The 53,338-nt window shown below is 38.0% G+C and carries 31 protein-coding genes and 1 tRNA gene; 13 read left to right on the top strand and 19 right to left on the bottom strand.

What is annotated here, in order from left to right; genetic code table 11:
* The 4 genes from AC4MRQ_RS06635 to AC4MRQ_RS06650 form a co-directional block, all read right to left on the bottom strand.
* Positions 1–224: hypothetical protein (locus tag AC4MRQ_RS06635; protein ID WP_491196874.1), on the bottom strand; the 224-nt coding region annotated here is incomplete at its 3' end.
* Positions 225–250: 26 nt separating this feature from the next.
* The gene (locus tag AC4MRQ_RS06640) at positions 251–5,140 is read right to left on the bottom strand and encodes a polysaccharide lyase family 8 super-sandwich domain-containing protein (RefSeq protein WP_491196875.1); all 4,890 of its coding nucleotides are present in this window, start codon (positions 5,138–5,140) and stop codon (positions 251–253) included.
* A 448-nt stretch (positions 5,141–5,588) separates the two neighbouring features.
* Positions 5,589–6,287 (bottom strand): DUF6250 domain-containing protein, encoded by a 699-nt coding sequence (locus AC4MRQ_RS06645; protein ID WP_491196876.1) that lies wholly within the window; start codon positions 6,285–6,287, stop codon positions 5,589–5,591.
* Positions 6,280–10,347 carry a two-component regulator propeller domain-containing protein gene (locus tag AC4MRQ_RS06650; protein ID WP_491196877.1) on the bottom strand — a complete coding sequence of 1,356 codons (4,068 nt, stop codon included), beginning with the start codon at positions 10,345–10,347 and terminating at the stop codon, positions 6,280–6,282. The genes AC4MRQ_RS06645 and AC4MRQ_RS06650 overlap by 8 nt, the downstream gene beginning before the upstream one ends.
* 289 nt (positions 10,348–10,636) lie before the next feature.
* On the opposite strand from AC4MRQ_RS06650, the gene AC4MRQ_RS06655 reads away from it, so the two are divergent.
* Both AC4MRQ_RS06655 and AC4MRQ_RS06660 read left to right on the top strand, forming a co-directional pair.
* A complete protein-coding gene (locus AC4MRQ_RS06655; RefSeq protein ID WP_491196878.1) occupies positions 10,637–11,857 on the top strand; it encodes a glycoside hydrolase family 88 protein in 1,221 nt (406 codons plus the stop codon).
* A gap of 11 nt (positions 11,858–11,868) precedes the next feature.
* Complete coding sequence (locus tag AC4MRQ_RS06660; RefSeq protein WP_491196879.1) at positions 11,869–13,425, top strand: sulfatase family protein; 1,557 nt, start codon at positions 11,869–11,871, stop codon at positions 13,423–13,425.
* A 222-nt stretch (positions 13,426–13,647) separates the two neighbouring features.
* Here the strand turns inward: AC4MRQ_RS06660 and AC4MRQ_RS06665 are convergent, their stop codons facing one another.
* The 7 genes from AC4MRQ_RS06665 to AC4MRQ_RS06695 form a co-directional block, all read right to left on the bottom strand.
* Entirely contained in the window at positions 13,648–15,033 is a 1,386-nt protein-coding gene (locus AC4MRQ_RS06665; protein ID WP_491196880.1) for a hypothetical protein, read from the bottom strand.
* An 18-nt stretch (positions 15,034–15,051) separates the two neighbouring features.
* Positions 15,052–16,860 carry a family 43 glycosylhydrolase gene (locus AC4MRQ_RS06670; protein WP_491196881.1) on the bottom strand — a complete coding sequence of 603 codons (1,809 nt, stop codon included), beginning with the start codon at positions 16,858–16,860 and terminating at the stop codon, positions 15,052–15,054.
* A gap of 24 nt (positions 16,861–16,884) precedes the next feature.
* The gene (locus AC4MRQ_RS06675; protein WP_491196882.1) at positions 16,885–18,450 is read right to left on the bottom strand and encodes a sulfatase family protein; all 1,566 of its coding nucleotides are present in this window, start codon (positions 18,448–18,450) and stop codon (positions 16,885–16,887) included.
* Between the two features lie 95 nt (positions 18,451–18,545).
* Positions 18,546–20,879, bottom strand: a complete 2,334-nt coding sequence (bglX, locus tag AC4MRQ_RS06680) for a beta-glucosidase BglX (protein ID WP_491196883.1) — start codon at positions 20,877–20,879, stop codon at positions 18,546–18,548.
* A gap of 93 nt (positions 20,880–20,972) precedes the next feature.
* On the bottom strand, positions 20,973–22,457 hold the full coding sequence (locus AC4MRQ_RS06685) for a RagB/SusD family nutrient uptake outer membrane protein (protein WP_491196884.1): 1,485 nt from the start codon (positions 22,455–22,457) through the stop codon (positions 20,973–20,975).
* Positions 22,458–22,476: 19 nt separating this feature from the next.
* Positions 22,477–25,482: a SusC/RagA family TonB-linked outer membrane protein gene (locus AC4MRQ_RS06690; protein WP_491196885.1), complete on the bottom strand. Its 3,006-nt coding sequence runs from the start codon at positions 25,480–25,482 to the stop codon at positions 22,477–22,479.
* Positions 25,483–25,494: 12 nt separating this feature from the next.
* Positions 25,495–28,092: a glycoside hydrolase family 2 TIM barrel-domain containing protein gene (locus tag AC4MRQ_RS06695; RefSeq protein ID WP_491196886.1), complete on the bottom strand. Its 2,598-nt coding sequence runs from the start codon at positions 28,090–28,092 to the stop codon at positions 25,495–25,497.
* Between the two features lie 286 nt (positions 28,093–28,378).
* Here AC4MRQ_RS06695 and AC4MRQ_RS06700 point away from each other — a divergent pair, with 286 nt between their 5' ends.
* Together AC4MRQ_RS06700 and AC4MRQ_RS06705 are read left to right on the top strand one after the other, a co-directional pair.
* Entirely contained in the window at positions 28,379–31,183 is a 2,805-nt protein-coding gene (locus tag AC4MRQ_RS06700) for a triple tyrosine motif-containing protein (protein ID WP_491196887.1), read from the top strand.
* 47 nt (positions 31,184–31,230) lie between these two features.
* Positions 31,231–32,004, top strand: a complete 774-nt coding sequence (locus tag AC4MRQ_RS06705; protein ID WP_491196888.1) for a phosphatase PAP2 family protein — start codon at positions 31,231–31,233, stop codon at positions 32,002–32,004.
* Between the two features lie 134 nt (positions 32,005–32,138).
* Here the strand turns inward: AC4MRQ_RS06705 and fucP are convergent, their stop codons facing one another.
* The 5 genes from fucP to AC4MRQ_RS06730 all read right to left on the bottom strand — a co-directional run bounded on the left by fucP (position 32,139) and on the right by AC4MRQ_RS06730 (position 38,320).
* Complete coding sequence (gene fucP, locus AC4MRQ_RS06710) at positions 32,139–33,434, bottom strand: L-fucose:H+ symporter permease (protein ID WP_491196889.1); 1,296 nt, start codon at positions 33,432–33,434, stop codon at positions 32,139–32,141.
* Between the two features lie 125 nt (positions 33,435–33,559).
* On the bottom strand, positions 33,560–35,347 hold the full coding sequence (locus AC4MRQ_RS06715; protein ID WP_491196890.1) for an L-fucose isomerase: 1,788 nt from the start codon (positions 35,345–35,347) through the stop codon (positions 33,560–33,562).
* An 11-nt stretch (positions 35,348–35,358) separates the two neighbouring features.
* The gene (locus AC4MRQ_RS06720) at positions 35,359–37,017 is read right to left on the bottom strand and encodes a ribulokinase (protein ID WP_491196891.1); all 1,659 of its coding nucleotides are present in this window, start codon (positions 37,015–37,017) and stop codon (positions 35,359–35,361) included.
* A 40-nt stretch (positions 37,018–37,057) separates the two neighbouring features.
* On the bottom strand, positions 37,058–38,068 hold the full coding sequence (locus AC4MRQ_RS06725; protein ID WP_491196892.1) for a LacI family DNA-binding transcriptional regulator: 1,011 nt from the start codon (positions 38,066–38,068) through the stop codon (positions 37,058–37,060).
* 178 nt (positions 38,069–38,246) lie between these two features.
* Positions 38,247–38,320: transfer RNA gene (locus AC4MRQ_RS06730), tRNA-Met, on the bottom strand.
* Positions 38,321–38,581: 261 nt separating this feature from the next.
* Here AC4MRQ_RS06730 and AC4MRQ_RS06735 point away from each other — a divergent pair.
* The 4 genes from AC4MRQ_RS06735 (at position 38,582) to AC4MRQ_RS06750 (ending at position 43,609) form a co-directional block, all read left to right on the top strand.
* Positions 38,582–38,971, top strand: coding sequence for an START-like domain-containing protein (locus AC4MRQ_RS06735; RefSeq protein WP_491196893.1), 390 nt, complete (start codon positions 38,582–38,584; stop codon positions 38,969–38,971).
* A 119-nt stretch (positions 38,972–39,090) separates the two neighbouring features.
* On the top strand, positions 39,091–40,530 hold the full coding sequence (locus tag AC4MRQ_RS06740; RefSeq protein ID WP_491196894.1) for an LptF/LptG family permease: 1,440 nt from the start codon (positions 39,091–39,093) through the stop codon (positions 40,528–40,530).
* A gap of 145 nt (positions 40,531–40,675) precedes the next feature.
* Positions 40,676–42,184, top strand: a complete 1,509-nt coding sequence (locus AC4MRQ_RS06745; RefSeq protein WP_491196895.1) for an LptF/LptG family permease — start codon at positions 40,676–40,678, stop codon at positions 42,182–42,184.
* Between the two features lie 186 nt (positions 42,185–42,370).
* Positions 42,371–43,609, top strand: coding sequence for a bifunctional 3,4-dihydroxy-2-butanone-4-phosphate synthase/GTP cyclohydrolase II (locus tag AC4MRQ_RS06750; protein ID WP_491196896.1), 1,239 nt, complete (start codon positions 42,371–42,373; stop codon positions 43,607–43,609).
* Positions 43,610–43,842: 233 nt separating this feature from the next.
* Here the strand turns inward: AC4MRQ_RS06750 and AC4MRQ_RS06755 are convergent, their stop codons facing one another.
* On the bottom strand, positions 43,843–45,768 hold the full coding sequence (locus AC4MRQ_RS06755; protein ID WP_491196897.1) for a peptide-N-glycosidase F-related protein: 1,926 nt from the start codon (positions 45,766–45,768) through the stop codon (positions 43,843–43,845).
* Positions 45,769–46,097: 329 nt separating this feature from the next.
* Positions 46,098–47,195 (bottom strand): anhydro-N-acetylmuramic acid kinase, encoded by a 1,098-nt coding sequence (locus AC4MRQ_RS06760; RefSeq protein ID WP_491196898.1) that lies wholly within the window; start codon positions 47,193–47,195, stop codon positions 46,098–46,100.
* A gap of 62 nt (positions 47,196–47,257) precedes the next feature.
* Between AC4MRQ_RS06760 and AC4MRQ_RS06765 the strand changes: the two genes are divergently transcribed.
* The 3 genes from AC4MRQ_RS06765 to fmt all read left to right on the top strand — a co-directional run bounded on the left by AC4MRQ_RS06765 (position 47,258) and on the right by fmt (position 49,617).
* Positions 47,258–48,244 (top strand): dihydroorotate dehydrogenase-like protein, encoded by a 987-nt coding sequence (locus tag AC4MRQ_RS06765; protein ID WP_491196899.1) that lies wholly within the window; start codon positions 47,258–47,260, stop codon positions 48,242–48,244.
* A gap of 203 nt (positions 48,245–48,447) precedes the next feature.
* Complete coding sequence (locus AC4MRQ_RS06770) at positions 48,448–48,636, top strand: C1orf53 family protein (protein WP_491196900.1); 189 nt, start codon at positions 48,448–48,450, stop codon at positions 48,634–48,636.
* A 15-nt stretch (positions 48,637–48,651) separates the two neighbouring features.
* On the top strand, positions 48,652–49,617 hold the full coding sequence (gene fmt, locus AC4MRQ_RS06775) for a methionyl-tRNA formyltransferase (protein WP_491196901.1): 966 nt from the start codon (positions 48,652–48,654) through the stop codon (positions 49,615–49,617).
* Between the two features lie 56 nt (positions 49,618–49,673).
* Here fmt and AC4MRQ_RS06780 read toward each other — a convergent pair whose 3' ends face one another.
* Positions 49,674–50,603 (bottom strand): glucosaminidase domain-containing protein, encoded by a 930-nt coding sequence (locus tag AC4MRQ_RS06780; RefSeq protein ID WP_491196902.1) that lies wholly within the window; start codon positions 50,601–50,603, stop codon positions 49,674–49,676.
* 904 nt (positions 50,604–51,507) lie between these two features.
* Here AC4MRQ_RS06780 and dapB point away from each other — a divergent pair.
* Positions 51,508–52,224, top strand: a complete 717-nt coding sequence (dapB, locus tag AC4MRQ_RS06785; RefSeq protein ID WP_491196903.1) for a 4-hydroxy-tetrahydrodipicolinate reductase — start codon at positions 51,508–51,510, stop codon at positions 52,222–52,224.
* Between the two features lie 16 nt (positions 52,225–52,240).
* Positions 52,241–53,338: S26 family signal peptidase (locus AC4MRQ_RS06790; RefSeq protein ID WP_491196904.1), on the top strand; the 1,098-nt coding region annotated here is incomplete at its 3' end.

Genomic DNA, 53,338 nt, shown 5'->3' on the forward strand with positions numbered 1-53,338 from the left:
ACAGGTCCTTTTCGGAAGAATTCTTCCATTTGAACCTTCACTACTAAATCATGAAACTTCGAAAATTCAGGTATTTCATCTAGTCGTTCAATTATTGGCGGCCCAATATCGTTTGGTCCTTCTGAATAATATTTATCAAATTCCTTTTCACAATTGTAAAAAGTTAATGCACAAAACACCATCAGAACAAACAACCTAAACCTTCTTGCTTGTATATTTTTCATAACAAAAATGATAATTGCTATATTAATTAGTTCATTACAATTCTTACTGACTCAACTACATCTCCTTGCGTCACTTTGACTAAATACACTCCTTTAGCTATTCGGGGCATTGAAATAGTAAATTGACCATCCCCTTTATTGATCAGCCTTTTTTGCTGTTTTATTAACTGTCCCTGCAATGAGTATATATTCACCATACACGAACCAGCCGGTGCATTGTTATACAAAATATTAATGACTGAACCTGATTTCAAAACTGTTGGTGAAACGCTAAATTGCTTTACTCCACTGCTTTTTTCACTATCAGTATCTTCTTGCTCAGCTCCCTCTGCTTCACCTTCCTGATTCTCTGTATTGTTAGAATTTTCTTCATCATCCTTAATCGGTTCAGAGTTCATCCATACATCTCCGGTTGTACTTCTCACTGCCTGCCCGACATTAATGCCATCGGGGAATTTAACCACGCGCTGAACTTTCTTTGTTTCACCTGACTTCAGAGTCATTGTAAATACCAGATTGGTAAAAAGTTGGTTCTGCAACGGATCAGCTATCCAAAAATCATACTCCTCATCATCGGTTAATTGTGCAAACATAATAAGCGGGCAATCGGCTTCTAATGACAGATTAGGCATAACCTCACATTTACAAGCTTTTGTAAATACGATACCAAACTGCTGTTTAGTTTTATGGTAGACAACCTGCACTGAATCACTATTCGATAATATTTCAATTGGATTGTTTTCAACTAACTCAACAAAACCAGACTCACTTATGGTAGGCACAACCATATAGGCATATGAAGCATTATCGGGTACTCTGCCATGATTAATTCCGAGTTCTAAAACAGATGCATAACTTACGTATGGAATTGTATAGTCGTTATCTTCCTGCTTGATTCTCCAAGATCCATTAAGGATATCCCAGGAACCACGTCTGTTTTTCACGTTAATTTCTAAATTATTCCCTCCTTGCTCAGGGAAAACGATGTATCCCTTATTATTATGATATACCCATCCTCTTTGGTTCAGTTCAACGGCAACTTCACTATTCTCTGTATTTGCTGAAATAGAATTAATTTCTTCACCATTTCCCTGATAAATAACATTAGTAGCTAGCAGATCTTGATCTAACGTGGTATATACTGATGAAGCCAGTTCACTTTTCCGCTTTTTAATGCTATTACCTAAAGCCACAGTAGCTTCATCAAATACAAAGTAACTCTTATATGCGTTAACATTACCAAGTCCGTCACGGTCGTAATAAAACGAAGCCACTGCACTGGTTCCATTACAAACTCCTCCTGAAAAATTATTGTTGCTTTTACCTTCTGTTCCTAAGATATTAACCGGCCACTGTTCCATATCTTCAATTACCTGGGCCGTTGTTCCGGGCAGACGCCTAAAATCATGATACACACGGCCATAATAATCGAGTTCTGTTCCAAAAAAATAGGTAGTTCCATCTCCCAATAAATGATTAAATTCCCCGTTTATAGAGTCTTTACCAGCTTCAGGAGCACCTGTACGGCTTGATGGCATATTAATGGACACATTGTACCTGGCTGAGTTTTTGATTAACACGTTTGAGTTCCAGAAGTACTTAACTGAATCTATTGAGTAATATTCATTACTCAAATTAGAATACATATCAACAAGCTCCTGATTACGATTTAAAAGTACATTATTAATAAAAGCTTCTTCGCGTACGTCGTTCACCAACCTGCTAATCTGACCAGCATTGGCAGATACATTATTGTCGCTTGACTGCTGACCTGTCAGGTTATATGGAACCACTCCCATCCAGTTTAACCACTGCATGCCTTCCAGCAAAGAATTGCCCAACAACTGATAGTGCTCAGGATGCAATTTCCAAGGTGTACGTCGTGTTGCTCTTCCATAGTCCAACATGTCGTCAACCCATAATACACCGTACTTATGAAGGTTCCATTGCCCGCCACTGTAGTTGTTCATGTGAAAAGAACCATCCGGTTTCCAACCGCCAGGATAAACCTCAGAGTTATTAACTTGTACCTTAGCATCGGCAACAACTGCATCATAAACCATGAAAGCATCATCAATATTATTGGTTACAGCTGCCAATGCCATCGTTCCAAAAAGACGGGCTGAGAGATTAGTTCCCTGATGGTTTTGGAAAACATCTTGTCCATCACCATTCCAGCAATACAAGTTAAACTGACGAACTTTCTCAAGAAGCGTTTTTACTTCTTCTTGCTTTTCTTCATCATTTTCCAGATCATCCATCATATCGTAATACAACGACAACATAATTGCACCCAGATCGTTAGCCCAATCATATATAGCTTTATCTTCCTCCCATTCCTTTGGCTTATTGTCAAGCCAAAAAGAAATCATCTTATACATTTTGTGGCGTGCTTCAACGCGCTTACGACGACGGTACCTATCGTCAAAATACCATTTCGCTACTTCCTTGATCCGACCATCCAGTACAAGTGTCATGTAATCGGCATATTCATCAGAGTTATAACCCGGTTTGTCAAAAAAGCTACCATCCTCTTTCATTTCAATCAGTGCTCTTGCTGCACCAATATCGCTTCGTGGTGTTAAGTTAGCTCCTCTCATATTGGCTATTACATCGCTAAAATGATTGGAAACCCTTTCTCTTTCCACAATAAATTCGACAATAACCTGATTACTTTTAACCTGATCTTTTTGAACTAACACTGGTACAAACAAGCGTCCGCTAAAATCATCGTGGGGTAATATGGTATTAGCTGTTACAGAGTAATTACTTCCTGTTTCAACTACAAGTTGCCAGTTATCAGGTGAATCAACATTACTAATTTCAAATTGATCAATGTTAAGTTCATATTCTGTTTCAAGCGGAATATCAATTCTGGCTTTGTTTTTAAGAGCTAAAACTGCTATATCATTAGTCTGTGTATTAAAGTCTTCGCTTTTAATAAGGCTTATATTTTCGGCTTCATCCTGAGCAAGCAGATAGAGGTGGTAGTTTTTACCAACACTAAGTCCATCAATTTGATACGTCATAACTGCGTCTGCATCCAAGTATTCGAAAGATCCGCTTACAATTCCTCTTTCTCCGGAAATAACACCTTCAAACGATGGTGGTATTTCATCAGGATGTTGAATTGTATAAAAAACATTGGCTCCTTCGTCAACTGCAACCTCAATATTAAGTCCGGTATTAGAAGTGCTTGTAACATTTAAGCTCGTGATAGTTGGCGCAATAATATCTTCGTTAGCTGTTAACACCTCGAATTTCAACACATCTGTCATGTTATCAGCCATGTCTGTTCCCAATATGTAAAGTGCATATCCGGTGTTTTGCTCCAGATCATAGAATCCTTCACTAATAACATTTGTATTATCTTGTTCAAACAACTTACCATCCCGCTGCAAATCGTCAATGGACGGAGCTGCACTATCTGCCAATTTATGCAATAGGTAAAAGTAACCTGGCTCAGACATTTCAATATCAGCTATAAAACTATGATTTTGAATATCATTAAACTGCACATTAAATCCAGGCGGATTCAAATCTTCCACTGGTGTTGTAAAACTATCAACACTACGAACTCCTGTGCGGTTTCCACTGGCATCAACCAGGCCTACAAAAAGATGATAATCGGTTTCTGCACTCAGGTCATTAACCACAAAGGTTTGTGTATTCTGGATTGATTCATAGTTATAAGTACCATACTTAAGTGCTCCGGTTCCTGCTAACAGGTCATCAAATGAAGGGGTGTAACTATCATCGTTATATAAGCCAAATACAACTTCACATACTTCGTTACTCACAACATCAAAAAACAACTTATTATGCAACACCCTCTGAATGCTCAGGTTGCTTATTTCCGGTGCATTTAGATCAGGCAAATGATAAAACAAAAGTTCTTCTATATCATATGAGTCAGTGCCTCCATTTATACTTCGAAATGCGATGGATATTTCATTACCCAAATAGCCTGATAAATCTAACTTTTCTGTGTTAAAGAAACCACCTCCATCATCATGTGCGAATCTGCCTTTTGAATAATCTTCCCATTGATAATCGTCTACTGAAGTACCTTCTGTATAGGCTTGTCTGCTTACCTTGATCTGAATTCCCTGAGGCCCATTCTTACCCCCTAAAGCTGAACTAAAACTAAAAAATGCATCTTCAGAATTACGAAGGTCAATACCTTTGGTTATAAGCCATACGTTTTCAACTTCTGAGGCTCTTGTATATCCTCTACGATACGACCATTTATCAGATGAACTAGGCGACAAATTGTAATGATCGGTGTTTTCTCCCGTGCGACTAATATTAATATCTGCAAGCTCCTCCACAGCCTCATTAACATTCCTGGTAACAGATGCTTCAATCACCTGCATCCCATAAGCATTAGCAGTAACGGGTGTATAATATCGTACTCCAACATAAACGCTACGTTTACCTGCGTATGAGCTTAAATCAGCAGTGACCCATGTGTTTGTTGAAGGTGTCAGATTTATTTCTTCTGCTGTCAATACCTCTTCCCAATCACCTGGCATAACAGTAACTCCTGGCTGAGCACCGGGAAAATTTTCAGAAACATGTACCGAAAGTACATTAGCTTCCCCTTCTTGCTGACAATACATTGAGAACTCAGGACTTTCTGCCTTTAATAAATCGAAGGGACCAAATACAATCCAATCTTCTGCTTCTGCATAATTGCCATCATTATTGCCAAGTGAATTGTTGTAGACCAATCTTCTTCCATCATTTTGGAAATCCCATGTTGAACCATGTCCTTTTATGTCCAAAATATCGTATCCTTCATTTGCATTAAAAATTTTGAAGTAGTCTACGTAAGCTTTCTCCTGAGCACCTACTAAACTAGCCAAGCTAAATAATACAACACTTACAATAAGAACTATAATGCGAATATTCATAACTACTGAATTGTTATTGCAAAATCATTTTTAAGTTATCTGTTAATTTTTCCTTTTTTTTACACCAATTAACACTTGCAAAAGAAACTCTAATTGGACTAAAGCAGAGCTAAAATCGTACAGAATTGGTAAGAAAAAATACACTGGTCTTGTAATGAGAAAATTACAAGTAACTCCAAACCATCATTGAAGACAAATTATTGTTTGTCCGTCAGAGATTATTGGTATTCTTCGACCACATTTCCATTTCATTTATTAATTCAACCACAAGTGTATCTTCAAAATCTACCGGCAAGTTATTTATTTGACATGGGTCATTTCAATTATTATAAAAACGGGGTTAGTCTTAGTTGTATTACGTTTGAATTAGCAATTTTAATAATATTCAATGCTCGTCACTTTACCTATATACTTTACGCAAGTAAAATTTGCGTCTCAACCATCCATGTTATTTTACTATACCAGATACATGAAAGTTGCTTATTATCTGATGCGATTTATAAATCCGAAAGCCAAACCATCCTTTATTAAGAGGGGTATCATCTTTATACTCAAAGATAGTTATTCCATCTCGAATGTACTTAACCAGTCCATTATCAGCAATAAGCTGAACAGTATAAGTGTGATTGGGTGTCAATAGAACATCAGGTGACGTTAAATCATGCTCTGCCAACAATGGGCGTTCGAAAATCCCATTGTAACGGCGAAAACGTGTACGCGTGTTATTATGACCTCCGCATCCAACATAGTACAGTTCCATCTCATGATATTGCTTAAATTGTCCGGTTCGGTTATGACCTTTAAAAAACAAGTTTTCTTTGTTTTTGGGATCAGAGGCCATCCAAAAAACATTCATATCCGACACTCTATCATATGGGCCATTGGCATCAATAACATTGATGTCATATTGAATCTTCAAAGGCCCTTGAAGCTCCGGTTTAAACCATAAAGTACATCCGCCAGAGTCCAGAACTTCTATTCCCTTATCAGAAAAAAGCACCTGACCTCCGGGTTGCTGCTCAACTTCCCAAAAACTGGTATCAAACAAAACCTGACTATCATACAGTTTCCTTTCTGACGGCCCATTACAAGCTAAGAATATTCCCAGTGTACAAATTAGGAATGTAATTTCTATTTTCCTATTCATCTTCACTTTTCTCATTATAGCTCACATTCTCAGACACATTTTCCGACTCACTCTTTTGTCCGGATTCCTCTCCATATTTTGACGGTGATATGCCATAATGTTCTCTGAAACACCTGCTAAAATAACGAGGTGTGCTAAAACCTACTGCATATGCAATCTCCGATACATTTAATTCTGGCTGCCCCATTAACATATCTGCAGCTTTTTTCAGTCTGATTGATAAAATAAACTCATTTGGCGTTTGTCCTGTAACACCTTTAATCTTAGAATACAGTCGTGTTCGCCCAAGCCCAACTTCTTTAGCAAAATCATTCACATCAAAATCTGTATCATCAATATGTTGTTCAACAACTTCACGCGCTTTTTCCAAGAGCTTGTGATCTATGGCATTATTAACGACTTCTTTTACATCAACAGATGGATTACTCTTGAATTTTTGCTGAGTCAGCCACCTGTTCTGTAACAAGTTTTTCACCCTGGCTCTGAGCAACTTCACATTAAAAGGCTTGGTTACATAGTCGTCAGCACCGGTTTCAATCCCTTCAATTTTATATTCCATGGCTGTTCGTGCCGTCAACAGAATAATTGGTATGTGACTGGTTTGTACATTACGCTTAAGTTTGGCGCACAATTGTGTACCTGATAGCTTAGGCATCATTACATCCGAGATGATCAGATCAGGTTGCTTTTCTATTGCCAGACTAAGCCCTTGTTCACCATCTGATGCATCAATTATATTATAGGAAGAGGCAAAAATATCAATCAACATATGACGTGCTTCATTATTATCCTCAACAATCAATAAGGTTGGTGCATTATCGCTTACGGGCTCTTCCTTAATATCAGTCTGATAATCATGAGGAATTACTGTAATTTTATCTTCCGTTACAGGCAACTCTTCAACCAACTCACTTTCTTCAAAATGCTTATTCCCTTTTTTTAATCTGACAGTAAATTCTGTTCCAACGCCTTCTTCTCCATTCACCAAAACTTCACCATGATGTTTTTGGATGATACCTTTACACAAGGCCAAACCAATTCCAGTACCCTGACCACTTGTTTTGCCTTTAAATTTGTCAATCTGATAATAACGGTCAAATATCTTTTCCTGATCCTGTTTTGACATACCAGGACCATTGTCTTTAATGTTAATATCAATAAAAGTGGTTTGCTCAACAACATCAAGCGAAACCTTTCCAGCCCCGTTATCCACAACCTTAAAGGCATTCGATAGGATATTATAAAACACCTTCTCCATCTGTTTTTTATCAAACCATAGTGACAGAGAATCAGACGGAGAATTAAATGAATACTCAAGCTTATGAAACTGGGAATACTCTACAAATGATTGGAATATTTCATCAAGAAAACCAGCCACCTTATATTCACTCACTTTTAATTTCAAGAATCCTTGTTCTAACTTCCTAAAATCGAGAAGTTCAGTAACCAGGCTATTCAAGCGATTGGCATTACCATTAATAGTCAATAGTTTTTTATATATACGCGCTGAAGTTTTTGCATCCTCCAATATTGTTTCCAATGTGCCGGTTATCAAGGTTAAAGGAGTTCTGAACTCATGTGAAATATTTGTAAAGAATCGCAGTTTTGACTGGTGCAAATCGTTCATTTGTTCCTTCTCTCTTTTTTCAGCTTTTAAGCTATCCTCTAAACGCACACGACTCAAGTAAAACTGGTTAATCCATAAAATTACTAAGACGACGGTGATGAGGTACGCCAAGTAAGCATACCATGTTTTATAGATTGGCGGATGAACAACGATTTTAAGATTTTTCTCATCAACAATCGAATTATCATTACTACTTCGCACTCTTACTTTAAAGGTATATGTTCCGGCATCCAGGTTTGTATAAGTTACAGAAGCCTGATTACCGGCTTTAACCCATTCTTCATTAAATCCATCTAACTTATATTCATACGTTGTGGGATTCGTGGTAATATAATTACAGGCAGAATAGTTAATTGTAAAGATATCCTGATTCGGGTTAAGATTTATTTCACCTGTAAAAGGCATATCAAACTTAAGCAGAGCCGTTTTGTCCATTGGTACTACCTGATTGTTATTAACCTGTAAAGATGAAATCAATAGATTAAAGCGGCCTACTGTTTTTAGCAAGTCTTCCTCATTAAACGAAATCAATCCGTTAATTCCTCCAACAAAAACTTCACCTTTATTACTTAAATATAAAGCGCCTTCATTTAGTTCATGTAAAGGAAACCCATTACTCTGCTCATACGTATAAAAATGTTCGTTTTCAACATCATAACGAACTAAACCCTTACTTGTTGCCACCCATAGGTACCCAAACCTTGACTCTTCTATACCGTAAATAAAATTACTTGGCAACTGATTTTTTTCCTGAGAATAATTTATAAAACGATCCTGCTTACGAATATATTGATTAAGTCCTCCTCCTAATGTTCCAACCCACAATCTAAATTGGTGATCCTCAAATATGCAATGAATAGAATTACTGCTAATGGAATTGTTTACTTCTTCATCTGTATACCTCTTTAGTTCTTTTGTTTTAGGATTATAAACACAAAGGCCATTTCGCTCAGTACCAACCCACAACAACCCAAAACTATCTTCAAACATGCAAAATATAACATCTCCGATTGTATTTGCAATACCGGCATCCTTAATAAATGGCTCAAAAGTTCGTTTTTTAAAGTCAAATTTTATAATTCCCTCATGTGTTCCCAGTAAGTAATAATCCTCAAATGAAATTATGGATGTGATGATATCAGAAGGAATCGAAGTCGAATCATTTTTATTATGGCGGTAACTTGTAAAGCTTCTTGATTGCAGATCAAGAACATTCATACCTCCTAAATGAGTACCTATTAATAAGTGATTTTTACCCGCCAACAATAACGCCTTAATATTATTACTCGATAATCCGTCACTACCTTCCTCATGTAAAAAATGATCAAAAGTTTGTGTTTTCTGATTAAAATAATCCAAACCTCCTCCTTCTGTAGCTATCCAAAGGTTTTTATCATTATCCTCCAGTATCTTACCAATAACATGATAGTTAACCCCAGACTTACTGTTTTTTGAAACGGGAAACTGCTGATAAATATGATAGTCAGGATTATAATAGCTGACGCCGCCAAAATAGGTTCCTACCCAAATGGTTCCCTGATAGTCTTTTAAAAAACAATAAACGCTGTTGTGTGACAGACTCTTTGGGTTATTATCCGACTGCCTGAAATTATTAATTTGAAGGGATTCTCCGTTTATAATACTTAAACCCAGAAATGTTCCGACCCAAATATTACCTTTTGTATCTTCAACAAGGTCACGAATAATATTATTGACCAACGAGCCAGAACTACCATCATGTCTGAAATGTCGTATAATTTTATTCTGACGATTAAGCAACATCAACCCATCATCTGCTGTCCCAACCCAAATACGTTTTTTTGAGTCAGTATACACCTTAGTCACCTTCTCGCCTAATACTTTAGTTGACAAATCATTATCCTTATCATATCTATATAATCCATCATCAGAACAAATCCATAATATACCAGCATTATCTACCGACATGCTATGCACAGAAGTGTTATTCTCCAGAATCTTTTCTTTTAAGGTAAATCCCTTTAATTCAGGATTCAACTCAAATAAACCACGACTGGTTCCAACTAACAACTTATTGTCATATGGCAGTATTGATAACACACCATTAAAAGCATATTGCTCAAACTGAAGTGTTTTGATATTTAAACGAGAAACTCCACGGTTGGTAGCAGCCCATATATATTGTCCGTCCCTTTCCAATCGACGGATATTATGCCCAAGAATGGAATTCGCGTCTCCTCTTTTAGGTCGAAAAGTTTTTGTCTGCGTTCCGTCAAAAACATTCAAGCCATCACGAGTGCCAATCCAGATACGCCCATGTTCATCCTGCAATAATGAAGTGACTGAAACCTGGGACAAGCCACTTTCCAAACCCAGATGTTCAAATGCAACAGATTGAGCGTGCCCTAAAATAGTACTAATACAGAAACAAAAAATTATAAACCAATACCTCATTACGAATTCATTTTATCCCTTTAACATTTCCCGACTTAAGCTGACTACAAAGGAATATTACTACACAAAATATTAATCCAAAATAGTTCATTATGATGACAAAATCGTACACGCATGCTATGAAACACCCTTCGTTTTTGATTGATTTTCAAACATTAACCTAATGCCTGTACAATCGTAGCCACTTCCACATACTTAAGTATATGTATTATAAGCAATTAGGATAGCTATATTTGTCATTAGGAAATAACGTAAAAAGTAGAAGTTTAAGTATTTTAAATATCATCAAATGAAAAAATATTCATTCAGTTTAGCTATTTTATTTGCAGTATTATTCTTTACGGCTTGTGAGACTAAACATACAGATTCCAAGTATGAGGAGTTGGATTTTGCAGTGGAGCAAACCCACTTGTTATTGCAAGAGTCGTATAACGCTGATAAAATTCCACGTACTATTGACGAAAAGGGCGAGATGCATTGGACGAGAGAAGGCTTTGACTGGACCGAAGGTTTCTTCCCAGGCACATGCTGGTATTTATTTGATTATACCAAGGACGAAAAATGGCAGAAAGCAGCAGAATACTTTCAAAACAAATATGAAAATCATCGTTTAATGCCATACTATCATGATTTAGGTTTTGTGTTTAATTGTTCGTACGGAAATGGCTACCGCCTCACAGGTAATGAGCATTTTAAACAAGTGTTAATTGAAGCTGGTAATACTCTTATTGGAAGATATAATCCAAACGTTGGTTGTATTCAATCCTGGGATGTTGATAAAGGTTGGCAATCAAAGAGAGGTTGGGAATTTCCGGTTATCATTGACAACATGATGAACCTGGAGCTTTTATTCGAGTTGAGTAAAATTACCGGTAATAAAAAATATGAGGCTGTTGCAATTTCTCATGCTAACACGACACTCAAACATCATTTCAGAGATGATATGAGTTCCTACCACGTTGTTGATTACGATAGTATTACAGGAACTGTACGCAATAAACACACCGCTCAAGGATTTGCACATGAGTCTGAATGGGCACGTGGTCAGGCATGGGGCATTTATGGATATACGATTTGCTACCGCTACACCAAGAATCCGGATTACTTGCGTCAGGCCGAAAAAATTGCAGACTATATTATTAATCACCCTGTTCTTCCAAAGGATAAAATTCCTTACTGGGATTATGATGCAGCTAAAATTCCTAACGAACCCAGAGATGCTTCTGCAGCCGCCATCACGGCTTCAGCATTTGTAGAATTAGATATTTATTCAAACAAAAATTACCTGGAAGAAGCAAAGGCAATCGTTAATAACTTATCTTCGGAACATTATCGTGCTGAAAAAGGTAAAAATCATAACTTTATCCTGATGCATAGTGTAGGTAGCATACCGCATAACAACGAGATTGACGTACCATTAAATTATGCTGATTATTATTATATTGAGGCATTACTACGTTTGAGAGCATTAGATATGAAAAGTTCAATACATTATGCCCAATCGAATTAATTAAAAGAACCATGTTAAAATTCTCATTAATAATTAAAGCCATTGTAATTACAATGGCTTTTTTTGCTTGTAGCTCACCAAAACAAAAAGTACCTAAAAAACCTAATCTGGTCTATGTTTTTCCAGATCAGATGCGCAAGCAGGCTATGAACTTTTGGGATACACCCGAATTTAAAGGCTCTATCAGAACCAAAGCCGATCCTGTTAAAACACCTCAACTAGATAGTTTTGCCAAAGAAGCAGCCGTATTAACCAATGCAGTCAGCAACTGCCCTTTATGCAGTCCGCACAGGGGGAGTTTATTCAGTGGCTTATATCCTGGTAAGTCAGGCGTTTCATTGAATTGTAATGCAGATCGTCCCATTAGTTCACTTCGTGAGGATGCTGTTTGTATTAGCGATGTATTGAGCGAGGAAGGATATAACCTGGCCTATTTTGGCAAATGGCATCTGGATTTTCCTACACCTAACGATCCGGCTAATCTAGGAAATTATGTTGATCCAAGAAGACCTGCTTGGGATACTTATTCGCCAAAAGAGAAACGTCATGGGTTTGATTACTGGTATTCATACGGCACCTGGGATGTGCATAAAGACCCACACTATTACGATACTGATGGTAACCGCTATGATCCAAAGGAGTGGTCACCCAAACATGAAGCAGATCAGGTCATATCCTATTTGAAAAACGAAAATGGACAGCGCGATAAAGCTAAACCATTTGCCATTTTTGTATCGATGAACCCACCTCATAATCCATACAATTCGATTGATGATTGTTTGGAGGAAGACTATGAGCATTACAAAAACATACCTCTTGATGAATTATTGCATCGTGATAACGCTAACCCTGAGATGCCTAAAGCAAAATCAGCTCCATTTTATTTTGCAAATGTAACCGGTGTAGATCGTGAATTCGGTCGTATTATACAGCAATTAAAGGATATGGGTGAATACGATAATACCATCGTTGTATTTTCTTCCGATCATGGCGAAACTATGTGCAGCCAGAATATTAAGGATCCTAAAAACAGTATTTATACTGAAGCCTTTGAGGTACCATTTTTAATTAAGTGGCCAGAACTTAAAAAAGGCTTTACTGACAATTTACTACTTGGCACACCTGATATTATGCCTACTTTGCTTGGTTTTATGGGATATGCAAATAAGATACCCAATGAAGTACAAGGAGTTAATTATGCCAATACGCTAAAGAAAGAAACTGAAAACAACCGTCCAAAATCAGCATTATACATCAGAAACATAAATGGAATAAAAGACGACCAGGGACTAGTACAAAGTTATTTCCCGGTTGCAAGAGGCATTAAAACGCACCGTTATACACTTGAATTAGTGATTGACAAGCAACATCAGTTAAAATCTACCAAATTCTTTGACGATGACAAGGATCCTTACCAAATGCAAAACTTATTGGTTGATAAAAATGACCCTATTGTAAAAGAATTATTGGCAGAAATGGCTTATTGGTTAGAGCATAGCGATGATCCTTGGTATAGTAAGAAAGTATTAAGTGATTGGATAGGTTACGAGAACTCTTCAAATCGTTAATTCTGAAGTTAGGAAGTATAGCGCATACTTTAATACTTATCCGATTAATAAGAACGATATGCATATTCATCGGATAAGTTAGTAATATCAACCATCAATAAGATTCTCATCATCAAAGAATATTTCTATCCGCATTTGAAACTTCCTAAGCATCTCAAAGATGCTTAGGAAGTAAGTGCATGCCTTAATACTTATAAAATGAGTAAAACAATACGCAAATATTCATCGGTTAAGTTTACTCTTATAGTTTGGCGGATTGCTATTAAAAAAGTCATTGTACTCCTGGAAAAACTCAACTCCTAAAAACTCAGGTAAAGCAGCCAAACCCAGAAGCATACAGGCATAGTCTACTCCTTCCACTTTGGATGGACGCCAGTTGAGGTCGCTATAACTGTATTTCCAAAGAATATAGTCGCCTCCATCAGAAATACCTTCACGAGCGGGTAAAGCCACCTTACCTAATCCCCGTGGGTCGCGATAAATAGCTATCAGGTCTTTACGGACCAGATCCGGCAACACAGGTGAATAACCTGCCATGGCACTTAAGGCCACATTTTTGCCCTTATTTCTGTCTCGATCAGTGTCAATATGCTCAATGCGACAAATTCGATCTACAGTATAGCCCTCTACTAGCTTACCATTCCGTTCCCGCAAACCAACTCCTGCAGTTGTTCCCCATTCATAAGGTTTCTTGCCCATCAAATCCAGATCATGACGATCATTCCACCAGGCACGATCGGCCAAAGCTGCCTGACGCATGGCTTCCTGATAGTGTGGATTAACAGAGAACTCATGAACAAACAGGTAGTTGAACATGAACGTAAAGTTGGACGTAAATTCTTTCGACACCGCATGATCTGTCATAACGTGAAATTCCTGACCATCTTTGGATTGGTAAGTGGCCATGGGTAATGATTCCGGGTTACCATACCATTTGTTCCATAATTTAACAGCTGGTTCATTTTTCTTTTTAGCCTGATTCTTAGCTAACCAAGCTACCACCATATACTCATTAAATGGCAAGGTCCAACTATCTACTGCGGGCCCCTCTTCGGTCATTTTTAAAGCTATATGGCCTTTTTGCCAGTCGCCTATAAACTGGGACTGATCTACCAAGCTATATAGTTCATCGGCATATTTGGCTATTTGTTCGTTATGGTAAAAGTATCGTTTGGCAAACAAGGCTCCTGATATCATTAAATCTGTATCAATGGGACTCCAGTCATCACCTATGGCTTTACCAGTGTTGATATCGTAAAAGTGAATAAAACAATCCTGCGCCGTTCGGGCAAGTTTGACTCCTCTATCGTTATGTCCCAAAACAGATTGGAGGGTTTCAATTATCTCCTCTTCGGCAGTATTGGTCCAGCCCATTTCCGTTGCCACACATTGTGCTACCAATCCCATTCCAATATTAGCAGCCGAGCCCCTGTTGGTTTCTCCATTGGAACTTACATAATCGTGATAGAGACCATTATCAGCTCTCAACATCTGGTAAAACTTCACTGTATTCTGCAACAGTTCTTCCAGTATTTCGTGATCCGTTTTTTGCGATCTGGCTTCTACAAGTCCTAAGAGGACTGCGAATAATATAATTAGTTTCTTCATGTTTTAAGTTTAATTGTTCTATTTCATCAACTGAGGTTTTGTTTTTTGGGATATTCCATTTTCGTTAAACGCCTCAATTGAAATATAGTAAGATGTTCCACGATCAAAGCTGCGCATGAAGTGCTCTGTATCACCATATATCAACCAGGAATGGTACAATTTATCGGGTGCAATGCCCCAGCGAATATTGTAGCCTTGTGCCCCTTTCACGGGCTTCCAGCTAAATGAAGCATCTCTTCGATCTTCCTGCCTTTCCACCACAAAATCTTTCACCTTTGACGGTTTGGCCCCATCACCTAACCCAAATACTCTGATTTCTGACATGGCAAGATTACGACCCGGCACTTCAATATTTTTGTATCGTACAGATTTGGCTTTCACTGGTATACTCAGAGGAATGTATGCGTTGGGGGCATCTTTATAGCTGTTGCTCCAATCTACAATGGTTTCCCAGTTCCTGCCGTCAAGTGAAGCTTCAATTGTGAAACGGTGACGTAATCCATCAGTACGCGTGTAAATTCCAGCCTCATGATCATGAAAGTTTAGTTGCAATGCATAGATATTACCTATATTTTTCATTTCAATTTCCACCCATTGCTGATCATCGTTTGCCTCAGCTACCCAATAGGATTTTGGGCTTTCATCGGTGAGTACTTTCGATAGCAATTTACCATTATCAGAATATTCAGTTTCCATTACTTCAATGTCAAATTCACCATCGTCAGCAGTACTTTTGGATATTTGCAATGCCGAACTTGATACTGTGGTTTTACCTTTGTATGACAACAACATCCAGCCATTGTGCTCACCTGCTTTGGTTGGATGATTAGGTGCAAATCGCGGATAATCGCCATAATGGGTGTTGCTGTGCATTATACCTTCAGCATCAAAATAGGTAGGAAACATGCACAAACGTCGTTCCCAATGTGAATTGGATGCCAGGGCCATGGTGCCAAAATGCCAATATTGATCATTAACAGCCTTAAGTGTCATGCCATGACCTGCTCCATTTGTAAATCCACCTGGCTTGAAGCTAATGGGGTTACCTTCCATATACTCAAAAGGCCCTTCTGGCGAATCGCCAATATAGGCTCCATCGGCATATACATTAAACTGTGTTCCCGGAGCTGCATATTGCAGGTAGTATTTACCGTTGTGCTTGGTCATTGAAGCTCCTTCAAGGTAACCTTGCTTAATGGTGGGGTGAAAGTTATTTTCTCCGAACCTCTCCCATCCATGTTCGTCCTCGTTTAGTGTGATAAGCTCTTTGGGTTCTCCCACCTGAATCATGCGGTCATCCTTATCCAGTTGCTTTACTTTAATGGGATACACATTGGATGATCCCCAGTAAAGGTACGTTTTTCCGTCATCATCGATAAATAACTCTGAATCCTGAATATTGTGAGTGATGGACGCAGTCGGCGTCCATTTACCCGATTTCGGATCATCGGTGTACAAAATACTACCATAGCCTGCAGGATTACCAGCCAGGTAAATCACTGAATCTTTATAATTGAAAGCTGTAGGTGCATTGGAACCCTCGAAATACCATTGTACGGGTCTGATAAAATCCCAATTAACCAGATCGGTTGAATGCCAGTAACCAAAGGAACGGGTTACAAACATGTAGTACTCACCACGGAATTCCACCACTGCGGGATCGGCACCCGAACGGTAGGAAATATTCTTATGGGCATTGTAAATCATGTAGGTATAATCAATATCAAGCGGATTACAATAGGTTTGTGGAACCACCTCCTGAGCTTTAGTTGATGAACTATATATCAAAACCAAACTTAGTACTACTGCATTCAATATTTTCTTCATAATCTCAAATTTAAATTCTCCAATTTATTTCAGGTATTTATCCGGTACACGATACTTTATAATTAAACTATCCAATTGTACATGCATATCTTCTCTTACATCAAAATAACTTTCATCATCGTAAACGTTACTCATCTCGTGTGGATCAAGCTTCAAATCATATAACTCATAAATATTGTCTTTATAGAAATGTATTAATTTGTAGCGCTTTGTTTTGACTCCATTATGAGCTTTTACACTATGAATGCCGGGATACTCATAAAAGTGATAATAAAGTGATTCCCGCCAGTTATGGTTATTGGTTTGTTTGGTCATTAAAGGTAAGAAAGATTCTCCATGCATCTCCTCAGGTACATCAAGATTCAGCATATCCAGGAAGGATGGAGCAAAATCAATATTTTGAGTCAATCCGCTAATTGCCTGTGTGTGCCCTAATCGGGGATGTCTGATCACCAAAGGCATTCTGAAAGATTCTTCATACATCCATCGTTTATCGAACCAACCATGCTCACCCAGGAAAAATCCCTGATCGGAGGTATAAACAATGATCGTATTATCCAGCAGTCCTTTTTGTTCGAGGTATTCATATATTTCACCAACACTATCATCAACAGAACGGACGCATGCCAGGTAATCCTGTAAATATCTCTGAAGTTTCCAGATCGCTTTTTCTTCTTCCGTTCTGGATGTCAAGTAGTAGTCATCGTTACGTTCGCGATAAGCTTCTAAAAAAGTTTCTCTCTCCTGCTCGGTCATACGGCCAAAAAACACATGGGGCCAACGATCATATAATAAGGAATCGCTACCAACACCAGTAACCATTTTAAGATCATGTCCTTCATAAGCATCTCGGTAGATATTCATTTCCTGACCAGCTGCTGCTATCCGTCCTTCATAATCATCAAAATAGGATTCAGGAACAGGAAAAGTTACATCTTCAAACAATCTGTAATACTTCTCAGCAGGCACCCAATTGCGATGAGGTGCTTTATGTTGCATCATCATAAAAAAGGGCTTATCCTCATTACGATTCTCCAACCAATCTTTTATAAAATCAGTAATCAGATCGGTGACATATCCCATCACCTGTTTAGTTGTATCCTTAGTAATAAAGTCGGGATTATTATACTCGCCCTGGTCGTTTAGAATGTTGTAATGATCGAATCCAACAGGTTCACTTACTAAATGCCACTTACCAACAATTGCTGTTTCATAGCCTTCCTCTTGCAACAAACGGGGCAATGTTAATTGATGACCATTGAATTTTGTACCATCATTTTTCATGAACCCATTGGCATGTGAATGTTTTCCTGTTAAAACTGTTGCGCGACTTGGACCACATAAAGAATTGGCACAATAATTCTCCAAGAACAGAGTGCCTTCGTTAGCTAATCGATCGATATTAGGTGTAGGAGCTAATTTCCCGATTGGATGCCCGTAAGCACTTAATGCCTGCATTGCATGATCATCTGTCATTATGAATAAAATATTCATCGGCTTTTCATCCTCATCAGATGAATTATGCGAACGACAAGCCACTGTTAAAAAGGGTATAAGTGTTAAATATATTATTTTCTTAAAATACCTCATAATTATACGATTACTGGTTAAAATAGAAGCAACTCCATACAGTAATTGATTAGAAGCGCCCGAAGTATAATTGCTTCGGGGCACTTTTCATCCTCTTAATTAAAGAAGAACTGTGTTTTATTACTTTCATCATCAGAACTACTTGCTATCCACAGATTAAAGTTTCCGGCTTCCACTGTTGGCAGCATATCCACACCTATAAACTCAATGGTTTGTTCATCAATGACGAATTCAACTGTTCTAGTTTCTCCTTTTTTAAGAGTGATCTTTTCGAAATCTTTCAATTCCTTAACGGGGCGGGTGACAGATGCCACTTTATTTTGGATATATAATTGAACGATCTCTTCTCCATCATAATTACCTGTATTTGTAATGTCGATTGAGGCTTTTATAGAACCTCCTTTTTCAAATTTGTTCTTATCCAGTTTCAGATTTGAATATTCAAAGTTGGTGTATGACAAACCATGCCCGAAAGCAAACAATGGTGTGTTTTCAACATCAATATAATTGGATCGGTAATCAGCCGGTGCATCGTCATTAAAAGGACGTCCGGTGTTCTTCTCATTATAAAATATTGGTACCTGACCAACATTACGGGGAAATGTCATCACCAGCTTGGCTGAAGGGTTATAATCGCCTGAAAGCACATCGGCTACTGCATGACCTGCCATTAAACCCGGATACCATGCTTCAACAATGGCATCAACATTTTCAGCTTCCCAGGACAGATCCAGAGGACGTCCGTTAAAAAGAACCAACACAATAGGCTTACCTGTTTTCTTTAATTCTTTCAGAAGTTCGCGCTGGTTACCTGGTAAGGTAATGTCTGTGCGGCTGGCAGCTTCGCCTGACCAATGATAATTTTCTCCCATAGCCACCAAAACAACATCACTCTGTTTCGCAACATTAATGGCTTCGGCAAACCCTTTTTTATCAGGCACATTGACAGTTGATACTTTTTCGGTATTACGATCTATAAGTGGAAGTGTGGTTCCCTGAGCATATTCAAATCTCATATTGCTCCCGGCATATTTAGCTTCCAAACCTTCGCGTAATGTTACTGACTTATTTCTATCGCCTTTGATTGCCCATTCTCCATTTAAACTTTCACGCTCATCAACAAAAGGCCCGATAAGAGCAACACGTTTACCGGCATCTTTTTTAAGTGGTAATACTTCATTATCATTTTGTAATAAAACAATTGACTTTTGTGCTGCCTTATGAGCCAGTTCAATATAATCATCGTTCATCATTACTGCTTTTTCTCTTTCCACATCACAATAACGGAATGGATCATCAAACAAACCAAGTAAGAATTTCATCTCAAGGATACGAGCCACAGCAATATCAATCTGATTTTCTGAAACTTCATCTTCCTCAACCAATTCCTGTAAGTGAGTCACAAAGGCTTCACTTATCATATCCATATCAATTCCTGCATCTAGACTAAGCTTAGCTGCATGCTTCAGATCTTTTGCATAACCATGAGGTATTAATTCCATAATGGCAGTATAATCCGTTACAACCATTCCGTTGAATCTCCACTGATCACGCAATACATCCTGATATAAGTACTTATTACCAGTACATGGTATTCCATTCAAATCGTTAAAAGCTGTCATAAAGGATGCTACACCTTCATCAATAGCTGCCTGAAATGGAGGATAATACGTTTCGTGTAAACTTCTTTCTGAAACATCAACTGTGTGATAGTCACGACCAGCCTGACCTGCACCATACCCAACAAAATGCTTGGCCGTTGCCATCATAGTATTACCTTTTGCAAAATCTGTGTAGTCTTCAATTCCCTGAAAGCCTTTAACCCGTGCTCTTGCAATCAGTGAAGCTAAATAAACATCTTCTCCGGCACCTTCCATAACACGTCCCCAACGAGGATCGGTTGACATATCGATCATGGGTGCAAAGTTCCATGCAACACCCGATGCTGTTGCTTCATCAGCGGCAGCTCTCGCTGTTTTTTCCATTAACTCTAAATCCCATGAACATGCTTCAGCCAAAGGAATCGGAAAGGTGGTTTCCAAACCATGAATTACATCAGCGGCAAATAACATTGGAATTTTTAAGCGCGAATGTTCTAAGTTTTGTTCCTGTAACATCCGTATATGTTCAGCTCCAAATACATTAAACGTACTGCCAATCATGCCCTTCCTGAGGTATTCGCCTGATTGAGTTTCACTGACCTCACCTGTAGCTGCAAAGTTTCCCGAATATTGATTCATCTGACCAATCTTTTCTTGCAAGGTCATTAATGAAAGTACGGAGTCAACCTTATGCTCAATCACTTTATCGCCACTATAACTATTCCAACCGGGAACAGGCGATTCATTAATAGTATTACAGGCCGCCAGAGCTATAACGGATATTGACAAGGCTCCTAAATACTTTATATTTCGTATTATACTCTTCATAATCAACACTTTTTATTACATGACAATAATCTCTTAACAACTAAATCAGAGTAAAACAAGAGGTGTCGTAACCTCTTGTTTTATAACCTAATATCAGTCTTTTATCGGCCCAGTCAGATTAGGATTCAGATCCTCCTGAAACAGAGGAATTGGCAAAAACTCATGCTTACCTGTCTCAAAGCCGTCCAATACACTTGCTGCTTTGCCCGTTCGCACCAGATCAAAGAAGCGGTTACCCCACTCAACGGATAGCTCAGCTTTTCGCTCATCCAGAATATCATCAAGGTTGATTCCAAACATCGGATTCATTCCTGCTCGCTCTCTAACTTCATTAAAAGGTGTTTCAGGATCACCGCCAACTTGTACCTTTGCCTCTGCGTTCATTAGTAATACATCAGAATAGCGCAGAATACGAATATTGTTATTTGATCCATAGTCGTTTCTACCCGGAGTCATCTGATCTTTTGGCAAATAAGCCTTACCATTATAATGTGCTTTTATTTCCATGTAGTTCGGCTCAAAAATTTCAATCTCATCACCGGCTGGTGTTGTAGCTCCTGATTCCAAAACAGCCACATCCCAACGAACATCTTCATCTCTTTCCTGCATGAAATCAAGGAATTCAGGGCGTAGTAACATAAAGCCCCATCCGCTTATAGGTGCCGGATTGTTTCGTGGTCCCTGATGCTGAAACCAAGCCCCGCCATATACTTGCTGACCATCTCCATTACCGAAATCTGTGAATTGCAGTTCATAAAGTGATTCGGGCGCTAACTTACCTGGCACTTTGAACAAATTGTAGTAATCATTGTAAAGATGCAGACCTGCTCCATCAATAATCTGATCTGTTAAAGATCTGACCGTATTATAATCACCTTCCATAAGGGCCACTTTGGCTTTTAGAGCCATAGCTGTATACTTGGTAACGGCTCCTTTATTACCTCCCTGCGTTTCAGGTAAATGATCGATACAAAAATCTAACTCTTCGTGTATATAAGTCCTCACAGATTCAACACTATTACGATAAGGTTGATAGGGTATCCCATATGTAATATCATCAGGGTTAATAATTGGTACATTTCCCCAAAGGTTACTAATGAAGTAGTAGGCTAATGCACGATGAAAGACTATTTCTGCATCGTATTGATCTGCCAGATCCAAATCATCAGTCGATTCCAAATGATCTCTGAATTTCTCGATCAGTTCCTGGTTATCATGTGTCGCAAAAACCAGTTTATAAAGAGCCACCCAACTATTGTTTAATGCCCAAAAACCTTTGGCTTGTCCATAATTAAATTGCTCCAAAAACAGGTATTCACCTTGGTCACTTTCTGATGATCCACCTTTTGTTACTTCATCTCCCCGAACATTTAACAAAGGCCACATCTCCCATTGAGCAAGACGTTCGCGTGCCATGGCATAAACACCTGAAACTGGCCCGTACATCTGGCTTTTATCTGTAAAATCAATATCATCAGTTGGAACTTCTCCTTCTTGTACAATGTCTAACCAATCATTACAAGAAGTTAATATTATCAACCCTATAAAAAGGGCAGTGAATTTATTTAGTGATTTCATAATAACTTATTTTAGCTTATTAGAAATTAATCTTTACTCCTACTGAAACAACTGCTGGAACAGGGTAAACGGAGTAATCAATACCGCCAGCTACCTCAGGTGTAAAACCGTTCGATGAGAAGAAAGTGTAGGGTCTGTCTACATTCAGATAAACCTGAGATGCACCTAAACCTACTTTCTCCATTACATTCTTTGGAATATCGTATGATAAGCGAACATTCTGAATTCTAAAATATGATCCATCTTCAAGGAAGAAGTCATTCATCCGGCCTGTATTCCAAGGGTTATATAAACCTTCTGCTGATGGTGAGCTATTGGTTGAACCTGGTCCTGTCCATACACCGTTTGCCAGATTAGCATCTACATTATTAGCCGGATGCTTGTTAATGTCAGCTCTACGACGATTAAAAATAGTTGCTCCATGCACTCCCTGGAATGTTGCCGCCAGAGTAAATCGTTTATAACCAACAGCCATATTAATTCCGTAAGTAAAATCAGGATTTGGATCGCCCAATAACATACGATCATTATCATCAATAACGCCATCACCATTAGCATCTACGTATCTGAAATCACCTGGCCTTAAATTATTAGCCCGTGCAATTGGACAAGCATCAATCTCTGCTTGTGTCTGGTAAACACCATCGGTTTTCCATCCATAGAACGAATATAAAGGACTTCCAACATAAGAACGCATTGGGAACTCTGCTTCGCCGGTCTGCAAATATGGTTCACCTGACAGATCGGTTACACGGTTCTTAATAGTTGTAATATTAGCGCCAATTGAATAACGGAAGTCACTGCCAATCTTATCCGACCAGTTAACAGCCACCTCAACTCCTGAGTTTCTTACTGATCCGGCATTCTGCAACAGACTACCATTACCCATTGGCAATGTTGTCCATATAACCATATTGCGTGTTTCACGATTATAATAATCAGCTTCGATATTCAATCGATAGTCGAACATTTTGGCTTCAATACCAATGTTTCTTTCATCAACTAACTCCCATTCCAGGTCAGTAAAAATTCGATTGTTGATCATACCTGGTACTAATGAACCTCCAAAAATTCCTGAGCTACCAAGATCACCTCCGGCAATGGAACCAAAGGCACTATTTGCCGGCACACGGTCATTACCTAATAATCCCCATGAAGCACGTACTTTTAAATAATCAACGCTTGCATTGCTAAGTCCTGCAGCAAAATCTTCCTGTGAAACAACCCAACCGGCACCAACTGAAGGAAAATAGCCCCATTTCTGCTGATACTTAGAAGAACCATCTGCCCGCATTGTAAGTGATAGCAGATATTTATGCTGATAATCATATGAGAGGCGAGTAAATACGGACATACCTCTGAATCGCTGCCCTCCATCATCTGATGTACGTGTATCTGCAATACCAGAACTCAAATAGTCCCTGTTAGTTACTCCCTGTGCAGTACCATTTAACCATCGGTAGTTTTCTTCCCTTACAGATATACCTCCCATAGATGTCAGGTTATGATCACCCCAACTGTTTCTCCAGGTTACTGTATTATCCCACACATAATCATAGTTCCAATTGGTTGTTTTACTTAAGGAATTCAGTACCTGTTGCGTATCGCCAACCTTGTATTCCGGAATAAATTCTGATGCAGCTCCATAGCGGAAGTCCATATTCATAGCTGAACGGAAAACGATATCATGACTTTCAAAAGGTCTTAATTCTGCATATATATTCGGCATGAAACGTGTAATATCCGAGGTATTATCACCATGATAATATGCTCTTGCTACAGGATTGGTATAATATGTATTGTATCCCAGGTTATGCGGATTGGCAAATGATTTTGGAAAAGATTCTCCATCGGCCAGATTATCATCATAAACCTTGTACATCGGGTTATTTACATATGCCTGAAACCATGCTTGTTCATCATCAATCATCCTTTTTTCGCGGGTCAGTACTGTACCAAAGCCAACTTTTAACTTTGACGAAACATCATAATCTACTTTACCCCTGAGGTTAATTCGATCATAGTATCCTGTTGCATCCATTATACCATCCTGACCAAAATACCCAAGACTAAATGCATAAGCCGATTTTTCGTTACCGCCTGATAATGAAACATTATGATTTTGAATTGGTGCAGAACTCTTTATTAAATGATCATACCAATCTGTTGATACTCCGGGAATGCCGTTTGATCCACCCCAGCGGGCAATAGCTGCATCAACATATTGCTCATTTCCTGAAGCTCGCATCAACATAGCATACTGCTCCGAATTCGCCATATCCAGTCGTTGAGTAACAGTTTGCAAACCATAGTAACCGTCATAGGTCACCTGCATTTCGCGATTCTTTGAGCCACTTTTCGTTGTTATTAAAACCACTCCGTTGGCAGCCCGTACACCATAAATGGCAGCTGCAGAAGCATCTTTCAGTACTGACATTGTTTCAATGTCATTGGGATTTAAAAAGTTAATATCATCCAAAAACATTCCATCTACCACATAAAGTGGGTTTGAATCCTGAATTGATCCCACACCACGAATACTCACCTGAGGACCCTCACCAGGAACTCCTGAATTAACAATTGTCACACCTGCTACTTTGCCTTGAACTGCTTCCATTGCAGAAGATGCATTCATAGATGTAATTTCCTCGGCAGATATGGTTGCAATGGGTGAAGTCAGATCTTTTGATTTACTTGTTCCATAACCAATAACTACAACTTCCTCTAAATCACTTGCATCATCATCCAAAGTAATTTCGAAGTAATCATTGCTTCCAACTTTTATTTCCTGACTTTGCATGCCAATAAATGACACCAGCAGTGTCTCACTATCCAATACATTGTCGAGCATAAACTGCCCTTCAAAATTAGTGGCAGTACCTTTTGTCGTACCTTTAACTACAACACTTGCGCCCGGAAGCCCAAAGCCAGAGCCATCACGTACGATTCCGGTTACTGTTTTTGCATCTTGTGCTATGGCAATATGACCAATCAACCAAAATGCTATTAATATTCGTTTAATCATAACAATTGATATTTATTTAGTTACTAATGAAATTCCATTGATAAATGATGAACTTTCATCTGATTCAAAGCTTATAACGATTGAATCCCCGGTATTTTCAAACACATAGGTTTTTGTCAGATTACGACATCCTCCTACTATATTAGCTGGTGAAAAATTCTTTTCGATCAATTCTCCATTAATCCGTATATCCATTTCTGCCTGTTCAATAGCCATTGATTCACTGGCTCCCAAATCATAAGCTAATGGCTGTCCGAAATATTGTAAGTCAGCAAAACAGAGCGTTAGTTCATAAGTTCCCGGCTGCACATCAAAGCGGTAACTAAAATTCCCTTGTCTTTGAGTCTGAAACAATGGATCATCTTTCGTTCCCTTTATGGCCGAGGTTGTACCTGGTCGATCTCCCATCTCCAGTTGAGAACCTCCCACGTATCCCCATGATCCGGGCTGATAGGCAACATCGGGTACAAATACATTTGATGAACCAACCTGATGATAATAGGCATCACTACCCGCATTAATATTGATATTGACTTTATTTTGTTGTTCTAAATCTCTTTCCAGATATCTTACTTCAATCATTGCAATATCTTCAACCTGATTGCCATCAGTCGTTTTTCCTACGGCACGCAAGAAGTGTTTTCCTTCAGGTAATGGCGTTTGCCAGATAGCGTGGTAATTACTAATCTCTTTTGATGAAATTAAATCATCATTAAGGTATAGCTTAACATCTGTAAGATTGGTATAAACCTTAATAGGTTGAATACTATCAGAATCCAATAGGTATCGGTTGGCCCAATCACGAACTGCAATGTGTACAACAGGCTCATCATCATGTAAAAATGCCTTTTGATAATAGAATACATCTTTTAACTCACGGTTGGCATACATGAGTCCCTTATTATTGGTATGTGGCATAGACTCCTGACGAAGAGCAGAACTAAAATCAATTAGGTTCCACATAGCTCCTCCCATGATATATGCCGAATCGCGTATAACCGGCCAGTAATGTTCCATAAATAACTGCTGGTATTCAATAGAAAAATCAAATTTGCGCGGTTTGAGACTATGTATACGCTTATCTGATCCTGCACCAAATTCAGAGATAATCAAAGGTCTTTCCGGATACTTCTTGTTCTCTTGAGAGATAAACTGCTCAAAACCACTCAGGTCATTTCCGTACCATCCATCATAAAGGTTCCAGCCCGAAATCTGAGCAACATCAGAAAGGCCTATTTCATTATATTTAGTAGTGCCATGATAAGCCATAACTGTGAAGCGCGATGGATCTGCAGTACGGCATAGCTCTTCCAATTCTTTTGCAAACTCAACTGTTTGCTGATATAATAAAGTACGCTCATTATCATCTTTTATCCAGTGGGGAACCTGTATAATAGATTCATTCATATAGCCCCACATCACGATTGATGGATGATTATGATGTTGGTGAATCATTTCGAGCAATGCCTGCCTTGCATTCGCTTTAAACATTGGGTTATCGTTGATAATATCCACGACAGGTATTTCTTCCCATACCAATAAACCCAACTCATCGCAAGCATTTAAAACGGCCTTCGATTGAGGATAATGTGCCAAACGTATAAAGTTAGCCCCCATTTCTTTTAGAGCTACAATATCATCAATATGTTGTTGATCGCTTAAAGCAATCCCGAATCCTTCACGATCCTGATGACGACTTGCACCCATTAGCTTTAAAGGCTGACCATTCAATACAAAACCATTATTTTCATCGATTTCAAACCATCTCCATCCTATTCTTTCTTCCACCTGATCCAGTACATTTTCATCATCATCAAGAATCTGTATTTTAAGCGAATAAAGGTTTGGTGCAGATGGGGACCATAGGTGTGGATTTTTTATAGGCGGTAATTGTATTTTGACATTATTTATCTTCTTGTCAACTGTTGCTTTATAATCTTTTTGGAATACCAGGTTACCATCGGCATCTGTGCATGTTGAACGTATATTTCTCTTATTGACTTTCGAATTATTCCGAACCTTGAGCGATACATGCCCCTTAGCAATTGAGTTACTAACTTCATCCTGGAAAAACATGACTCCATTGCTTCCAAGTTCATCAGGATAAAAGTGTGTACTTGCCTTTGAGATTAGCCACACCGGCCTGTAAATTCCTCCGAAAATTGTAAAATCTCCTGATAGAGGAGGAATGTCTTTATTAGTATTGTCAACAATAATCTCAAGGTGGTTTATTGTTTTTTCCTGCAAGTACTCTGTAATATTTACATTAAAACTTGTATAACCACCCTTGTGTATGAGCAACTGGTGACCATTTAGTAAAACGCTTGCTTTTGAATTGACGCCTTCAAAATGAAGATAATGTTCCTGCCCTTTAATCAGATCTCCCCAATAAAAATCCTTTTTATAATTGGCAATTCCACGATGATAATCCTTAGTATTGTAGGCATCTGCGTTCCAATGATGTGGAAGCATTACTTGTTCAAAGGATTCTTCATTTTGCTCATTATAGCTGAAAAACCACCCTTCATTAAAAGAAGTTTTATGCATTTGAGCCAAAACTGAAATATGACTTAAAAAAATAAGTAGGAATATTTGTAATGCTCTTATCATCTCTCAGCAAGTTTTTGTTGTCTTGTGACAAATTTGCCCAAAGGGATGATGTATACATGATTTTTTGATACATCAATTATACATCACAACTCTCCCTTCAACCTATAACAAACTGATTATTTGATAATTTCAAAACACACTCATCTTGTATTTTTCACCTGCTAAATATGTAATGATGCTATTTATTACATCATATTTATTAACAGAAAATTTGAAAACATTTAAAAAAAAGATAATATTTAAGCAAGAATTCAGATAATTAAACAAGCTGCTATAATAAATCATAATGAGAAAGTATTTTATCTTCATTTTATTTCTAGCAAGCACTTTAAAATCAAGGGCTGTAGATAGTAATGATTTATTTCCGGTTAAGGTAGCTGTTACACCAAAGGTTACCAATTACCTTAAGGCTGATTATAAAGCAGAAAATCAAAACTGGGCTGCAAGCAGTTCAAAAAGTGGTGCTGTATATTTTGCAAATTCATTAGGCTTATTGCGCTTTGATGGCGAAGACTGGTCATTATACCCAACAAACAACATACTTCGATCAGTTTATTGTCAGGGAGATACTATTTATGTGGGTGGCAATGGAATAATGGGGTATTTTCTTGAAAATGATATAGAGTCCGGAGTCAAATCTTTAGCGAGTATCCACAGTGATATCTGGAAAATCTATTCATTTGACAATTATGTGATCTTTCAATCTTTTAACAGGCTATATCATATTAACAAGAGCGGGCATGTTGGTATTGAACGTATTTCAAGCGGTAATACTACATTTACCTACCCCATCAACAACGAAATATATTACCAGGTCAGCTATGGAAAGTTAATGGCTGTAAAACCCAACAGAGGTGAAAGGATTGTATCTGAACTGGAAGAATTAAAGCAATATAAGGTGAAGTTTATCGGGCCTTCTGATGATAATTCACTAATCCTAGGAACGCTTAACAACGGGCTATTCAAACTCCACAACAACAATCTTTACCCTTTAGATTCGTATCTTAACACCTATTTAAAAACAAATAGATTAAACACTATATTACGCCTTGATAAAGATTTATATGCTTTTGCCACTATGAATGGCGGTGTAGTAATAAGCAAGTTAGATGGTGAAATAAAATATATCATTAATAAAACTAACGGACTGAGCAGTAACAGAATTCATGGTTTGCTTGAGCAAAGTAATGAGCACTTATGGATTGCAACGGACAATGGAGTAGCATTTATCAATCTGGTGAGTCCTATGTTTTACCTGAATAACAAACTTAACAAATTAGGCACTTTTTACGATGCCGTTGTATTTAACCAACAATTTTATGTAGCTACAAATAAAGGTTTATTTGCTACCAATCCTATAAACAATTCGCCAAATGTTTTTGAAGTAGATCTTGTGCGTGGATCTGAAGGACAAGTCTGGAATCTGAATGTTATTGGTGATGAATTATGGGTTGGTCATAATGATGGCACCTACTTGCTTGAAAACAATCAATTTAAAAAGATATCTGATAAATCAGGAGGCTATTCTTTTATTCAGAGCCGGAGTAATCCGAATATCATGTATCAAACCTCTTATTATGGTTTGATCGTATATTCTAAAGATGAAAAGGACTGGCAATATAGTTACAGCATCGACAATATGGAAGGTCTGACAAGGGACCTGATAGAATTAAAAGACGGAACATTAATCACAACCGGAGCATTAAAAGAAGCCTATCATATAACTGTTGATCACAGCCTGAAAAATGTTCAGATTGAAGATCTGAGTAAACACATTGCATTTAGCCAATCACAATGGATCAGAGCTTTTGAACTAAATAACCAGGCCTATCTTGTTGCCAACGATACAACTTTAATATTCGATAATGGAGTCATGAAACCAGCTCCTGAAATTTTCGATGACATCACCTATATTTCTGAAGAAATTGGTGATTATTGTTTCATAAGACGAGAAGGGGAGTTAGAGTTATATAATTTTAAAACTGAGGGAATAATTGAAATAGCCTATGATTTGGAACATATAGAAAAGGACCTGGTATATAAATATGAGAAAATCAGTAAAATAAATGACAGCTCATGCTTTTTTTGCTTAACAGAGGGAGTCGCAATGGCCGATTTAAATGAATTGATTGATACATCAGTAAAAAGCAAACAACCCAAAATAACATCAATAGAGTTTAGTAACAACCGTAATGGCGAAAAAGCAGATTTGAATAATTTCAATTCGATACCTTACTACTATAACACCGTTGAAATTTCCTTTACGAACTTCAATTACGAATCAAAAACAGTTTATGAGTATTTATTAGAAGGCTATAGTCAGAAGTGGCAGAGTGTAACAAGCAGCAACCATGTTGTTTTTCAAAATTTAAGAGAAGGTGAATATACATTTAAAGTGAAACAAAAAGGAAGTAAAGACTTTACCAAATTTACCTTTTTTATAAAACCTCCTTATAACAGAACAGCTTATGCATATATCATCTACGTGATCATAGCTATAATTTTCTACGTTACAAGCATAAGGATTTACCGTATCGTTATTAAAAAACAAGAATATAATCGACTGTTATCCAAGCGAAAAAAACTGTATGAAAATCAGCTAAAACGCTCTAAAGAGATGCTTGGTGAGGAAGTTAAAGAGCTCCAAACGGAAGTATTGAGCAAGAACGATAAGCTATCAAAGTTATTACTCCAAAACAACAAGAAAAAGGAAGTTATTGAAGGGATACAGGAGGAGTTAAAACAAATTCGGAAGAGTGAAAAGTATGTCAGCTCAAGACATATTGACAAGTTAACACGAATGATCAGATCAAACCTGGATGAAAAGCAAGATTGGTTAATGTTCGAAGCAGCATTCTCTGACGTGCACGCCAATTTCTTTAAAAAATTAAAGGCCAAACATCCTAAATTGACAGATGAGGATTTGAAACTATGTGCCTACTTAAAAGTAAATCTTTCATCCAAAGAACTTGCTCCAATATTCCAGATCACGACGCGTAGTGTCGATTTAAAGAAATATCGCCTGAAAAAGAAGTTGGGTTTAGGCAAAGATCAAGGGCTGAAAGATTACATTGTCGATTTTGAAGGCTAAAGTAAAAGTTGCCTGAAGGAAAGTTGAATATACATTGAATTAGATTTATGAAACAACGGCTCAAAATACTGCTAATTACATCAATTATTTCATTGCTAATTGTTTCAAGCACCTACTTATTACCGTATGGTTTTTCGGCTGTGCATGAAGGATGGGCAGCAAAATTCTGGTTATTTATTTCAAACACTGGAGGCACCGCTGGAGTACCTCTTATAACTATTGGTTTTTGCATGATCATTAGTTTTCAGTATAGTGGATGGCGAAGAAAACTTTTGTCTGTTATTATATCATTGGTTCTTTTTTCAGCGGTTTTAGGAATCTTTGCTCAATTCAATGAGTACAGCATTAAAGAACGATTAAAGATTGAACGGCCAAATATTAAATACCTGGCCAGTGAAAAAGGATTTAATAGTGAACACTTCTATTCGTTAGACAGCAAATCAGAGCGTCGCCAATATTTGCAAATATTCATAGATAATAATCAACCTGGGTTTATATCGTTTGACGGAGAAGAACTCCATTCTGATGTTTTGAACCACTGGTTACATGAAACGGGCTATTCATTTCCGTCCGGTCACTCAGTTAATGCTTTTCTGATGACAACACTCATGGCCTATATTATACTTTTTATCTACAATGATTACAGACGTCGATTATTTTTTCTGGTGCCATTCTGCTGGGCTATTCTGGTAGCCCTTTCAAGAGTTATCTTAGGAGTTCATTCTCCAACTGATATTTCAATCGGGGCTATTACAGGAAGCGCAGCCGGATACCTTTTAATCTCGTTCAGGTTCATCGATCGATTGGTAAAGCAGAAATAGCAGATGAATTAATGCATCGATCAAAAACTTTATTAATTCACTAAGCGATTAAAATAGAATAAAAAAAGAAGGCCTTGACCCTCTTTTCTTAGTTTGAAGAATTCTACTGTATATATTCAACAGTGCTTTTTGTACTATTCATGTTTAAAAACCGTCAATGTTCGGTAAGCATAAATTCCAATAACAATAAAACAAATAAATGGTAATATAAATGAGGCATTAACGGCAGGTAACCAAGCCACAGTACCCATATCAATTATTGCTCCCTGAATTGGTGGCATTAAGGCACCTCCAACAATAGCCATTACCAAACCTGCTGCGCCAATTGTTGCATCATCACCTAGACCATGTAAAGCAATTCCGTATATAGTTGGGAACATGAGCGACATAAATATTGAAGTTCCAACCAGACAATACAACCCTAACATACCCTCGATCAGGATCACACCAGTGGTTGTTAGCATACCACCGATAGCAAAAATCATCAACAACTTTCTTGCATTAATATATTTCATTAACGCAGTACTTATGAATCTACTGCTAACAAACAAGGCCATTGCTACAATATTGTAATCCTGAGCCGTTGATTTATCTATTCCAAGATTCTCAGCGTATTGAATGATAAAAGTCCAACACATAATCTGAGCTGCTACGTAAAACACCTGTGCAATTACTCCTTCGCGATACTTAATATTCTTGAGTAAGCGCTTAAACGTGTCTTTTGTCCTGACTGTGTGATCTGCATTTCTGCGTTCTGGCATTTTAGAAACGAGAATAATAATAAACATCACTATTACAACAAATCCTAAAATCACGTAAGGATTTCGAATCACAGCCAGATCGTGTGTTCGCACAACTGCTTTTTCGGCTACACTCATTGACTCAAAAACCAGGTTACCTGCAGCATCCCGTACATCAGAATCTAACGAAGCCAGGATAACTTTTGAGGCAACAAACATTCCCATGATAGAACCCAACGGATTGAAAGATTGTGCCAAATTTAAGCGGCGTGTAGCTGTTGCCTCATCACCCATCGATAAGATGTAAGGATTGGCTGTTGTTTCTAAAAAGGCCAAACCAAAGGTGAGTATATAAAGGGACCCCAGAAAGAATCCAAAGGCCTCAAACTGTGCAGCAGGGTAAAAGAGCAATGCACCCACAGCATATAGTATCAATCCTAGTAAAACACCTTTTTTATATGAGTATTTTTTAACAAACAGTGCTGCCGGAATCGCCATGGTACCGTATCCTCCATAGAAAGCAAACTGTATTAAAGATGCTTTAGCATTGGTAATTTCCATCACTGTTTTAAAAGCAGCCACCATCGGATTTGTAATATCATTAGCAAATCCCCATAGGGCAAATAAACAGGTAATCATTATAAATGGTACCAATAGCTCTTTAGATACCACTTTTTCTTTATTTTTCACTTTTTCGGATTTAATAGTTAATCTGATAATCAATCATTTTGGTCAATGGTAATGGTAAAGTAAATCATATAATTGCCCGATTATCCCGTTGGATATCCGGGCAATTAAAACCTCTATTTATACACTTACTTAACTCCGTATAATGGTCCGTACACTTCACAAGCTCTGTAATCCGAACCCTCTTTATTCTCACCAAACGCAGCCCATGCACTCGGACGAAATACTTTTTCATCATCCACATTGTGCATACATACTGGTATGCGTAGCATTGATGCCAATGTGATCAAGTCTGCTCCAATATGACCATATGAAATGGCTCCATGATTAGCTCCCCAGTTGGCCATCACACTGTACACATCCTTAAATGCACCTGTTCCAGTGGTACGTGGCACAAACCAAGTTGTTGGCCAGGTTGGGTTCGTTCTTTCATTAAGTATATTATGAACGTCGTCTGACAACTCAACGGTCCAACCTTCTGCAATCTGAAGAACCGGGCCTTGTCCCTTAATAATATTTACACGGCACATGGTTACCGGCATTTCTCCTTCTGTTTTAAACAGTGACGAATAACCTCCTCCCCGGAAATACTCACGAACAGCTTGTGGCCAACGTGTATTATCCAAACATTTCTGCACCTCTTCTTCTGAAATCTCCCAATATGCTTTCATAGCGGGATTATCAGCTTCATCTCTCTGCTGAGCCGTAGCATCAAGTGTTGTTGAGCCTGAATTAATAAGATGAATAACACCATCGGCAGCTTTACCTTCCAGAGTTTTTCCTGTTACGCGCTTAACGGCATCGGGGCTCCAAAAGGTTCTTACATCAGAGAAGATCTGAGCTGTATTAGTCAGTAAATGACCAAATAGCATTGATACACCATTTAAGCTATCATTTTCTGTGGCAAATACATAGGCCTGACGTATTCCATTCCAGTCGAAAGAAGAATTCAGAATAGCTTCTGTAAAATCGGCATTGGGTTGGTAGTCGGTCCACTGACGCTGCCCCTGGAAACCGCCCAGAATCGCATTACGACCAAGTCCTTCTTCACGATAGCCTTGTTCAACTAATTTTTGATTACCCACCATCAGGTCACGACAGATCAACGTCATTTTAACGACAGTTTCCCACTCATGTTGCTTACGAACATCATCGGCCTGATTTTCCTTATTGTTGTAGTCCTTACCTTCTTTACAATTTGCCCGGGTCCATGCCAGAGCCTTTGCAAATTCCTCTATATCGTAAATCTCTTCATCAATTCGACGAAGTATTTCCACAGAATCAACAAACTCAGTACGAATACCAAGATAATCCTGAAAGAAGTTGCTATCCACCATTGAACCTGCAATACCCATTGAGCAGTAGCCAACAGATAAATATGATTTACCAGCCATTTGCGCCACAGCCAAACCTGACTTTACAAAACGAAGAATTTTTTCCTGTACATCTGCCGGAATATTTGTATCTCCTGAACCCTGTACATCACGACCATAAATGCCAAAGGTTGGTAATCCTTTCTGCGCATATCCGGCCAAAGCAGCTGCCAGGTAAACGGCGCCTGGACGTTCTGTTCCGTTAAAGCCCCAAACTGCCTTAGGCATCAAAGGATCTGTATCCATTACTTCTGTACCATAACACCAGCAAGGCGTAATGGTTAAGGATACGCCAACGCCTTCCTTCTTAAATTTCTCAGCACACATAGCTGATTCGGCAACGCCTCCAATACATGTATCAGCAATAACACATTGTACCTTTTCTCCACTTGGAAAACGTAAATTGTTTTCAATAAAATCGGCTGCGGCTTTGGCCAGAGCCATAACTTGTGGGTCCAGCGATTCGCGAATACCTCTCTCGCGTCCATCAATGACCGGACGAATACCTACTTTTGGTAAATCACCAATTAGTCTGTTTGCCATTATTCAATATTTTAGATGTTATTTTTTATTTGGATTAATTGCTTCATTACATTATAAAGATTACCGCTTCCGGTTGGTGTACCGAAGGCATCATGCAATTGTAAATAGAGCTTATACAACTCTGCATATACCGTAACATTTTCAGATTTTGGCTGATAACTCAAACTGCTCACTTTACAAAAACGTTTTTGTAAATCGGTCAATAAAATAATCTCACCATTGCTTTTATATCCGGCCAAAGCGCCAATCATTGCAGCTCCCAAGGCAACGGTTTCATCGCTCTCGGCCACATCTACAGGCCGATTAAGTACATCGGCATATATCTGCATAAACAACTTGTTTTTTTGAGGAATCCCGCCACAACAGATGATACGGTCAATTATAATTCCTGATGATTCCAACTGGTCAATAATTCGTTTGGCGCCATAGGCAGTTGCCTCAATTAATGCACGATACACCTCAAAATCCTGAGTATGTAATGATTGTCCCAATATTAATCCACGTAAACTCGGGTCAGATAATATATCGCGATTACCATTGTTCCAATCAAGTGCCAATAATCCGCTTTGTCCCGGTTTCTGTTTCTGAGCTTTTTCGGTAAACACTATGTGAGCGTCATCATTTTTATCCAGTAATTTCTCCACATACCATTTAAAAATATCGCCTACAGCACTTTGCCCCGCTTCAATTCCCAGAAATCCCGGAATAACAGAATTTTCAGCAATACCTGAAACTCCTTCTATTACAGCCGATGAATCATTTCCTACAATAATATCGCAGGTTGAGGTACCTATAATTTTAACAAGTGTTTGATTATTAACACCAGAACCAATGGCACCAACATGCGCATCTAAAGCTCCCATTGCTACAGCAACACCTGCCGATAAACCTAACTTCTGAGCCCACTCCTCACATAAATAGCCGGCAACCTTATCTACTGCCAATGCTTTGTCAGGTAAGGTGTCCGCTATTTTACCCAACCGCTTGTCCAATTGAGTAATAAACTCCTTATCAGGAAAACCTCCCCATTTAGAGTTATAAAGAGCTTTATGTCCAGCTGCACAAGCATTTCGTTTCACATCAACTGATTTTTCTACTCCCGTTAGTATGGCAGGAATAAAATCACTGAATTCCACCCAAGTGAAAGCTGCGTCAAATACTTCATGGTCAACCTGAGCACAATGCCATAGTTTAGCCCAAAACCATTCAGACGAGTATTTTCCTCCACAAGTTTTCATAAAGTCAGGCCGAATCTCCCTTGCCAAACGCGTTATTTGTAGTGCTTCCTCTTCAGATGTATGATCCTTCCACATCCACGCTTTGGCATTAAGATTATCACTAAATTTATCGAGTGTGCTAAGTGGTTTTAGATCTTCAGTAACAGGAATTGGCGTAGACCCGGTTGCATCAACACCAATCCCTGATATCAAACTCCAATCAAAACTACTTAACGCTTCATAACTTTTCAGTTTCTGACAAGCCTTTACTAAAGAATCAAGGTAGTCATCTGCGTCCTGCCGGGCTACATTAGCATCTTTATCATCTGAATAAACACCTTTTTCGGCCTGTCCGTAATCTACCGCAGCTGTAGCTAATACCTCTCCGCGCTCTGCATTAGCAAGAAGTACACGAACTGCATTTGATCCGTAATCTATTCCTAATGTATACATAAGTTATTGCTTAAACGTTTTAGCATTAATGCAAAAATTTTTAGCACGATTCCCGTAAAACAAGATTTCCTGCAATCATTCGTTTTGAAATTGTGCTATTTGAACTATTTATAATCTTATCAATCAATATTTTTACTGCTGTTTGACTCATTGCCTCAATTGGTTGTTCAAAACAGGTTATTCCAGGCTTAACAACGTGATACACCTCAGGATTATCAAAACTGACCATCGAAATATCTTTTCCCATTTTACATCCAAGCTTATCAAAAATTTTGAGACTCTCTACCCCCAGGCTGTTATTAGCAAAAAAGAAAGCATCACACCCCTTTTTCAATGCATCTTTCAATGCCGGCTCTAAACGTGTTTCCAAGTGCTTGTAACCAACCTCGTAAATCACATCGTTATCTGCAGAAAGTCCACCTTCTGCTATAGCTGCTCTGTATCCTTTAATCCGATCCCTATTGTTACTTAAATCAGTATTATAGACAAAAGACGCAATCTGCTTACGGCCCTTATTAATCAATAGATTACACAGTTGAAAAGCTCCTTCAAAATTATCTGAACACACATAATCCTCTTCAATACCGTCGCAATAGCGATCAATAAATACAAGCGGAACCTGAATGGGCGAATTTTGAAAGAATGTCTGACTTCCTTTAACCGGAACCACTATTACTCCATCAACCTGGCGTGATATAAACACCTCAATTATTTTTTGAAGTTTATCCGGGTTTTCATCAGAACTACCGAACATCACTTGATAACCCACTTTACTTGCCTCATTCTCTATAAAACGAGCCATTTTACCAAAATAAGGGTTGGCAATATCAGCAACCACCAAACCAATAATTCCACTTTTACCTGTTCTTAATCCTCTGGCCAGTTGATTGGCTGAATAGCCCATCGCATTAGCTGTTTCCATCACTTTCTTTGCCAACGCATCACTTATCCGGTTTTCTTTGGATTTACCTGAAAGTACCAAGGATACCAAACCGACAGAAACTTTTAATTCTGCTGCTATATCTACTAATTTGACGCGTTTCTTTTTCATTTAATGGAATTACCTGGCTTCAAATGTAATAAAATAAAATTCGCTAAAACGTTTTTGCTAAATAATTAACTAATAAATCATGTTTTTTATAAGCTGTATAAACAAGGCAGGTATGAAGATCGTAGTGATAATATCAATAAAAAAGCGATCCAGAAAATCCTGAATCGCCTATTATCTGTACCGAGAGGCGGGCTTGAACCGCCGACCTCAGGATTATGAATCCTGCGCTCTAACCAGCTGAGCTACCTCGGCATTATGCTTGGAGTTTGTTACACCTTTGTGCTTCTCCGTTTTTGCGGTTGCAAATGTAGGGCAAAAGTTTATTCCTACCAACAAAAGAATCAAAAATATTTACATTTTTTCTATTGTCAACATGAAACAAACTAAGTAAGAGTTACATCACATTTAATTAATTTTATTCAGTCCTAATTAAAAAGTACATCCCTGCCAGTTTTAATTTTTAAAGAATTCTGTTATATTGTAGCCCATAACAGATGATTAAAAAATACCAACATGCCTACTCAAAAAGAAAAATACGAGCTGGAATATATTATTAAAACATCTCCTTCAATATTATTTTCTCGTTTAAGCAGCCCCAGCGGACTCTCCGAATGGTTTGCTGATGATGTTAATTTAAAAGGCAAAGTCTATACATTTGTTTGGGAAGGTTCTGAACAACAGGCTGAGCAGGTGCTGCGAAAAGAAAATAAAATGGTGCGCTATCATTGGCTGGACGATGACGATGATAAAGCGTATTTCGAATTTCGTATTAATGTAGATGATTTAACGGGAGAAACAGCTTTAGTTGTAGTGGACTTTGCTGAGGCAGATGAAAAAGAAGATTCCATTGAACTATGGAATAATCAAATTGATGAACTAAAGCACGGACTTGGTTCCGTTTAATTATAAAGAAACACGGTATTGCGTCTGACCAAATGGTCAGGCGTTTTTTTTTTGAGAAAAAGGTAAGAGAAGTTGAAGAATCAATTGTCTAATGAACACAATCTCAACTTTTCCTCTGTATGAAAAAGCTTCATTTCTTTATACTCAAAAGTTATCTCGGACCATTAGCTGCTACATTCTTCATATCAATTTTCATACTGCTTTTACAAATTCTTTGGCGATATATCGATATTTTAGTTGGTAAGGGACTTGACACTTTCACTCTCTCAGAGTTATTACTTTACTCTCTTCTACAAGTTATTCCAATGGCCTTGCCACTTGCTATTTTACTTGCTTCATTAATGACATTTGGAAGTATGGGTGAGAATTATGAGTTAACGGCCATTAAGGCATCTGGCATTTCCTTATTAAAGGCCATGAAGCCACTCATTCTAATAACAGGTTTAATATCGTTTATGGCATTTTTCTTTTCAGATAATGTTATGCCTTGGGCAAACCTTAAGTTTCATACACTTTTGTATTCGATAAAAACTCACCAACCAGAATTGGAAATTAAAGAGGGTGTATTTAATAAATTGGACTTATATAGCATTAAAGTTGACCAGAAAGACAAACAAAGCGGAATGTTATATGGTGTAATGATTTATGATCACAGTAATATCAATAATCCAACATCAAACACTACTGTTGCTGAAACAGGCTCACTTAAAATGGATGAAGAATCACAGATGATGCGCCTCACTTTGCACAATGGATCTCAATATGAAGGCAATGTCAAAGGTCAAACAACAGAACTCTCTTTACACGATCAGCAACAATTCCGTCATGATGTATTTAAAAAACAAATTTCCCAATTCAACATCCAGAATCAGGAATTTACAAGAATAGATGAATCTGGTTATGCCAATCATAACAAGATGAAAAATCTTACGCAATTAACTAATGACATAAAAGAATTTAAAAAGAAGCAATCCTTAATTACCAACCAGATTACCTTGGATCATAAGTTGCGACCTCAACAAAATCCTAGTCAGGATTATAGTTCAGAACAAATAAACTCAAGCTTGAATACCTTAAGCAATAACAATCAACTTTTAGGGATAAAATCAGCTAAACGTTACGTACAAAATAAACTGGTATCGCTAACCCAGGAAATTAAAAAACTTGAAAAGACTCGTTCTGATCAACTAAAGCATCAAATTGAATTACATCGCAAATTTACACTCCCATTCACCTGTTTTATTTTCTTTTTTATTGGTTCATCCATAGGTGCTATTATTCGAAAGGGAGGGTTAGGCATGCCGGTAGTGTTGGCTATTGCCTTTTTTATCGTCTATTATTTACTCGACACGTTTGGGGCTAATATGGCTCTAAAGGGAGTATTTCCCGTTGCTGTCGGAATGTGGCTTTCATCAGCTGTTCTATTACTTATCAGCATATTTCTAACCTATCAATCGGTAAGAGATTCAAGTTTACTTAATATCGATGACCTTAAAGCTCTTGTTAATAGATTACTCAATCGTGAATCCTTCAATTTACAAAACAGTCTTGACAAATAATACTGCCTCTTGATTAAGACATTGGAACACCATTAGCAGTATTCAAAAGCTAAAAACCTAAATCACGATATATGGTTGTTCCAATGTTTCAACTAACTTTGTCAAAGCGAATGTACAAATTCGTGGTTAGGAGTTTATAGAGACGATGAAGAAATTACACCTTTTTATTTTAAAGAGTTATCTAGGCCCGTTAGCAATGACATTCTTTATATCATTGTTTATTCTGGTAATGCAGTTTCTTTGGAGATATGTTGATGACTTGGTTGGTAAAGGCCTTGACTTTTTCACTTTAGGTGAGCTGATGTTCTATGCTTCGGTACAGGTGATACCAATGGCTTTGCCGCTGGCTATTCTTTTAGCGTCTTTAATGACATTCGGAAGCCTGGGTGAAAATTATGAGCTTACCGCCATTAAGGCATCCGGGGTATCTTTGCTCCGAACTATGAAACCACTAATTATCGTTACGATTATCATATCCATACTTGCTTTCGGTTTTTCCAACAATGTTTTGCCGTGGGCCAACCTTAAGCTCTACACTTTACTTTGGTCAGTCAAACAAAAAAAGCCTGAGCTTGAGATAAAAGAGCAGATATTTTACGATGGAATTGAAGATTTCAGAATAAAAATTAAAAGTAAAGATCAGGCTACTGGCTTGATGCACGATGTGATGATCTACGACCACCGCGATAGTCGTAACCCAAACTCTAACGTTACACTAGCCGATTCTGGTAAATTACAAGTAGCCAAAGACAATGGCTTTATGAAATTAACCTTGATGGATGGCATTCGTTTTGAGGAAAATGTTCAGAACCAGAAGAAACGTTTAGATAACAGAGAGAAGCAACGGTTCAGACGTGATAAATTTAAAAAACAGATTGCCCTTTTTGAGATGGAAGGGCATAACCTGGAGCGCTCTGATGAACAATTGTTTTCCAGCCACGACCGAATGAAGAACCTTGAACAGTTGCAAGATGGTATTGACACCTTGAACATGCAACAAAATGAGGTAGTGGCCAATATCAGAAAACAAACAGATGATTTTTATTTCCAGCAACGTAGATACTACCAAAGACGCAATAAAGAAGCCCCAAAAACATCGATTGATTCGATTTCGCCTTTAAATTATGACTCATTATTTCAGGCAATGAGCAGCAATCAACAATTGATTGCAATTGAGGGAGCAAAAAGACAAGCGCAAGATAACCGTAGCCAACTGGAAGGAAAATTAACGCGCTACCGCAATTATCAATCAAAAATAACCAAACACTATATGGAGGTGCACCGTAAGTTCACGCTTTCATTTGCCTGCTTTATATTCTTCTTTATCGGGGCTCCACTTGGGGCTATTATACGTAAAGGAGGTCTTGGTATGCCTGTGGTTATTTCAGTTTTGTTCTTTATCTTCTATTACATTGTTGATACCTTGGGAGTAAAGTTTGCCAAGGAAGGCGCATGGCAAGTATACCAAGGCATGTGGTTGTCTTCATCCATTCTGTTTCCATTGGGTGCATTTTTAACGTATAAGTCCGCAACCGATTCAACTTTACTCAACGCAGATGCTTACACTATTTTCTTCCGAAAGTTATTTAGGCGTGAAAAGTATGATCTGAAAAACAGACTGGATAAGGAGGAAGAAGCTGAAACGAACTCTTAATACCATATTCTTATCGAACCGATAGAGACTGATAAACCATATCTGAAAGTTGCATCAATCAAATGAAATTAGACTATAATCATATGAAACAAACGCCAAGACCTGAGGCATTTCATTGTTTTGGTTTTTAATTTCATTAATTTTGCACTCCCATAGTGATAACACCGTTGAAATTAAATATAACAAATGTCAACAGAACAAGAGTTTAAATTGAATTCAATACCTGAGGCTATTGAAGCTATTAAGAATGGTGAACTAATTATTGTTGTTGATGATGAGGATCGCGAAAATGAAGGTGACTTCATTGCGGCTGCTGAAACAATGACTCCGGAAAAGGTCAATTTTATGGCCACTCACGGACGTGGTTTAATTTGTACCCCATTAACAGAAGAGAGATGTGAAGAGTTGGAATTAGATTTAATGGTGGGTAAAAACACTGCTAGTCATGCAACACCATTCACAGTTTCTGTTGATTTATTAGGTCATGGTTGTACAACTGGTATTTCAGCTTCCGACCGTGCTAAAACAATTTTGGCACTTACAAACCCGGAAACTAAGCCAGAAGAACTAGGACGCCCGGGGCACATCTTTCCTTTAAAAGCTAAAAACAGAGGTGTTCTGCGTCGAGCTGGTCACACGGAAGCTGGTGTTGATCTAGCAAGATTGGCCGGACTTCAACCCGCTGCCGTTCTCGTTGAGATTTTAAATGAAGACGGTACCATGGCACGCCTGCCACAATTAGTGAAGATCGCTGAGAAATTTAATCTGAAGATTATTACCATTAAAGATCTGATCGCCTATCGCCTTAAAAAAGAAAGCTTAATTATCAAAGGAGTTGAAGTCAACCTTCCAACAGCTCAGGGTGATTTCCGGTTTATTCCATTTAAACAAAAATCAAACGGACTGGAGCACATGGCCCTTATTAAAGGCGAATGGAATGAAGACGAACCAATCCTTGTGCGTGTTCACTCATCTTGTGCTACAGGGGATATCTTTGGCTCATTACGATGTGAATGTGGCGAACAGTTGCATAAAGCCATGGAATTGATCGAAAACGAAGGAAAGGGTGTTGTTGTATATATGAATCAGGAAGGCCGTGGCATTGGCTTAATGAATAAGATTGCAGCCTACAAGCTTCAGGAAGAAGGCATGGATACCGTTGATGCCAATATTGAGCTAGGATTTGAAGAGGACGAGCGCGACTATGGTGTAGGTGCGCAAATCCTTCGTGAACTGGGTGTTGGTAAAATGCGCCTGATGACTAATAATCCAATCAAACGAATCGGACTTGAAGGATATGGTTTGGAAGTAGTGGAGAATATTTCGATTGAGGTATCTCCAAATCCTCACAATAAACATTACATGAAAACGAAAAAAGAACGAATGGGACACAACCTGCAGTTCTTTAAATACGATAATAAGTAATTGATAACGATTACATAAAATTTAAAGGAGGCATAAGCCTCCTTTTTTTATGTCTTTATTTAAAATATATGTAAACATATTTTTGCTTGGTGTGTTTCATAGTTAAGAGGTGCTGGTGGATGCCATTACTTATTTCTGCGGTCAAGTAATGTGATCATTTATGGGTGTGATTAGTGATAAGATTGAAAAATGATCATTTAAGGCTCCACCAGTTTCTTTATATTTCCTCTAACTTACCATTTAAGACTTCCTTTCTTCACTTTATTAAATCTACGATTCATTTGATGTTCTCCGTTAATATAAATCTCCATTACATAGCGGCCATCTACTAAATGACGCAAATCTAGACCCGTTTGTGAATCTTTTACATTGGTGAATTCATGCATTTCGATGTACTCACCATCCTTTGTGATTCGTAATTTTAATGTTGAAGCAATATTGGTCGTGGTATATACAGTTGCATACTCCTCAACCATTCTTGGGTAAATATTAACCGACAAATGCGACTTTGTGGTATCTACCTGGAAGTCATCCTGGGTTTGAAAAGCATAGAAAAGCCCGTTCCCACAATCACTCTCGAATAGTTTAATAAGGTTATCTTCCGTATCTTTTAAACGCAAGCGACCATAACCTGCCTTTGCAAAAAACCAAAACTCAAGACCTGTACCTGCTGTATCTGTGAGTTGCATAAAGTATTTTCCTTCAGGTAGCTTCAGAGTATCCAGGTATGTGGTATCTGGCTTTAGATCAACTGGCTTCTTCATATAAATACTATCTCCGGCACTATTCACAATAAACAATGAATTTTCACCAGGCTGCTTATTGGTCATAAAATCAACCACAAACTTCGACGGTAAAGTTGGTATTGGTTCAAATTCAGATTTCATACTGTTATCTCCATCCCACTCATCATCTTCTCCATTTGGTTCGCTCAATACTACAGAAAATATATTGGTTCCTTCTCTTGATTCAATCTCACCCGGCAAAGATATTGTCATTGATTGGTAAAAATCCAGTTCGCCTGTCCACTCATAAGTCTTCGTTTCAAAACCTTCCGTTTGATAATTAATCAATAAACGATGAAGTGTTTCACTGCCCAGGTTACGAATCTTTATAATCGGATTGAAGCCTCTTGGATTAAAACGATTGTAATTGTCCAGATTGTTTGGCGCGATAATCTCTTCTATAGCGACATCATGCTGGTTATTAGGTGCACCATACTGAATAAAAAATGAAGCTATTTCTTCTTTTGGTTGATTGATATTATTAGCAGTAAAGGGTTGCATTTTCAGATCAACAGTATGCTTCTTGCGGCTAAGCATCACATCCACAATATCTGGCGTTTGTAAATCTCCCGGACACCAGTGGCCACGATCAAAAATCCATGTACCGCCTTGCGGATAAAGCGGATTATCTCCACACTCTTTCCATAAATCACGATGATCAACCACCTGACCATCAAAAATCATTTCGCGCCAACGACTACAAAATTCACTGCATCCATTTGGCTGATCCATTCCGTGACCAGTTTGCTGAATTCGGAAGCGACCAAAAGAACTATTATTTGCCTTCTTAATTTGAATTGGTTTCAGGCTTTTTTCAATATCATTTTTCGGGTTACCATATTGGAAACCTCCGGTCCACAATTTATCCAGTTTGATAAAGTCGGCCACTTGAGGCCCAAACAAAAACTCAAAGTTGATACTCAAATCCCACCCAAGATCAGGTGACTCATAACCAGAATGAATGTATTCCAGCTCAACACTATCGCGAAGAAAAGCCTGAAAATCGGTCACATCAACGCTCCAGGTATAATTCCATCCCTCTTTAAAATTACTTCCATAAGGTGTTAACATGCGGCCTATCTCGTAGTCAAGCACCTTGCCTTTCTTTCCTCCCTGGCGAAGAATCTTAATACGATCCATATAATCCCAATGAGCAATGGCCCTGTCTTCAGGATAAGCTAATGTCAGATGCATAACTATACGCCTCACTTCCTTATCCTGAGACGGAAATACACCCCACTGTTTAAAGCTATTACTTCCTTTTGAAGGATTAGTGTAGATGGTAACCTTATCGTGCGTATTAATTGTTTGTGTTTGTGCACAAATCGCGGTACTAAACAGCAAAAGCGACATCAAAAATAATAATTGTTTCATGTGTTTAAATTTTACTTTCAATTTATCAGATGCCCATACAATACGTACCGGAAACTCACATATAATTCAATTATAAGACAGCATTGACCAAATCATTGAATGTACAAGATTACTTCATCTGATTTAAATTAGGTTGAATTCGTAATGATAGATCAGCAATATAGTATCTTTAATCATCCGCATCCAACCTGCACACTGGCTTTAAACATTTCACCACATAATATGAAAATGAATGGAAACAATAATTGGCACAACACCACAGGACATTAGATCAAATGCCTGCTGTAAATTATTATAACGATCACTCCTTCCCCGTATTAGATCAGGCTTTATCCAAGAGTAACCACACCGGAGCAATTATCTCGTTTAGCTCCTGTTACACTCTTTAAACAATTGACTTCTCCTCTAAGCCGGAGCACACCAAGTAATGCAAATACAAGCGCTTCTTTAAAGTCAATTAATGTATTATCGGGAATAACTACACTGGATTTCAGTTTACTTTTAAGCAACTGCATTAAAAATTTGTTATAAACGCCTCCTCCGGTAAAGAGTATCTTTCCCTTTTGTATATATTGGTTTAGATCACTTGCAATCGCATCAGAGAAATGCTCATAGCATGTACGAAGTATATCATTAAGAGTACTGTTTTTATAAGTATGTACTATTGGCCAAAAATCCTTTTCAACCCATTCCTGTGCCAGAGATTTGGGGGCTTTTTCTCTATAATATATTAAGCTATTCAACTGTGACAATAATTCGGGTATCACATTGCCCTGCTGACCTAGTTTGCCATTTTTATCCATTGCCAATCCTATTTTACTCACAAGACGGTTGATAACAAAATTAACCGGGCAAACATCCCAGGCAATTCTCTGGTTATTCTTCTGACACGACACATTAGCAAAACCTCCGATATTAACGCATGCTTCGTAATCTGAGAATAGCAAACTATCACCAATTGGTACCAGAGGAGCCCCTTGCCCACCAAGACATACATCCAGACTTCTGAAATCAGAAACCGTTGTAATGCCCGTTCTGGCCGCAATAATATTTGGATCACCTAACTGAAAATTAAAACCATTCTCTGGTTCATGAAAAACTGTATGTCCATGAGATGCAATTAAATCCGGCTTCTCTTTTACCGGATCGAGGAATTCATTGATCTGCTCAACGACCCATTCTCCATAGCGTCGATTCAGTTTAAGCAATTGCTTTGCTCCTGATAGTGGAGCATTTAGCAAGCTTTGACGCCAATGATCTGAATAGCTTATAGTTGTACTATTCAATATCTGATATTGCCAACCTAAATCGGATTTTTCCAATTGACACAATATAATATCAAGTCCATCCAAGGAGGTACCTGACATCAATCCCACACAACAATACGAATTCTTTATTTGTTTAAACATGGCATATTTATCTTCCAAAACTTTAAATTAGTGAAGATATTTATTTTCAATATCCCTTTATTCAACAAAATTCTAAAATTATGCCCGACATTTCGACTACTTATCTTGGACTACAATTAAAAAGTCCCATAATTGCAGCCAGTTCCGGATTAACCAACTCGTTGGAAGACATTAAGAAAATTGAAAAAGCCGGAGCCGGAGCTGTTATTCTTAAATCACTATTCGAAGAGGAAATTGTAACGGAAATGGAGCGTGAACTGCATCGCATGCACTCGCAAAATTACCTTTATCCAGAAACAATGGATTATTACGATACCTTCGATGTAGAAGGAACACTAACTGACTACTTAAAACTGATTAACGATTGCAAAAAAGAGGTTGGTATACCTGTTATTGCCAGCATCAATTGTATTACTGCTCATAACTGGCCATCATATGCCCGCACTTTGCAGGATGCCGGAGCTGATGCCATTGAGCTTAATATCTTTACCTTACCATCGGATACAGATCGTAAAGGAGAAGATAATGAGCAGGTATATTTTGATGTGATCGATGCAGTACTAAAAGAAGTTAACATTCCAGTATCGATTAAAATCAGTCATTATTTCTCCAATTTGGCAGATATCATCACACGCCTGTCCAAATCTGGCATTGCCGGTTTAGTCCTTTTCAATCGTTTTTACTCACCTGATATTGATGTGGATAACCTCGAAGTAATCCCTACTCACGTTTTCAGCAAGGAATATGAATATACCATGCCATTACGCTGGATCGCCATCACATCAAGTCGTACAGAATGTGATTTGGCAGCCACAACTGGTATCCATGAGTCACGTACCATCCTGAAGATGATATTGGCAGGGGCAAACGTGGTACAGCTTGCAAGTACACTATATCAAAACGGTATTGAAACCATAGAGCGCTATAATCACGAAATTGATAAGTGGATGACTAAACAAAATTTCAATAACCTGGATGATTTCAGAGGCATGTTAAGTCAATCAAAAGCCGTTAATCCAGCGGGATACCTGAGAGTGCAATTTATGAAACAGTTTAGCGAGAAGTAAAGCGAAATAAGAACTCTAAAAAGCTAAGGATCGCTTCATTTATTTGGAGCGATCCTTTTTGCAATTGGCCAAATTAAGGATACGATCTTTTTTGCATGCTTTATCCTTAACTCAATAAATAATCCTTTCCTCTATTGATTAAACTTCCACTTTAGAAACAAATCCACATTTCGCCTTATCTTTGTGTACCAAACATTATTTAGATGGATTTTGACGATTATTATATGTCAGATCCTTTGGAAGAGAATGTAGATTACTACATGGATCCCAGAGGATTTAGAGTGATGACAGAGAAATATTTAAAAGAACGCGGCTACTGTTGTGGTAATGGTTGCAGGCATTGCCCCTATTTCCCACTGCACCAAAAAGGGAACCGCGAACTAAAAGAATAAAATAAAACATGATATATGGCTAATAAGGATTTACGAATTGTATTTATGGGTACGCCCGACTTTGCTGTAGAGAGTCTGAAAGCCCTTGTGGAAAATCAAAATAATGTTGTTGGTGTAGTAACAGCACCTGACAGGCCTGCCGGTCGTGGTCAGAAACTAAAACAATCACCGGTAAAAGAATATGCTCTATCAGTGAATATACCAGTGCTACAACCCGAAAAACTGAAGAATCCTGATTTTTTGAAAGAATTAGAAGATTTGAAAGCCGATCTTCAAATTATTGTTGCATTTAGAATGCTACCCGAAGCAGTATGGAATATGCCTCCGTTCGGCTCGTTTAATTTGCATGGCTCTTTATTGCCTCAATACCGCGGGGCAGCACCTATCAACTGGGCTGTAATTAATGGCGACAAAAAAACCGGTGTCACCACATTCTTTTTGAAGCACGAGATAGATACAGGTAATATCATTTATCAATCGGAACTACCAATTACAGATGAAGATACTGCGGGAACTGTACATGATAAGATGATGAAATTGGGAGCGGGATTGGTTTTGAAGACAGTCACCGACATTGCTGATGATAAAGTAAAAGCCACTCCGCAGGATGAATTTGCCGATACCAGTCAATTAAATCCGGCACCAAAAATCTTTAAAGATGACTGTCGAATCAATTGGAGCAATGATACAGAAATGATTCGCAATCATATCCGCGGTTTATCACCATATCCAACGGCCTGGACCGAATTCAAAATGAAGAATGGAAAATCACTTAGTGTCAAAGTTTTTTATGCTATAGCCGATCATTCAGAGAAATTGATGCCAGGTACTATTGCATCTGATAATAAGAGCTTTTTACTGATTGGTACTGGAGATGGTTCCCTTAAGATTGAAGAGTTGCAGATCGCTGGTAAAAAACGCATGACAACATCAGACTTATTGCGCGGTTTTGATACTGAGCAAATTGAAGGTGTTGTATAAATTGGGAATAGATATTAAAAGGCCTCATTTGCACGAATGAGGCCTTCTTAATGTCTTTATTTCTTCTTCCGCCTTAGATTCAGCTTATCGCCAGCTTTCACTTTGGCACCCTCATTTAGCTTATTAAATCGTAAGAGTTTACTCAACTTAATACCATATTTGTGTGATATGTAATGTAAGGTTTCTCCTTCTTTTACCACATGGTATTCATGACTTCTGTGTGCTTTACCCTTTTTGCCCTGTATATAAATATATCGGTAAGCTTGAATATTATCGCCTTTAGACAAATCGTTGTATTTATATAATTCCCAAGGACGTAATCCAAACTCTTCAGATACAGATTCGAAGGTATCACCTTCTTCAACCCGGATATACTTCACTCCATTGTTATAATCAATCACATGTGTGTTGTAGGTCGTGATTACAAAATTATCATCTCCTTGCTTGGATGGTGGTTTCTTCCAGGCTTTGTTTTCATCCAACAGATAGAGTTTATGTTTTTCTATAATATCAATAAGTCGATGTGCATATTTCGGATCGGTGGCATAACCGGCTTTCTTCAATCCTTTGGCCCAACCTTTATAATCCGTTGTTTTTAAATTAAACAAACTGGCGTAGCGTTTTTTATCAACTAAAAACTCTGAATGATCAATATACGATTCATACACGGTTTTGTATTTTCTAAAACATTCGCCTTTGGCATCATCGTCATGATATACACGCTTCCCTTTCCAATCGCTATGACATTTAATACCAAAGTGATTATTGGATTTTCGTGCCAGCGTGCTGTTTCCACTTCCCGATTCCAGAATACCTTGCGCCATTGTAATACTCGCCGGTATCCCAACACGTTTCATTTCTTTAATGGCTAAATCTTTGTATTGCTCAATGTATTCGGGAGTAGTTGTTTTGCGGTACGATTGCCCGTTGATACTGCTTGTAAAGCTCCAGGCAAAAAGAGATATTGTTATTAGAATATACTTCATTGCTTATAATTTATGTGCATGACAGAGGCAAAGATAAAATTTATCAACTTTTGTCAGAACATGAGTCCAATTTAATAAACGATCAATTAAGTGAATAAGTATTAAAAGCTAATAAATTGATCAAACGTTTTTAATACATCTGAATCAATTAGCTTTCTGTCTCCAAACTTAAACAACTTGTGCTAGTTGTTCTCCGATTGAATGAGATCAATCTAACTCAATCAGCCAATCACCTGGTTTCTTGAAGCCACTTTCTATAATTTTTATAGGTCATTCTGCCTTTTTCTTACATCGTTCTGCGAAAAAGACAGAACTTTCTGGAAAGAACGTAGATCTTTCCAGACAAAAACCTGATGGTTTTGCAATTTTCATAGAACTTTCTTAAAAAAAGGCAGAACACTGTATAAAAATTAAAGACGAAAGAGGGAAAATTATAGAAAGAGGGAACCTTTATCTACAACGAGGACGATAAATCATACATTATCAACCAATAAACGAACACAACAAAGGCTATTCGTTAAAGAAAGGTTAAAGTGTGCATGAATACATTTGCTTAAAGGAGAATAGACCACCGACTTACTTACTAATTTTTTATCTTTGCCCGAACGGTTTGTTTTACTGTTGATTTTAATACATATAAAAGTCACAATGCTTTACAATTCAACAATAAATTGTTGCAAGTGAAAAGCTCAACAAAGCATCCGAATAGAATTAATAACAAATTAAATGTCCACCAATTTTAACTGGACATTACCAGCCTGCATAATCAGGCGTGTGACACTAAAAAAATAAATAAAACACATGAAACGAACATGTAAATTTTAATCTTAAAAATTACACACTGGGTGATGATTAAAATTTCTTGAGAGTTCCATGTGACAATTAAAATGCAAATTATATACACATGAAAATAGCACTTGTCGGTTACGGGAAAATGGGGCAGGAGATTGAGAAAATTGCTCTTGACCGCGGACACGAAATAGTTAGCAAAATTGACATTTCAAGTAACGATTCCTTTAACGATGATCAATTTAAATCGGCCGATGTGGCCATTGAATTTACACGCCCTGAGGCAGCTTATGACAATTACCTGAAGTGTTTCGAATCAAACATTCCGGTTGTTTCGGGTACCACCGGCTGGTTAAATAAATGGGAGGATATCAAAGAGCGATGCCAAAATGGTCAACAAACCTTCTTCTATGCTTCTAACTTTAGTTTAGGCGTCAACATCTTCTTTGAACTAAACAAGCAGCTGGCTCGCATCATGAATAAAATGAACGAGTACAATGTATCAATGGAAGAAGTGCACCACACACAAAAGCTGGATGCTCCAAGCGGTACAGCCATTACCCTGGCTGAAGACTTAATCGAAAACATTGATGCCAAAACAAATTGGAAACTCAACAAAGAAGAGAATGATGGCGATGTGGCCATAAAAGCTATTCGTGAAGGACAAGTACCAGGCATCCACACTATTAAATACGATTCAGCAGTTGACGAAATTATTATTCACCACAGTGCCAAATCACGAAAAGGGTTTGCCCTTGGTGCTGTATTGGCTGCTGAGTTTGCTGCTAAAAACAAGGGCTTCTTAAGCATGAACGACTTATTAAACTTCTAAGCTAAATCTTACTCTAATGCAAAATGTATCAAAATTAAGATGGATTAAACTGGGTATTGCCAGCATCGTTTTCTTCCTATGGGTTATATGGGTTGGTAATTATTGGTTACTATTGTTATATCCACTTTTATTCGATAGTTATATCACAAAAAAAATTCCTTGGGATTTTTGGAAGAAAACCAAAGATGGTAAAAAGCCAAGTGCCGTTGTTGAATGGACCGATGCATTGGTTTTCGCCCTGATCGCGGTTTATATGATCAATATTTTTCTGTTTCAGAATTATAAGATTCCAACCAGCTCATTGGAGAAATCATTGATGGTTGGTGATCACTTGTTCGTAAGTAAAGTAAGTTACGGTCCTCGCATGCCTAATACACCAATTGCTTTTCCATTGGTTCAGAATACTTTCCCTATCACCAACAGCAAGTCTTATACGGATTGGCCTCATTGGGATTACAAGCGATTAAAAGGTTTTGGTAAGGTTAAGCGCGATGATATTGTTGTATTTAACTTTCCGGCTGGTGATACCGTTCCGTTCCTAAGCAATAATCCGTCATACTTTGAGCAGTGTTTGCAAAAGGGGGCATTTATGTACTCCCAAGATCGATCGTTACAGCGTTCAACGCCGTTTAACTCGGACTGGGAACGCAATCAATACTTGATGGGCATTGGTAGCAAAATTATTAAAGATGATCCTCGTACCTATGGAGAAGTACTGGCACGTCCGGTCGATCGTCGCGACAACTATGTGAAGCGTTGTGTGGCACTTCCAGGTGATGTTTTTGAGATCCGCAGCAATCAAATTTTTATTAACGGTAAAGCGGTTACAAACCCTGAAAATATTCAGCACCTTTATCATGTTCAGACCGATGGTACCACTTTGAATTCTCGTTTCTTTGAAAAACTTGAGATTTCGAAAGCCGATCAGGAGAGTATAGGTTCTGCACCTAACTATATTTTAAATCTGACCGAAGGAATGGCTGAAAAGGTGAAAACTATGCCATTTGTAAAATTAGTTAAGATGGTTGAGTCGAAACCAAATGGTTCAGGTTTTAATGTATTCCCGTACAGTAGTGATTATAACTGGAGTCGTGATAATTTTGGTCCGCTTAAA

This window comes from Carboxylicivirga sp. (assembly GCF_982718395.1).

Coding starts and splice junctions, on each gene's coding strand:
- AC4MRQ_RS06640 (WP_491196875.1), bottom strand. CDS start 5,140: ATGAATATTCGCATTATAGTTCTTATTGTAAGTGTTGTATTATTTAGC.
- AC4MRQ_RS06645 (WP_491196876.1), bottom strand. CDS start 6,287: ATGAATAGGAAAATAGAAATTACATTCCTAATTTGTACACTGGGAATA.
- AC4MRQ_RS06650 (WP_491196877.1), bottom strand. CDS start 10,347: ATGAGGTATTGGTTTATAATTTTTTGTTTCTGTATTAGTACTATTTTA.
- AC4MRQ_RS06655 (WP_491196878.1), top strand. CDS start 10,637: ATGAAAAAATATTCATTCAGTTTAGCTATTTTATTTGCAGTATTATTC.
- AC4MRQ_RS06660 (WP_491196879.1), top strand. CDS start 11,869: ATGTTAAAATTCTCATTAATAATTAAAGCCATTGTAATTACAATGGCT.
- AC4MRQ_RS06665 (WP_491196880.1), bottom strand. CDS start 15,033: ATGAAGAAACTAATTATATTATTCGCAGTCCTCTTAGGACTTGTAGAA.
- AC4MRQ_RS06670 (WP_491196881.1), bottom strand. CDS start 16,860: ATGAAGAAAATATTGAATGCAGTAGTACTAAGTTTGGTTTTGATATAT.
- AC4MRQ_RS06675 (WP_491196882.1), bottom strand. CDS start 18,450: ATGAGGTATTTTAAGAAAATAATATATTTAACACTTATACCCTTTTTA.
- bglX (WP_491196883.1), bottom strand. CDS start 20,879: ATGAAGAGTATAATACGAAATATAAAGTATTTAGGAGCCTTGTCAATA.
- AC4MRQ_RS06685 (WP_491196884.1), bottom strand. CDS start 22,457: ATGAAATCACTAAATAAATTCACTGCCCTTTTTATAGGGTTGATAATA.
- AC4MRQ_RS06690 (WP_491196885.1), bottom strand. CDS start 25,482: ATGATTAAACGAATATTAATAGCATTTTGGTTGATTGGTCATATTGCC.
- AC4MRQ_RS06695 (WP_491196886.1), bottom strand. CDS start 28,092: ATGATAAGAGCATTACAAATATTCCTACTTATTTTTTTAAGTCATATT.
- AC4MRQ_RS06700 (WP_491196887.1), top strand. CDS start 28,379: ATGAGAAAGTATTTTATCTTCATTTTATTTCTAGCAAGCACTTTAAAA.
- AC4MRQ_RS06705 (WP_491196888.1), top strand. CDS start 31,231: ATGAAACAACGGCTCAAAATACTGCTAATTACATCAATTATTTCATTG.
- AC4MRQ_RS06715 (WP_491196890.1), bottom strand. CDS start 35,347: ATGGCAAACAGACTAATTGGTGATTTACCAAAAGTAGGTATTCGTCCG.
- AC4MRQ_RS06720 (WP_491196891.1), bottom strand. CDS start 37,017: ATGTATACATTAGGAATAGATTACGGATCAAATGCAGTTCGTGTACTT.
- AC4MRQ_RS06725 (WP_491196892.1), bottom strand. CDS start 38,068: ATGAAAAAGAAACGCGTCAAATTAGTAGATATAGCAGCAGAATTAAAA.
- AC4MRQ_RS06735 (WP_491196893.1), top strand. CDS start 38,582: ATGCCTACTCAAAAAGAAAAATACGAGCTGGAATATATTATTAAAACA.
- AC4MRQ_RS06740 (WP_491196894.1), top strand. CDS start 39,091: ATGAAAAAGCTTCATTTCTTTATACTCAAAAGTTATCTCGGACCATTA.
- AC4MRQ_RS06745 (WP_491196895.1), top strand. CDS start 40,676: ATGAAGAAATTACACCTTTTTATTTTAAAGAGTTATCTAGGCCCGTTA.
- AC4MRQ_RS06750 (WP_491196896.1), top strand. CDS start 42,371: ATGTCAACAGAACAAGAGTTTAAATTGAATTCAATACCTGAGGCTATT.
- AC4MRQ_RS06755 (WP_491196897.1), bottom strand. CDS start 45,768: ATGAAACAATTATTATTTTTGATGTCGCTTTTGCTGTTTAGTACCGCG.
- AC4MRQ_RS06765 (WP_491196899.1), top strand. CDS start 47,258: ATGCCCGACATTTCGACTACTTATCTTGGACTACAATTAAAAAGTCCC.
- AC4MRQ_RS06770 (WP_491196900.1), top strand. CDS start 48,448: ATGGATTTTGACGATTATTATATGTCAGATCCTTTGGAAGAGAATGTA.
- fmt (WP_491196901.1), top strand. CDS start 48,652: ATGGCTAATAAGGATTTACGAATTGTATTTATGGGTACGCCCGACTTT.
- AC4MRQ_RS06780 (WP_491196902.1), bottom strand. CDS start 50,603: ATGAAGTATATTCTAATAACAATATCTCTTTTTGCCTGGAGCTTTACA.
- dapB (WP_491196903.1), top strand. CDS start 51,508: ATGAAAATAGCACTTGTCGGTTACGGGAAAATGGGGCAGGAGATTGAG.